Source organism: Streptomyces sp. NPDC087440 (genome assembly GCF_044744005.1).
Classification (GTDB): domain Bacteria; phylum Actinomycetota; class Actinomycetes; order Streptomycetales; family Streptomycetaceae; genus Streptomyces.
In genome coordinates, this window is record NZ_JBIUXN010000003.1 from 113,569 (window position 1) to 170,777 (window position 57,209).

The 57,209-nt window shown below is 71.6% G+C and carries 47 protein-coding genes (1 of these 47 running past the window's edge); 17 read left to right on the forward strand and 30 right to left on the reverse strand.

Annotated elements, in window-relative coordinates:
• The 3 genes from ACIO3O_RS08795 to ACIO3O_RS08805 form a co-directional block, all read right to left on the reverse strand.
• Positions 1-1,956 carry the 5' portion of a DEAD/DEAH box helicase gene (locus ACIO3O_RS08795; protein ID WP_401743700.1) on the reverse strand. It extends 1,185 nt beyond the left edge of the window, so 1,956 of the gene's 3,141 nt are visible here — the first part of the coding sequence; it begins with the start codon at positions 1,954-1,956; its stop codon lies off the left edge, out of view.
• Positions 1,957-2,031: 75 nt separating this feature from the next.
• On the reverse strand, positions 2,032-2,991 hold the full coding sequence (locus ACIO3O_RS08800; protein ID WP_401744451.1) for a fibronectin type III domain-containing protein: 960 nt from the start codon (positions 2,989-2,991) through the stop codon (positions 2,032-2,034).
• A 160-nt stretch (positions 2,992-3,151) separates the two neighbouring features.
• Positions 3,152-3,544 (reverse strand): winged helix-turn-helix transcriptional regulator, encoded by a 393-nt coding sequence (locus tag ACIO3O_RS08805; protein ID WP_401743702.1) that lies wholly within the window; start codon positions 3,542-3,544, stop codon positions 3,152-3,154.
• 83 nt (positions 3,545-3,627) lie between these two features.
• Here ACIO3O_RS08805 and ACIO3O_RS08810 point away from each other — a divergent pair, with 83 nt between their 5' ends.
• Together ACIO3O_RS08810 and ACIO3O_RS08815 are read left to right on the forward strand one after the other, a co-directional pair.
• Positions 3,628-5,100 (forward strand): DHA2 family efflux MFS transporter permease subunit, encoded by a 1,473-nt coding sequence (locus ACIO3O_RS08810; protein WP_401743705.1) that lies wholly within the window; start codon positions 3,628-3,630, stop codon positions 5,098-5,100.
• A gap of 162 nt (positions 5,101-5,262) precedes the next feature.
• Positions 5,263-5,472: a DUF5708 family protein gene (locus ACIO3O_RS08815; RefSeq protein ID WP_401743708.1), complete on the forward strand. Its 210-nt coding sequence runs from the start codon at positions 5,263-5,265 to the stop codon at positions 5,470-5,472.
• A 44-nt stretch (positions 5,473-5,516) separates the two neighbouring features.
• Here ACIO3O_RS08815 and ACIO3O_RS08820 read toward each other — a convergent pair whose 3' ends face one another.
• Complete coding sequence (locus tag ACIO3O_RS08820; RefSeq protein ID WP_401743710.1) at positions 5,517-6,083, reverse strand: TetR/AcrR family transcriptional regulator; 567 nt, start codon at positions 6,081-6,083, stop codon at positions 5,517-5,519.
• Between the two features lie 98 nt (positions 6,084-6,181).
• Here ACIO3O_RS08820 and ACIO3O_RS08825 point away from each other — a divergent pair, with 98 nt between their 5' ends.
• Positions 6,182-7,639, forward strand: coding sequence for an MFS transporter (locus ACIO3O_RS08825; protein WP_401743713.1), 1,458 nt, complete (start codon positions 6,182-6,184; stop codon positions 7,637-7,639).
• 21 nt (positions 7,640-7,660) lie between these two features.
• Here ACIO3O_RS08825 and ACIO3O_RS08830 read toward each other — a convergent pair whose 3' ends face one another.
• Positions 7,661-8,341, reverse strand: a complete 681-nt coding sequence (locus ACIO3O_RS08830) for an alpha/beta fold hydrolase (protein WP_401743715.1) — start codon at positions 8,339-8,341, stop codon at positions 7,661-7,663.
• 55 nt (positions 8,342-8,396) lie between these two features.
• Here ACIO3O_RS08830 and ACIO3O_RS08835 point away from each other — a divergent pair, with 55 nt between their 5' ends.
• Both ACIO3O_RS08835 and ACIO3O_RS08840 read left to right on the forward strand, forming a co-directional pair.
• A complete protein-coding gene (locus ACIO3O_RS08835) occupies positions 8,397-9,266 on the forward strand; it encodes a chitosanase (RefSeq protein ID WP_401744453.1) in 870 nt (289 codons plus the stop codon).
• An 80-nt stretch (positions 9,267-9,346) separates the two neighbouring features.
• Positions 9,347-10,177, forward strand: a complete 831-nt coding sequence (locus tag ACIO3O_RS08840; protein WP_401743718.1) for a chitosanase — start codon at positions 9,347-9,349, stop codon at positions 10,175-10,177.
• 66 nt (positions 10,178-10,243) lie between these two features.
• On the opposite strand, the gene ACIO3O_RS08845 is transcribed toward ACIO3O_RS08840, so the two are convergent.
• From ACIO3O_RS08845 to ACIO3O_RS08880, 8 genes are all read right to left on the reverse strand, one after another.
• Entirely contained in the window at positions 10,244-11,722 is a 1,479-nt protein-coding gene (locus ACIO3O_RS08845; protein ID WP_401743721.1) for a nucleobase:cation symporter-2 family protein, read from the reverse strand.
• 274 nt (positions 11,723-11,996) lie between these two features.
• Positions 11,997-13,409, reverse strand: a complete 1,413-nt coding sequence (locus ACIO3O_RS08850) for an 8-oxoguanine deaminase (protein WP_401743724.1) — start codon at positions 13,407-13,409, stop codon at positions 11,997-11,999.
• Between the two features lie 45 nt (positions 13,410-13,454).
• Positions 13,455-14,927, reverse strand: a complete 1,473-nt coding sequence (locus ACIO3O_RS08855; protein ID WP_401743727.1) for a nucleobase:cation symporter-2 family protein — start codon at positions 14,925-14,927, stop codon at positions 13,455-13,457.
• Positions 14,928-15,031: 104 nt separating this feature from the next.
• Entirely contained in the window at positions 15,032-15,955 is a 924-nt protein-coding gene (gene pucL, locus ACIO3O_RS08860) for a factor-independent urate hydroxylase (RefSeq protein WP_401743729.1), read from the reverse strand.
• A 5-nt stretch (positions 15,956-15,960) separates the two neighbouring features.
• A complete protein-coding gene (gene uraH, locus ACIO3O_RS08865; RefSeq protein WP_401743732.1) occupies positions 15,961-16,365 on the reverse strand; it encodes a hydroxyisourate hydrolase in 405 nt (134 codons plus the stop codon).
• Position 16,366: 1 nt separating this feature from the next.
• Complete coding sequence (gene uraD / locus ACIO3O_RS08870; protein ID WP_401743735.1) at positions 16,367-16,894, reverse strand: 2-oxo-4-hydroxy-4-carboxy-5-ureidoimidazoline decarboxylase; 528 nt, start codon at positions 16,892-16,894, stop codon at positions 16,367-16,369.
• A gap of 209 nt (positions 16,895-17,103) precedes the next feature.
• Positions 17,104-17,424, reverse strand: coding sequence for a helix-turn-helix domain-containing protein (locus tag ACIO3O_RS08875; protein ID WP_401744454.1), 321 nt, complete (start codon positions 17,422-17,424; stop codon positions 17,104-17,106).
• A gap of 62 nt (positions 17,425-17,486) precedes the next feature.
• Positions 17,487-17,756, reverse strand: a complete 270-nt coding sequence (locus ACIO3O_RS08880) for a hypothetical protein (protein ID WP_401743738.1) — start codon at positions 17,754-17,756, stop codon at positions 17,487-17,489.
• Between the two features lie 125 nt (positions 17,757-17,881).
• On the opposite strand from ACIO3O_RS08880, the gene ACIO3O_RS08885 reads away from it, so the two are divergent.
• From ACIO3O_RS08885 to ACIO3O_RS08895, 3 genes are all read left to right on the forward strand, one after another.
• The gene (locus ACIO3O_RS08885) at positions 17,882-18,721 is read left to right on the forward strand and encodes a TIM barrel protein (protein ID WP_401743740.1); all 840 of its coding nucleotides are present in this window, start codon (positions 17,882-17,884) and stop codon (positions 18,719-18,721) included.
• Positions 18,722-18,802: 81 nt separating this feature from the next.
• Positions 18,803-19,693 (forward strand): 2-hydroxy-3-oxopropionate reductase, encoded by an 891-nt coding sequence (locus tag ACIO3O_RS08890; RefSeq protein ID WP_401743743.1) that lies wholly within the window; start codon positions 18,803-18,805, stop codon positions 19,691-19,693.
• Positions 19,694-19,918: 225 nt separating this feature from the next.
• Entirely contained in the window at positions 19,919-21,379 is a 1,461-nt protein-coding gene (locus tag ACIO3O_RS08895) for a catalase (RefSeq protein WP_401743746.1), read from the forward strand.
• Between the two features lie 610 nt (positions 21,380-21,989).
• Here ACIO3O_RS08895 and ACIO3O_RS08900 read toward each other — a convergent pair.
• The 5 genes from ACIO3O_RS08900 to gcl all read right to left on the reverse strand — a co-directional run bounded on the left by ACIO3O_RS08900 (position 21,990) and on the right by gcl (position 28,245).
• Positions 21,990-22,658, reverse strand: coding sequence for a response regulator (locus tag ACIO3O_RS08900; RefSeq protein WP_401743749.1), 669 nt, complete (start codon positions 22,656-22,658; stop codon positions 21,990-21,992).
• Positions 22,655-23,995, reverse strand: a complete 1,341-nt coding sequence (locus tag ACIO3O_RS08905) for a histidine kinase (RefSeq protein ID WP_401743751.1) — start codon at positions 23,993-23,995, stop codon at positions 22,655-22,657. The genes ACIO3O_RS08900 and ACIO3O_RS08905 overlap by 4 nt, the downstream gene beginning before the upstream one ends.
• Entirely contained in the window at positions 23,982-25,175 is a 1,194-nt protein-coding gene (locus ACIO3O_RS08910) for an acyltransferase (protein ID WP_401743754.1), read from the reverse strand. The genes ACIO3O_RS08905 and ACIO3O_RS08910 overlap by 14 nt, the downstream gene beginning before the upstream one ends.
• Positions 25,168-26,208 carry an alpha/beta hydrolase gene (locus ACIO3O_RS08915; protein ID WP_401743756.1) on the reverse strand — a complete coding sequence of 347 codons (1,041 nt, stop codon included), beginning with the start codon at positions 26,206-26,208 and terminating at the stop codon, positions 25,168-25,170. Before ACIO3O_RS08915 ends, ACIO3O_RS08910 begins: the two co-directional genes overlap by 8 nt.
• Positions 26,209-26,460: 252 nt before the next feature.
• Entirely contained in the window at positions 26,461-28,245 is a 1,785-nt protein-coding gene (gene gcl / locus ACIO3O_RS08920) for a glyoxylate carboligase (RefSeq protein WP_401743758.1), read from the reverse strand.
• Positions 28,246-28,595: 350 nt separating this feature from the next.
• Here gcl and ACIO3O_RS08925 point away from each other — a divergent pair, with 350 nt between their 5' ends.
• Both ACIO3O_RS08925 and ACIO3O_RS08930 read left to right on the forward strand, forming a co-directional pair.
• A complete protein-coding gene (locus tag ACIO3O_RS08925) occupies positions 28,596-29,426 on the forward strand; it encodes a hypothetical protein (protein ID WP_401743759.1) in 831 nt (276 codons plus the stop codon).
• Between the two features lie 152 nt (positions 29,427-29,578).
• Entirely contained in the window at positions 29,579-30,163 is a 585-nt protein-coding gene (locus tag ACIO3O_RS08930; RefSeq protein ID WP_401743761.1) for a GNAT family N-acetyltransferase, read from the forward strand.
• A gap of 76 nt (positions 30,164-30,239) precedes the next feature.
• Here the strand turns inward: ACIO3O_RS08930 and ACIO3O_RS08935 are convergent, their stop codons facing one another.
• Positions 30,240-31,877, reverse strand: coding sequence for an AMP-binding protein (locus ACIO3O_RS08935; RefSeq protein ID WP_401743764.1), 1,638 nt, complete (start codon positions 31,875-31,877; stop codon positions 30,240-30,242).
• Positions 31,878-31,934: 57 nt separating this feature from the next.
• On the reverse strand, positions 31,935-33,476 hold the full coding sequence (locus tag ACIO3O_RS08940; protein WP_401743766.1) for an AMP-binding protein: 1,542 nt from the start codon (positions 33,474-33,476) through the stop codon (positions 31,935-31,937).
• A 179-nt stretch (positions 33,477-33,655) separates the two neighbouring features.
• Here ACIO3O_RS08940 and ACIO3O_RS08945 point away from each other — a divergent pair, with 179 nt between their 5' ends.
• The gene (locus tag ACIO3O_RS08945) at positions 33,656-34,459 is read left to right on the forward strand and encodes a response regulator transcription factor (RefSeq protein ID WP_401744456.1); all 804 of its coding nucleotides are present in this window, start codon (positions 33,656-33,658) and stop codon (positions 34,457-34,459) included.
• On the opposite strand, the gene ACIO3O_RS08950 is transcribed toward ACIO3O_RS08945, so the two are convergent.
• Positions 34,456-34,914, reverse strand: coding sequence for an HIT family protein (locus tag ACIO3O_RS08950; RefSeq protein ID WP_401743769.1), 459 nt, complete (start codon positions 34,912-34,914; stop codon positions 34,456-34,458). The genes ACIO3O_RS08945 and ACIO3O_RS08950 overlap by 4 nt on opposite strands.
• 200 nt (positions 34,915-35,114) lie before the next feature.
• Here ACIO3O_RS08950 and ACIO3O_RS08955 point away from each other — a divergent pair, with 200 nt between their 5' ends.
• From ACIO3O_RS08955 to ACIO3O_RS08965, 3 genes are all read left to right on the forward strand, one after another.
• Positions 35,115-35,507, forward strand: a complete 393-nt coding sequence (locus ACIO3O_RS08955) for an SAV_915 family protein (protein ID WP_401743771.1) — start codon at positions 35,115-35,117, stop codon at positions 35,505-35,507.
• Positions 35,497-36,834: a diaminopimelate decarboxylase gene (gene lysA / locus ACIO3O_RS08960; protein WP_401743773.1), complete on the forward strand. Its 1,338-nt coding sequence runs from the start codon at positions 35,497-35,499 to the stop codon at positions 36,832-36,834. Before ACIO3O_RS08955 ends, lysA begins: the two co-directional genes overlap by 11 nt.
• A 231-nt stretch (positions 36,835-37,065) precedes the next feature.
• Complete coding sequence (locus ACIO3O_RS08965; RefSeq protein WP_401743775.1) at positions 37,066-38,196, forward strand: magnesium and cobalt transport protein CorA; 1,131 nt, start codon at positions 37,066-37,068, stop codon at positions 38,194-38,196.
• Between the two features lie 3 nt (positions 38,197-38,199).
• Here ACIO3O_RS08965 and ACIO3O_RS08970 read toward each other — a convergent pair whose 3' ends face one another.
• The 5 genes from ACIO3O_RS08970 to ACIO3O_RS08990 all read right to left on the reverse strand — a co-directional run bounded on the left by ACIO3O_RS08970 (position 38,200) and on the right by ACIO3O_RS08990 (position 42,332).
• On the reverse strand, positions 38,200-38,808 hold the full coding sequence (locus ACIO3O_RS08970) for an MBL fold metallo-hydrolase (protein ID WP_401743778.1): 609 nt from the start codon (positions 38,806-38,808) through the stop codon (positions 38,200-38,202).
• Between the two features lie 45 nt (positions 38,809-38,853).
• Positions 38,854-39,879, reverse strand: a complete 1,026-nt coding sequence (locus ACIO3O_RS08975) for a L,D-transpeptidase (protein ID WP_401743780.1) — start codon at positions 39,877-39,879, stop codon at positions 38,854-38,856.
• Positions 39,880-39,934: 55 nt separating this feature from the next.
• Complete coding sequence (locus tag ACIO3O_RS08980) at positions 39,935-41,077, reverse strand: LLM class flavin-dependent oxidoreductase (RefSeq protein WP_401744458.1); 1,143 nt, start codon at positions 41,075-41,077, stop codon at positions 39,935-39,937.
• Between the two features lie 2 nt (positions 41,078-41,079).
• Positions 41,080-41,652 carry an SRPBCC family protein gene (locus ACIO3O_RS08985; RefSeq protein ID WP_401743783.1) on the reverse strand — a complete coding sequence of 191 codons (573 nt, stop codon included), beginning with the start codon at positions 41,650-41,652 and terminating at the stop codon, positions 41,080-41,082.
• A 122-nt stretch (positions 41,653-41,774) separates the two neighbouring features.
• Positions 41,775-42,332, reverse strand: coding sequence for a DUF6328 family protein (locus ACIO3O_RS08990; RefSeq protein WP_401743785.1), 558 nt, complete (start codon positions 42,330-42,332; stop codon positions 41,775-41,777).
• Positions 42,333-42,634: 302 nt separating this feature from the next.
• Here ACIO3O_RS08990 and ACIO3O_RS08995 point away from each other — a divergent pair, with 302 nt between their 5' ends.
• From ACIO3O_RS08995 to ACIO3O_RS09005, 3 genes are read left to right on the forward strand one after another with little or no spacing between them, the layout of a single operon-like run.
• Positions 42,635-47,200, forward strand: coding sequence for a HAMP domain-containing protein (locus ACIO3O_RS08995; RefSeq protein WP_401743787.1), 4,566 nt, complete (start codon positions 42,635-42,637; stop codon positions 47,198-47,200).
• The gene (locus ACIO3O_RS09000) at positions 47,197-49,740 is read left to right on the forward strand and encodes a SpoIIE family protein phosphatase (protein WP_401743790.1); all 2,544 of its coding nucleotides are present in this window, start codon (positions 47,197-47,199) and stop codon (positions 49,738-49,740) included. Before ACIO3O_RS08995 ends, ACIO3O_RS09000 begins: the two co-directional genes overlap by 4 nt.
• A 41-nt stretch (positions 49,741-49,781) precedes the next feature.
• On the forward strand, positions 49,782-50,993 hold the full coding sequence (locus ACIO3O_RS09005; RefSeq protein WP_401743792.1) for a phosphatidylserine/phosphatidylglycerophosphate/cardiolipin synthase family protein: 1,212 nt from the start codon (positions 49,782-49,784) through the stop codon (positions 50,991-50,993).
• Here ACIO3O_RS09005 and ACIO3O_RS09010 read toward each other — a convergent pair.
• The 4 genes from ACIO3O_RS09010 to ACIO3O_RS09025 all read right to left on the reverse strand — a co-directional run bounded on the left by ACIO3O_RS09010 (position 50,968) and on the right by ACIO3O_RS09025 (position 57,132).
• Positions 50,968-51,984 carry a YihY/virulence factor BrkB family protein gene (locus ACIO3O_RS09010; RefSeq protein ID WP_401743793.1) on the reverse strand — a complete coding sequence of 339 codons (1,017 nt, stop codon included), beginning with the start codon at positions 51,982-51,984 and terminating at the stop codon, positions 50,968-50,970. The genes ACIO3O_RS09005 and ACIO3O_RS09010 overlap by 26 nt on opposite strands.
• Positions 51,985-52,014: 30 nt before the next feature.
• The gene (locus ACIO3O_RS09015) at positions 52,015-53,409 is read right to left on the reverse strand and encodes a glycoside hydrolase family 6 protein (protein WP_401743796.1); all 1,395 of its coding nucleotides are present in this window, start codon (positions 53,407-53,409) and stop codon (positions 52,015-52,017) included.
• 1,032 nt (positions 53,410-54,441) lie between these two features.
• On the reverse strand, positions 54,442-55,599 hold the full coding sequence (locus ACIO3O_RS09020; protein WP_401743798.1) for an XdhC family protein: 1,158 nt from the start codon (positions 55,597-55,599) through the stop codon (positions 54,442-54,444).
• A 75-nt stretch (positions 55,600-55,674) separates the two neighbouring features.
• Positions 55,675-57,132: an NCS2 family permease gene (locus ACIO3O_RS09025; RefSeq protein WP_401743801.1), complete on the reverse strand. Its 1,458-nt coding sequence runs from the start codon at positions 57,130-57,132 to the stop codon at positions 55,675-55,677.
• Between the last annotated feature and the right edge of the window lie 77 nt (positions 57,133-57,209).

Here is a 57,209-nt window from a genome sequence, read left to right on the forward strand (position 1 = left end):
CGCCTGCCACTGCGCCCGCTCCGGCCCCTCCGCGAGGAGGAACGCCCACCCCTCCCGCTCCCCCGCGCCGACCCGCCCCGCACGCCCGAACATCTGCTGGACCATGGAGACTTCGACCCGGTCGAGGCCGATCTGGGTGTCGCGCACGACGACGGCACGCGCGGGCAGGTTGACCCCGGCGGCGACCGTGGACGTGGCGACCAGGACGTCCGCCGCACGCGACCGGAAGGCCTGTTCGGCGTCCCGCTTGTAGGGCCAGTCGCGGTAGTGCAGCCGTACGCCCGCCTTGGTGGTGAGCCGCTCGACCTCGTCCTCGTCGTCCACGTCCGCGCCCTGGACGGGCACGCCACGGTCCCCGGCCAGCGCGAGGGCGGTCATCCGCACGCCCCGCTTGCTGCCGCAGAAGACAAGCGTGCTGCCGTCGTCCTCGGTGACCGCGCGGGTGAGCCGCACCGCCTCGGCGGTGCGTGCCGCGCCCCGGGCCGTCCAGCTGTCCTCGGTCGGCGGCAGGACGGGAAGCTGCCAGGTCAGCCGGGTGGGCCGCCAGGCGATCCGGACCAGCCGCGCCCCGAGCCAGGCGGCGACCTCGTCCGCGTTGGCGACGGTCGCCGAGAGGCCGACGATACGGACCTGCTCGGCGTCCTCCCGTACGCGCGCCAGCAGCGCCTCCAGGACGGGCCCGCGCGTGGGGTCGCCCAGCAGGTGGATCTCGTCGACGATCAGACAGCCGACCTCGGCGAGCGCGGCGCGCAGCGACCCCGCCCGGCAGATCGCCTCGAACTTCTCGGTGGTCGCCACCCACACGTCGGCCGTCCGGATCGCCTCCGCGTCGACCGCGAACTCCCCCGTCAGGCGCACCACGTGGAGCCCGGCACGCCGCCAGGCCGCCAGGTCGCGGTCGAGTTCGTCGGTGAGCGAGCGCTGCGGGACCAGCCAGGCGGACTTGCGGCCCTGGGCGTACGCGTGCAGGGCGGCGACCATGCCGATGGGGGTCTTGCCCGCACCGGTCGGGGCGACGACGACGGTGTGCTCGCGCTCCCCGAGGACCACGGGCACGGCGGCGGCCTGGGCCGGGTTGAAGGTGGGGTGCGGCAGCAGCGGGACCCACGCCTCGGGCACGAGGTCGGCCACCGGGACGTACGCGGTCTCCTCCTCGACGGGCTCCAGCGCGTCCCACTGGAGCGCGAAGGCGTCCCGGGCCGCGAAGGCCGCGGGCCCGGCGGCGGGACTGGCCCCGGCGGCGGCGTACGCGACGAGGTCGGTGCTCCCTCCCAGGTCGTTGACGGTGGCGACCTGCTCGGACTCCTGCCAGTGCCGGACACTGCGGTGCGGCACGGCCAGCGCGTCCAGCGCGGCGCGCAGCGCGTCGTACGGCGTCCCCTCCGGCATGATCACGCGTACGTCGTCGGCGGCGGCCAGCGCGGCGGGCTCCGGCCGCCAGCCGGGATCGGCGGCCTTGCACCACAGCAGCCGCCGGGCCTCGGGGTCGGCGGGCGGCACAAGATCGTCGGGCCATTCGGGGCGCGGGGCGCGCCGCTCGGGCCCGGGCACCGGCTCCGGGGGCCCGACCACGCCCCCTTCGGCCTTCCGCCTGCGCACCCTGGCCGTCCTCGCGGTCCCGGCCGCCCGCGTCCTCCTGGCGAGCTTGTCGTACGTCTTCACCCCGAGGTCCTCCAGGGTGTACGCGGCGGGGCACTGCGGGCAGACGACCGCCACGTACCGGTACTGGCGGCCCCCGGACTCGTACGGGCGGCGCAAGGAGTGCAGCGGGGCGTCACAGGTGGGGCAGCCCCGCCCCACTTCCTCCTGGTAGCTCCAACCGGGCTCCGCGAAACGGGAGTTGACCTCACCCTCCAGGACCACACCCCACACCCGGTCGACCCGTTCGGCCACGGTGAGCAGCTCCTCGGGCTCCTCGCCGGTCCCGTCCCCCGCCACATCCACGCTCACGTCCATCGGGCCACTGTGCCACCCACCGGGACCTTCGCCCGCACCGGCCGGGGGCGAAGGGGCGACCCGGCCGCTCCACCCTCAGCCCACCCCCACCACCGTCCGCTGCGCCGAGAAGTCGCCCCACTTCCCGTCCGGCAGCTTCGCCCGCAGCTTCACGGTGTAGCGGGTGCCCGGGGGCTCCGAGACGGTGAAGCTGTACGTCACCGGGCCGGGCGGCGGCGGGGCGCCCCAGGCGATGGTGGTGGCCGGCTTGCCGTTCAAGTACAGCTGGTACTCCTCGACTTCGCCGCCGGTACGGGGCTGGGTCCAGCGGAGCCGGATCGTGCGCTCGACCCCGTCGGCGTGGGCGGTGGCCGTCAGCCCGGTGGGGGCGGTGGAGGCCCGGCCGCCCGGGGCGCTGGCGGTGGTCAGGTCGAGGGCGTTGCTGTCCTTCGAGGAGTTCTCGGCGGCGTCGCGGGCCCGCACGGTGAAGGTGTAGACGGTGCCGGGGCGCAGCCCCGTGACGCGGGTGCCGGTCTCGGTGCCGTGCACGCTGTGGATGCGGGAGTCCTCCTGGTAGATGTCGTACGCGGTGACGGCGCCGCCGGTGTCCGTGGCCCGCCTCCAGGACAGCTGGACCGACGTGCCGTCAACGACCTTTCCGGTGAGGCGTGTTGGCGTGCTCGGGGGCGTCCGGTCGTCGGGGGCGGCGGCGCGGGTCTGCGCGGTGACGGCGGCGCTCGGCGCGGAGAGGTTTCCGGCCGCGTCCCGGGCTCGTACCGTGAAGGAGTAGGAGGTCGCGGGGGCCAGCCGGTCGACGTCGACCATGGTGGTCCGCGCCGGGAGGGACTTGACCTTCTTGCCCTGGGCGTAGACGTCGTAGCCCGCGACGCCCCGGTCGTCCGTGGAGGCGCTCCACATGACGTGCACGGAGTGCGCGCTGCCCGACTGCGCGGTGACTCCTGCGGGGACGGCCGGGGCGGCGGTGTCGCGGGCGGGCTGAGCCTTGGCGCCGCTGCAGGCGGTGGCCCCCGCGAGCAGCAGCGCCATACAGGTCAACACGGTGCGAACGGTGGGGCGTTGCACAGCCGGACCTCTCCTCTGAGGGACTATTGGTCCAGACCTGTATGCCACGCGCAGGAGCCCCGGACAAGGGGTAGGGCGTTACGTGTACACATCGAGCACTGCGCCGTCACGTGTACGCATCCCCCCTGCGGCGTCAGGCCGCCACCCCGTGCTCCTCGTCGTACGCGGCCCGTGACTGGGCCACCGTCACCCGGTGCCGCTCCGCCCAACCGGTCAGCGCGAGCAGGGAGGAGTGGAGTTCTTGGGCGACCGGCGTGAGTTCGTACTCCACCTTCGGCGGGACGGTCGGGTGGACGGTCCGCCTCAGCATCCCGTCCCGCTCCAGGTTGCGCAGGGTCAGGGTGAGCATCCGGCGGCTGATGCCGTCGATCGAGCGCTCCAGTTCGGTGAAGCGGATGGGGCCGTGAGCTGCGGCAATGAGGATCGGAACGCTCCACTTCCCCACCACCCTGTCAAGAACTTCGCGGACAGGGCACGCCTCCGCGTTGACGACCTGCGAGGTAACACCGGTGTTCCTGGGTGACATGGAAGTGCCTCCTTACGACGGACCCTCATGGTCACGCACGATCTCCTCCGTTACAAGAAGTGCACCTATGGAGGTCAGACACCATGTCAGGGTCCAACACACCCACCTTGAAGTCGCCCGCGGACCGCTCCCGTTGGACCGCGTTGATCATCCTCTGCGCGGGAACCCTGATGACGATCCTCGACGGCAACATCGTCACGGTCGCGATGCCCGCCATCCAGAGCGACCTCGGCTTCTCCCCCGCCGGTCTCGCCTGGGTCGTCAACGCGTATCTGATCCCCTTCGGCGGTCTGCTGCTGCTCGCCGGGCGGCTCGGCGACCTGATCGGGCGCAAGCGGATGTTCACGGCGGGCCTGGCCGTCTTCACCCTCGCCTCGCTCTTCTGCGGGGTGGCGACCACCCCGGCCCTGCTGATCGCGGCCCGTGCGCTCCAGGGCGTCGGCGGGGCGATGACGACCGCCGTCGTGCTCGGCATGCTGGTCGCGCTCTTCCCGGAGGGCCGGGAGCGGGCGAAGGCCATCGCGGTGTTCAGCGCCACGGGGGCTGCGGGCGGTGCGCTCGGCACCTTCCTCGGCGGGGCGCTGACCAGCGCGCTCTCCTGGCACTGGATCTTCCTGATCAACCTCCCCATCGGGCTCGTCTCCGTCGTCGCCGCCTGGCGGGTACTGGCCGCCGACCGGGGCGCGGGCCTCGGCAAGGGCGCGGACTACCTGGGTGCGGCGCTCGTCACGGCGGCCCTCATGCTGGGCGTCTACACCCTCGTCCAGACCGCCGAACACGGCTGGAGCTCGGCCCGCACCCTCCTCCTGGGCGCCGTCGCCGTGGCCCTGCTCGCCGCCTTCACCCTCCGCCAGAGGCGGGCCGCCGAACCTCTCGTCCGCCTGCGCGTCTTCCGCTCCCGCACCCTCACCGGCGCGAACCTGGTCCAGATCGCGATGATCGCGGGCATGTACGCCTTCCAGTACATCGGCGCCCTCTACCTCCAGCAGGTCCTCGGCTACGAGAGCCTGACGACCGGCCTCGCCTTCCTCCCCGCCCCGCTGGTCATCGGCACCCTGATGCTGGGCCTCTCCACCCGCCTGACCACCCGCTTCGGGCCGCGCACGGTCCTGCTGGGCGGCCTGGTGTCGATCGTCGCGGGCCTGGCCCTGTTCGGCCGGGCCCCCGCGGACGGCGCGTACGCCACCGACGTCCTCCCGGCGATCCTGCTGCTGTCCGTCGGCTTCGGCATCGGGATGCCCGCCCTCACCGGGCTGGCCATGTCGGACGCCCGCCCCGAGGACGCGGGCCTGGCCTCCGGCCTCTTCAACACCACGCAGGTGGTGGGTGGTTCCTTCGGCCTCGCGGCGCTGACCTCGCTGGCGGCGGGCCGCACGGCGGACCTGGGTGCCACCACCCGGGAGACCCTCAACTCCGGCTACCAACTCGCCTTCGGCACGGGCGCGTTGATCGTCGTCGTCGGTCTGGTCCTGGCTGCCGCCCTGCTCCGCAGCCGTACGGACCGGCCCTCTGCGGCGGTACGGGACGACGCCCCCGCCCCCGTGTCCGCGTCCTGAAGACCGCCGTGCGAGACCGCGGCTCCGGACGACCTCGTCCGGGCCGTGCGGCACGGGCCCGGGGTCGGCCGAAGGATGCAGTGCCCGCTCGTCCCCGTGGACGACGATCGTGCGCCGTCCCCTTCCTAGGCTGGGAACCTCCCCCAACCCAAGGAAGTCGCCGTGAATCGTGCTGCCAAGCAGTTGACCGAGGGCCTCGTCACCTTCCTCGCCGGACTGGCCCTCAAGCTGTTCGCCGGTGGAGTCGAGGTCCCGGTCGTCACGCTGCCCAAGGTCGGAGTGGTCCTCATGGCCGTCGGCGGCTGCCTGGTGCTCGCCGGGCTCTTCCACGGCATCCGGGGTGCCGAGGTGCGGGCCCGACGCAGGCCCTGACCCGGCGCAGGCCCTGACCGGGCGGGCCCGACGGGCCCGCCCGGTCACAGCAGGCGGTCGACCAGTCCGTCGACGTACTCCGGCGTCAGCGGCCCCGCCCCGAACAGCACGCGGATGTACATCGGGGCCATCACGTGGTCCAGCACGCCGAGCGCGTCCGGTGCGTTCTCACCCCGGGCGCCGGCCCGGTCGAGCATGGCCTGCACCTGTCGCCTGCGCTCCTCGAGCAGGGCGTCCCGCTCCTTCAGTCCCGGTTGCCCCTTGCCGGACAGGGCCACGGCCAGCCGCAGCAGCGCCAGGCCTTCGGGGCCGGTGATCTCGCGGGCCACCTGGGCCGCGTACGCCCGCAGGTCGCCCTCCAGGCTCCCGGTGTCGGGCATCGGCGACCGCGCGTTGAGGCGGGTGAGCACCACGTCCGCGAGCAGTGCCTCCAGGCTTCCCCACCGGCGGTAGACGCTCGTGTCCGCGACGCCCGCGCGGGCCGCGACCTCCCCGACCGTGAAGCTGCCGTAGCCGCGCTCGCCCACCAGCTCGGTGACGGCCTGGTGCACCGCCGCGAGGACGCGGGCGCTGCGCCCGCCGGGTCGTCGCGTCGTCTGTCGTTCGTCCATGCCCGCACCTTAACGCAGTTGGCGCTTGCGTTTGTGGGGTGCGCCGCCCTACAGTCCTCGCTAACGCAGTCGTTGACTGCTTTTAGAGGGGAGTCGTCGTGGGTGCACCACCTGTGGCCGGAGGAAGCCGAACCAACCGGACAGCCCTGCTGGCAGTGACCTGCCTCGGTCAGTTCATGGTGCTGCTCGACAACACCATCGTCGGCGCGGCCCTGCCCGACATGCAGCAGCGACTGCACACCCAACTGACCGGTCTGCAATGGATCGTCGACGCGTACGTCCTGCTGGTCGCCATGCTGCTGCTGTCCGGCGGCGTCTTCGCCGACCGCTTCGGCCGCAAGCGCGTGTTCCTGACCGGCGTCGCGGTGTTCACCGTCGCGTCGGGGCTGTGCGCCGTCGCGCCGTCGGTCGGCTGGCTGGTGGCCGGGCGGGCGCTCCAGGGCATCGGCGCCGCACTGCTGAGCCCCGCTTCACTGGCCCTGCTGGTCAGCGCGTATCCCGTGGCGCAGGAACGGGTGAAGGCGATCGGGCTGTGGGCCGGGCTCAGCGGCATCGGGCTGGCCGCCGGGCCCGTGGCCGGCGGGGTGCTGGCCGACTCCTTCGGCTGGCCGGCCATCTTCCTGGTCAACCTGCCCGTCGGCGTGGTCCTGCTGGTGGCCGGTGCGCGCGCCCTGGCGGAGTCCCGCAACCCGGGCGCCCCGGCCATCGACGTGCCCGGGACGGTGCTGTCCGTGCTGGGGGTCGGGGTGCTGACGTACGGACTGATCGAGGGCGGCGCCCAGGGCTGGACCTCGCCGGTGATCCTCGGCAGCTTCGCCGTCGGGGCGGTCGTCCTCGCCGTCTTCGTCGCCGTCGAGAGGCGGCGGCCCGCGCCGATGCTGCCGCTGCGGCTGTTCCGGGAGCGGTTGTTCAGCGTGTCCAACACGGCGATGGTCGTGGTGGGTTTCGCCCTCATGGGGTCGTCGTTCTTCTTCTCCCAGTTCTTCGTGTACGTCCAGGGCAGCTCGCTGCTGGCCGCCGGGCTGCAGACGCTGCCCTCCACGCTCGCGATGGTGGTCGTCAGCCCGTTCGCGGGCCGGGCCGCCGCGCGGTACGGCTTCCGTGTCGTGGTCACCGCCGGACTGGCCCTGGCGGGGCTGGGGCTGCTGACGCTGGGGGCGGTGCACGCCGACACCGGTTACGGGAACGTGTGGTGGCGACTGGTCGTCACCGGCATCGGCTTCGCCCTGACCCTGTCCCCGCTCACCGGCGCCGCCGTCCTGGCGGTCGGCCCGCAGGAGGGCGGCCTCGCCTCGGGCATCAGCAGCACCACCCGGCAGATCGGCGCGGTGCTCGGGGTGGCGGTGCTCGGCGCGATCGTCCGCACCGGTCAGTCCGGCGGCGCCTCCTTCGAGAGCGGTCTCACCCGTGCCTTCGTCGTGGCGGGGGCCGTCACGGTGGCCACCGCCGTGTTCACCGGCCTGTGGCTGACGCGTTCCGCGCCGACGGAGCCGACGGACAAGACCGCCGACGCGGAACGCCCGGTACGGGAGCGGGAGTTGCACCACAACGGCTGAACGCCGCTGACCGTCCGGGTCTCAGCTGCTGAAGAAGTCGCTCACCTTGTCCGCGAACTGCTGCGCGTTCCGCTCGTGGATCCAGTGGCCGCCCGGCAGCGTGATCTGCGCGCAGTCCGGGATGCGGTCGGCCATCTCGGGGACGTCACTGGCGTCCATGTCGCTCTCCGGGCCGCTCGTGACGATGAGCGTGGGGGCGACGATCTCGCCGAGGCGCTCCAGCCACTCCTCCGGCGGGGAGGCGAGCTGGGCCTGGATCTCCGGGACCGCGTTCTCGTCGTAGTCGACGGGCCCGGAGGCGGGCAGCAGGTCCGCCGCACCGTCGAAGGGGGCCGGCGTCTCCTCCAGCACGAGGCGCTCCACCCGGTCCGGGTGGTCCTGGGCCAGGAGGTAGGCGACGACGCCGCCCATGCCGTGGCCGACCACGCCCGCGCGGTCGATCTTGGACTCCTCGATGAAGCCGAGGACGTCCTCCTTCATCAGGTCGAGGTCGTACTCGTCGGGCCAGTCGCTCTCGCCGTGACCGCGCAGGTCGAGCGCGTACACCCGCCATTCCTCGCCGAGCGCCTGCCCGGTCTTTTCCCAGCTCACAGCGGAACTTCCGATTCCGTGGAGCAGGATGACGGGTGCGCCGTGCTGGTCGCCCCAGGAGCGGTACGCCATGCGTACGTCGCCCACATCGACGACGGAGTGATCTTCCATGCATCCGACGTTACAGGGGCTCCGGGGATGGCAGAGTCGTCGGGTGACGTCCGTTATGCGTGGGGTGGGGCTGGCGGTGCTGGTCCTGGTAATGGTTCTGCTGGGGTGCGTGAGTATCACGGGGGGTGATGCTCCCGAAGGGGGTGGGGAGAGCGGGGCGACGGCACGTCCGGGGTCCGGGAAGAAGCCCGGGAGGCAGCAGGGGGACACCGGCCTCGACGATCCGGCGAAGAAGGTGCTGGCGATGCGGCTCATATCGAGCGCCGAGAACTCCTCGCTGGACTGGCGCGGACAGTACCGCTACATCCAGGACATCGGCGACGGGCGTGGCTACACCGGCGGCATGGTCGGCTTCTGCTCGGGCACCGGCGACATGGAGAAGGTCGTGGAGCGTTACGGCACGGCCCGGCCCGACAACGGGCTGCGGAAGTACCTGCCCGCGCTGCGCAAGGTCAAGGGGAGCGACTCGCACGAGGGCCTGGGGAAGCCCTTCGTGCAGGCGTGGCAGCACGCCGCCGACACCGATCCCCTCTTCCGCGCGGCCCAGGACACCGAGCGGGACAAGGCCTACTTCGACCCGGCGGTGAAGCTGGGCACGGCGGACGGGCTCGGGGCACTGGGCCAGTTCGTGTACTTCGACGCGCTGGTCATGCACGGGTACGACGACAGCATGGGCGGCGACGGTTTCCGTACGCTGCGCGAGCAGGCCCGCAAACGGGCGGCGCCGCCGGTCGAGGGCGGGGGCGAGAAGGCGTATCTGAACGCCTTCCTGGACGCCCGCGTGGCGGCGATGAAGAAGGAGCCCGCGCACCGGGACACCAGCCGCGTCGAGACGGCGCAGCGGGTGTTCGTCCGCGAGGGGAACCTCACACTCCGCACACCGCTGGTGTGGAAGGTTTACGGAGACACGTACCGGGTGAGATGAAGGAACTGTTCCGGCCGGGCTCCCGTCGAAGGGGGGTCCGGCCGCTTGTTTCCGTACCCTGACCTGCACTGGAGGTTCCGTTGTCCGTCACCCGTCGAGTCCAGAACACCGTCCGCGCCCTGCTGGGCCTGACCCTCGCCGCCGTCCCCGGCACCGCCGCCGCGGCGGCCGCGCCCGAGGCGGACGATTCCCCCACGAGCGCCTCGGCGGGCCTGCGAGATCCGGCGCGCAAGGAGATCGCGATGCGGCTGGTGTCCAGTGCGGAGAACTCCTCGCTGGAGTGGCGCAAGCAGTACCGCTACATCGAGGACATCGGGGACGGCCGCGGGTACACCGCCGGGATCATCGGGTTCTGCTCGGGCACCGGGGACATGCTGGAGCTGGTGGAGCACTACAGCTCCGCCAAGCCGGGCAACGTACTGGAGAAGTACCTTCCGGCGCTGCGGAAGGTCAACGGGTCCGACTCGCACCGCGGGCTCGGCTCCGCCTTCGTACGGGACTGGGAGAAGGCGGCGGACGACCGGGACTTCCGTGAGGCGCAGGACCACGAGCGGGACCGGGTGTACTTCGACCCGGCGGTGCGCAGGGCGCAGCAGGACGGGCTGGGGGCGCTGGGGCAGTTCGTGTACTACGACGCGATGGTGATGCACGGCGCGGGCGGCCCCGACGGGTTCGACGCGATCCGGCGGGCGGCGCTGGAGAAGGCCGCGTCGCCCGCGCGCGGCGGCGACCAGGGGACGTACCTGAACGCCTTCCTCGACGTACGGAGGAAGACGATGAAGCGCGAGGCGGCGCACGAGGACACCAGCCGGATCGACACGGCGCAGCGTGACTTCGTGCGCGCGGGGAACTTCGACCTGCGGACGCCGCTGACGTGGAAGGTGTACGGGGACGGTTACCGCGTCGACTGACGGTACGTCAACGCGCGGTGCCGGTACGGGAGTTCCGTACCGGCACCGCGTGTGTGCGACGGTGTTTCAGTGGGCCGCCACCGCGGGCTTCTCGTTGCGGTGGGAGATCTCCCCGCCCGGCTCCATGGGGGCCGTGACCTCGTCGTCGTCGGCGCGCTTGCCGATGTGGTTGAAGACGAGGTTGAGGACGACGGCCGCGAGGCAGCCGGTGGAGATGCCGGAGTCCAGGATGATCTTCGCGGTCTCCGGGAAGTGGTGGTAGAACTTCGGGGCGGCGATCGGGATGATGCCGACCGCGAGCGAGACGGCGACGATCAGGACGTTGTTGTCCTTCTCCAGACCCGCCTTGACCAGGGTCTGGATGCCGCTGGCGGCGACCGAGCCGAAGAGCACGATGCCCGCTCCGCCGAGCACCGGGCGCGGCACGACCGCGATCAGCGAAGCGGCGATCGGACACAGGCCCATCAGGATCAGGAAGCCGCCGCCCGCCGCGACCACGAACCGGCTGCGGATCTTGGTCATCGCGACCAGGCCGATGTTCTGGGCGAAGGCGCTGCACATGAAGCCGTTGAACAGCGGGCTGACCGCCGAGCCGAGGGCGTCGGCGCGCAGGCCTGCGGCGATGGTCTTCTCGTCGGCGGGACGCTCGACGATCTCACCGAGGGCCAGCATGTCGGCCGTCGACTCGGTCATCGAGACCAGCATGACCACGCACATCGAGATGATCGCGGCGGCCACGAACTGCGGGGCCCCGAAGTGGAACGGCGTCGGGAAGCCGACGACGGACGCCTCCTTGATCGGGCTGAAGTCGGTGGCGCCGAAGGGGATCGCGATGATCGTGCCGATGACCAGGCCGAGGAGTACGGCGATCTGCTTGACGAAGCCGCGGGTGAAGCGGCGCAGCAGCAGGACGATCACCAGGGTGATGCCCGCGAGGGAGAGGAAGGTCGTCGAACCGTAGTCCGCCGCCTTGGGGTTGGGGCCCTGCGCCCAGCCGAACGCCACCGGGAGGAGGGACACACCGATCAGGGTGATGACCGTACCCGTGACGACCGGCGGGAAGAAGCGGACCAGCTTGGAGAAGAACGGGGCGGCGACGAAGCCGATCGCTCCGGCGACGATGATCGCGCCGAAGATGACCGGGAGCGCGTCCTCCTTGGACTGGCCGCCGGCTATCGCGAGCATCGGGGCCACACCGGCGAAGGTGACGCCGTTGACGAAGGGCAGACGGGCGCCGATCTTCCAGACGCCGAGCGTCTGGAGGAGGGTGGCGAGGCCCGCCATGAAGAGGCTGGCGCCGGTGAGGAAGGTGAGTTCCTTGCCGGACAGGCCCACGGCGGCGCCGACGATCAGCGGGGGTGCGACGACGCCCGCGTACATGGCGGCGACGTGCTGGAGGCCGGTCGTGGCGAGCTTCAGGGGAGGCATCCCCTGGTCGACCGGGTGCTTCTCCGTGGCTACGGGGGTGGTTGTGGGGGTCTTGCTCTCCTCGGCGGTGCCGTCCGTCGAAGAGCCTTGCGCGGTGAACCTGGGCGTCTCGGCCACAGCGTCCTCCTGTCGTTTTCCAGTGCCGGAATTGGCACGTGCTTCGGGGAGGTGGTGCGCGGTGCAAGTGCTGGTGGTGCTCAGGGGGGGGTGCGGAAGGTGCAGCTGTTGTGCCGTTCGCCCGGTGGTGCCGGACCGCCCCGGGGGCGTGGTCCCATGAAGGGGGCCACGCCCCCGGGAACGGCTCCCGAGCAGCCCGCTCGGCTGCTCGGTTCCGGCCGGGAGCCGTCCCTCCCGGCCGGAATCTTCAACAGGTGGTACGAGGGGGTCGGCGTCAGCGGGGCTGCGCGGCGATCCGCGCCAGGCGCTGCGCCTCGTCCCGCGCTTCGCGGGCGATGGCTTCCTCGTCCACCGTGATCAGGTGGTTGTCCTCGACGACGGGTTCGCCGTTGATCAGGGACAGAGTGACCGGTGCCGCCGCGCCGAAGACGATGGCGGTGACCGGGTCGGCGATGGTGGAGTGGCCGAGGCCGTCGATCCTCCACATCACCAGGTCCGCGAGCTTGCCGGCTTCGAGCGAGCCGATCTGGTCTGCGCGGCCCAGGACTTGGGCGCCTCCGAAGGTGCCGAGGCGCAGTGCCTGGCGGGCGCTCAGGGCCCGCTCGCGGTGTTCGGTGTGCAGGCGGTTGATGAGCAGCGCGTTGCGCAGCTCGGTGTGCAGTTCGCCGGACTCGTTGGAGGCGGTGCCGTCGACGCCGAGGCCGACGGGTACGCCCGACCTCAGCATGTCGGGGACGCGGGCGATGCCTGCGGCGAGGCGGGCGTTGGAGGAGGGGCAGTGGGCGACGCCGGTGCCCGTGCGGGCGAAGGCGGCGATGTCGGAGTCGTTCATGTGGACGCAGTGCGCCATCCACACGTCGCTGCCGAGCCAGCCCGTCGACTCGAAGTAGTCGGTGGGCCCCATCCCGAACAGCTCGTGGCAGAACTTCTCCTCCTCGACCGTCTCGCTGCCGTGGGTGTGCAGCCGGACGCCCTTGCGGCGGGCCAACTCGGCACCCTGACGCATGAGTTCGGTGGAGACGGAGAACGGGGAGCAGGGGGCGACGGCGACCTGGGTCATGGCGTCGAAGGACGCGTCGTGGTGCTGGTCGACGGTGGCCTCGGTGGCGGCGAGCGCGCCGTCCAGGGTCTCGATCGCGAAGTCCGGCGGGAGGCCCCCGTCGGACTCGCCGCGGTCCATGGAACCCCGGGCGAGGGTGAACCGTACCCCCATGCCGCGAGCGGCCCCGATGATCGCCGAGGAGAGGTCGCCGGACCCCTGCGGGAAGACGTAGTGGTGGTCCATGGCGGTGGTGACACCGCCGCGGGCCATCATCGCCAGGGAGCCCCGGGCGGCCGCCGTCACCATCTGCTCGTCGATCCGCGCCCAGGTCGGGTAGAGGGCGACGAGCCAGTTGAACAGGTTGTGGTCGGTGGCCAGGCCCCGGGTGATCCACTGGTAGAAGTGGTGGTGCGTGTTGATCAGGCCGGGAGTGACGAGGTGTCCGGTGCCGTCGATGCGGCGGACCACGTTCGTCAGGCCTGCGGGCGCCGTGCCCGCGCCGATGGACTCGATCCGGTTGCCCGCGACGACGACGTAACCAGACGCGTATTCCGTGTCGTTGGCGTCGACGGTCGCGATCGCGCAGTTCTCGATGACGATGCGTGAGAGGGCGGTGCGCGAAGCTGTTGCTGCCGGTGCAGCCATGGGGGTGCTTCCTTTACCTCTGTTTTGAGCGGGCACGGCAGGACCCTAGGAGGATTTGAGTGCCACGGACGCCGCTGGAGTGCGACGTGCGCGGGTGCCGAGGTGGTGGAAGAACAGGTTGAGCAGGACGGCGACCAGTGCGCCGGCGCTGATGCCGGAGCCGAGGACGGTCTGTGCCCAGGCGGGGAAGTCCGCGTAGAAGGTGGGTGCCGCGAGCGGGATGATGCCCGCGCCGAGTGCCACCGCCACGAGGATGATGTTCGAGCTGTCGTCGAGTCCGGCCTCGGAGAGGGTACGGATGCCACTGACCGCGATGGAGCCGAAGAGGACGATCCCGGCGCCGCCGAGTACCGGCATCGGCACCATGGAGACCACCGCGCCCAGCACCGGGAAGACGCCGAGGAAGAGCAGCGCGCCACCGGCGACGGCGACGACGTACCGGCTGCGCACCCGGGTCAGGGTGACGACGCCGACGTTCTGCGCGAAGGCGCTGGTCGGGAAGCCGCCGAAGACGGGGCCGATCAGGGTGGCGATGCCGTCGGTGCGCAGGCCGCGGGTGATGGTCTTGCCGTTGCAGTCGCGTTCGCAGATCTTGCCGAGGGCGAGCATCCCGGCCGAGGACTCGGTCATCAGGACCAGCATCACGATGCACAGCGAGAGGATCGCGGCGGGCTGGAACTCGGGGGCGCCGAAGGCGAAGGGGGTGGGCAGGGCGGCGATCGGGGCTTCCTTGAGCCCGCTGAAGTCGGCGAGCCCGAACGGGATCGCGGCGAGCGTACCGATCAACATGCCGAGCAGCAGGGCGACTTGCTTGATGAAGCCGGTGCCGAAGCGCTGAATAACAAGAATGACGACGAGCGTGAAGGCGGCGAGCGCAAGGTACTTCATGTCGCCGAAGTCGGCGGCGTCCTTGTTGCCGCCCTGCGCCCAGGCGACCGGTACGGGCATCAGCGTCACACCGATGAGCGTGATCACGACGCCGGTGACGAGCGGCGGGAAGAAGCGCAGGAGCTTGCCGAAGAAGGGGCCGACGGCGAGACAGAAGACACCGGCGACCATCACCGCACCGTAGATGGCGGGGAGTTGATGACCGGGGGCGCTGGTCTCGGCGATCGCGAGCATGGGCGCGATGCCGGCCGAGGACGCGGCGTTGACGAAGGGGAGCCGGTTTCCGGCGAACTTCGAGACGCCGATCGTCTGGAGGATCGTGGCAAGGCCCGCGATCAGCAGGCTGGCGGCGATCAGCCGGGTCATCCCGGCGGCGTCCAGGCCGACGGCCTGGCCGATGATGAGCGGAGGGGTGACGACGCCGGCATACATGGCGGCGATGTGCTGGAGCGCGGCGGGGACGAGCCGCTTGGCGGGGAGCTTCTCATCCACCGGGTGCACGGGATCGAGGAGATCGACCGGCTTTCCGAGGGACGGCGAGTCACCGGGGTCGGTGGACTCCTGGGGAGGCTCGTTGTGCTGGGTAGAACATGGGCCTTCTGCTGCCGGCCCCTTTGCTGGCTGTGCCATGAATGTTCGTTCCCTCCGGTCCGCGGCGCCGTCCCCCGCCTGGCGGGGCTGGGGGACGGCGCTGCCGTGACCGCGTCAGAGGTAGTCGAGTGAGACCGACCGCGTCAGAGGTTGGTCATGTCGACCGGGATCTGCGGCTCGACTCCGTCCCGCAGGATGGTGGCCTCGATCAGGCCGTACGGGCGGTCGGCGGCGAAGTAGACCTCGTTGTCGTTCTTCAGACCGAACGGTTCGAGGTCGACCAGGAAGTGGTGGTTGTTGGGCAGCGAGAAGCGGATCTCGTCGATCTCGCTCCGGCTGTTGATGACCCGCGAACCCATCTGGTACAGCGTCTGCTGGAGCGAGAGGGAGTACGTCTCGGCGAAGGCCTGGAGGATGTGCTTCTTGGCCTGGTCGTACGACTTCTCCCAGTTGGGCATCCGCTGGTCGTCGCTGGTCCAGTTGTAACGCCAGGCGGCCGACACGTCGGTGCACAGGATGCGGTCGTAGGCCTCCTTCAGCGTCGTGTACTTGTCCTTGACGTAGCCCCAGAACTCCGAGTTGGTGGAGTTCATGACCGTGAGGTCCTTGAGGCCCGAGATGATCTCCCAGTTCTCACCGTCGTAGGTGATCTGGGTGATGCGCAGCTCCTGGCCCTTGCGGGCGAAGGAGTGGTTCACCTCGTCGGAGCCGATGAACTTGGAGTTGTTGTCCGAGGTCGCGATGCGCTCCCAGGCGTACTCCTCGATCCGGATGCGCGCCTTCTTGATCGGCTCCTGCGAGTTCACGAAGTGACGCGCGAGGTGGATGCCGAACTGCTCGGCGGACTCTATGCCGTACTCCTTGGCGAACGCGTACACCGTGTTCTTGGTGGTGTCCGTCGGCAGGACGTTGGCGTTCGAGCCGGAGAGGTGAACGTCGGACATGTCGCCGGAGAGGGCGACCGAGACGTTCAGGTCCTTGATGTGGTGGGTGTCGCCGTCCCGCGTGATCTTGACGACGCGGTTCTCTGCTTTGCCGTACTGGTTCTGGCCGAGAATGGTGGGCATCAGTGCTAGCTCCCTCGGTATACGGAGTAGCCGAACGGGTTGAGCAGCAGCGGTACGTGGAAGTGTTCGCCCGGTACGACGGCGAAGGTGATCGCCACTTCCGGGAAGAACGCGCCGCTGTCCCTTACGCGGGGGGCGTCCTGCTGAGCCTCGGCTTCGGTCTTGCTCTTGCTCTTGCTGGCGAAGTAGGTCTCGGTCTCGAAGTCGAGCCGGACGTGGGTCGTCCCTTCCGGCAGGGCCGGGAGGTCCTTGCAACGCCCGTCCGCGTCGGTCTTCGAACCGCCGAGCGTCACCCACTGGGCGTCACTGCCGCTGCGGGCGGTGAGCGTGATGGCGACGCCCTCGGCGGGGCGGCCGATGCTGGTGTCCAGGATGTGCGTGGACACCGAGGCGGTGGTTGCGGTACTCATCTCAGTTCTCTTCTCCTGAATCCGCGGGGGATTCCACGAGGCGGGTCAGCCGGATGCGGTTGATCTTGCCCAGTTCGGTGCGGACGATTTCCCGCTCCGTCTCGGGCGAGTTGCCGCTCCGCTCACGCACCGCGTCGCGCATCTGTTCTCCGGTGGCGCCGGTCGCGCAGATCAGGAAGACATGTCCGAACTTCTCCTGGTACGCCAGGTTCAGTTCGAGCATCTCCGCCTTGAGTTCCTCGGAGGCGCCGGCCATTCCACGCTGCTCGCGGGAGGAGGTCGGGTCTCCGGGCTTGGGGCGACCGATCGGCGGGTGTCCCGCCATCGCCTCGGCAAGGTCCTCGGCAGTGAGTTCCGCGAGGGCGGCGTCACTGGCGAGAAACAGTTCCTCGGCAGAGGCGTACGGGCGCTGAGCGATGAGCTTGCTCCCCCACGCCGAGCTGGCACACACCTCGTGGAGTTCGGCCTGGGCCGCACTCTCGGAGAGGTGGTTGAACCGGGTAAGGCCCGGTGTCTGGACCGAAGTCACGGGAGCCTCCGTGGCCTTGTGCTGGACGGGCTGCGCATAGCTAACGCCCTCAACAAGTTGACGTCAACAGTTTGTTGAAAGTTCGCGAAGACAAAAGCCGCCGCCCCCAAGCGGGGACGGCGGCGACTCAAAATGATCGATCAAATGGGGCCCGTACGGCGGGAATTGAGGCCCGCCCGAGAGGTTCCGAGACGTTCCGGGTCGGGAGACTAGTCCGCTTTGGCGGCATTCTCCCGGTTCAGGTAGTTGTAAACGGTGAAGCGGGAGACGCCCAGTGCGCCGGCCACCGTCTCCACCCCGTGCCGCACGGAGAAGGCGCCCCGCGCCTCCAGGGTCCGTACGACCGACTGCTTGGCCTTGCGGTCCAGCTCGGCCAGCGGCATGCCGTGCCGTCGCTCCAGCGCGAGCAGGATGTGGTCGAGGGAGTCGGAGAGCTGCGGGAGACGGACCGCGACGACGTCCTCGCCCTCCCAGGCGAGGACCACGTCGTCCCTCTCGGCCATCGCGGGCTCCAGCATTTCCGCACCCATCGCGTCGACCAGCGGTTTGACCGCCGTGACCAGAGGGTGATCCCCGGGCCCGCTGTCTGCCGTCACTTGTCGGCCTCCCCGTTCTCGGCCTGCTCGTCGATCACATTGACCTGCAACGAGACGCGGGTGGCTCCGGCGGCGAGGGACTTGCGCAGCAGCGCGTCCACGGCGGTGAGCACGGCGTCGGCGCCCCCCTCCGCCGTATTGCCGAAGGGACCCACGTCGACGGCGTCCAGCTCGGCCACCTGGATCACCTCACGAGCAGCCACCGCATGCGGCGGCGCCTCGTCGAGATCGAAGGGCTCGGTCGTGAACTCCACTCTCAATCGCACGCGCACAACCTACTGCGAGCAGCACGAAATCCGGCAGCCCCTCTTGACAAGTCCTCGGGACCGGTTGCAACCTTCCATCAAGCAGAAAACAACTTCCGCAATACGGAAGGAGCGCCGAACACCCCATGGGCTACTCGGACCACCGCTTCGATGTGAACCTCTCGATCCTCTTCACGGAACTCCCGCTCCTGGAGCGCCCGGCGGCAGCCGCCGCGGCCGGCTTCACCGCGGTCGAGCTGTGGTGGCCCTGGATCGAGACCCCGACCCCCGACCAGTCGGAGCTCGACGCCCTGAAGAAGGCGCTCGACGACGCCGGCACCCAGCTGGTGGGCCTGAACTTCTACGCCGGGCAGCTGCCCGGTCCGGACCGCGGTGCGCTCTCCGTACCCGGCGAGGAGTCCGACCGCTTCCGCGCCAACATCGAGGTGGCGGCCGACTTCGCCGCCTCGGTCGGCTGCAAGGCGCTGAACGCGCTCTACGGCAACCGGGTGGAGGGCGTGGACGCCCAGATCCAGGACACCCTGGCACTGGAGAACCTGGTCCTCGCCGCCCGCGCCGCCGACCGCGTCGGTGCGATCCTCCTGATCGAGGCCCTCAACAAGCCGGAGTCGCCGCTCTACCCGCTGGTGAGCGCGCCCTCCGCGATCGAGGTCGTCGACAAGGTCAACCAGGCGACGGGACTCGGCAACACGAAGTTCCTCCTCGACCTCTACCACCTGTCGATGAACGGCGAAGACCTCGACCAGGTCATCGACGCCTACGCCGACAAGACCGGCCACGTGCAGATCGCCGACAACCCGGGCCGCGGCGCGCCGGGCACCGGCGACCTCGGCCTGGAAGCCCTGCTCGACCGCCTGAAGAAGGCCGGTTACGAGGGCTGGGTCGGCCTGGAGTACAAGCCCGGCGAGCGGCCGAGCGCGGAGGCCTTCGACTGGCTCGACCAGTCGGCCCGCGCCGCCAAGTGACGCCTCGACGCGTCGACCGCGTTTCCTGTCGATGCGTCAACTGAACTTCTTGACACGCGTTTTGAGAGAGGCAGTACCCTCATGAGCACCCTCCCCAAGATCGGTTTCATCGGCCTCGGCATCATGGGCTCCCCCATGTCCGAGAACCTGCTGAAGGCCGGTTACGACGTCACCGGTTACACCCTGGAGCAGGACAAGATCGACCGCCTGGTCAAGGCCGGCGGCAAGGGTGCCGGCTCGATCGCCGAGGCCGTCAAGGACGCCGACGTCGTCATCACGATGGTGCCCGCCTCCCCGCAGGTCGAGGCCATCGCGTACGGTGCGGACGGCATCCTGGAGAACGCGAAGTCCGGCGCGCTGCTGGTCGACATGTCCTCGATCACCCCGCAGACCTCGGTGGACCTGGCGAAGGCCGCTGCCGAGAAGGGCCTGCGCGTCCTGGACGCCCCGGTCTCCGGCGGCGAGGCCGGTGCGATCGAGGCCGTACTGTCCATCATGGTCGGCGGCGAGCAGGCGGACTTCGACTCCGCCAAGCCGATCCTGGAGGCCCTCGGCAAGACCATCGTGCTGTGCGGTCCGCACGGCTCGGGCCAGACGGTGAAGGCCGCCAACCAGCTCATCGTCGCGGTGAACATCCAGGCGTGCGCCGAGGCCGTGGTCTTCCTGGAGAAGTCCGGCGTCGACCTCAAGGCCGCCCTGGACGTCCTCAACGGCGGTCTGGCCGGTTCCACCGTCCTGACCCGCAAGAAGGACAACTTCCTCAACCGCGACTTCGCGCCGGGCTTCCGGATCGACCTGCACCACAAGGACATGGGCATCGTCACCGACGCCGCCCGCAACGTCGGTGCGGCCCTCCCGGTCGGCGCGGTCGTCGCCCAGCTGGTCGCCTCGCTGCGCGCCCAGGGCGACGGCGGCCTGGACCACTCGGCCCTGCTGCGCGCCGTCGAGCGCCTCTCCGGCCAGCAGGTCTGAAACGTCGGGGCCTAGCCCCTGACCTGCGGCTTCTTCACTGAAGCCGCCCCCATACTCCGGGCTGCGGCAGCGCTGACACCTGTCCTGTCGCGCCCAGGCGCTGCCGCGGCCCGGGTCTCACACGTGCTCCACCTTCAATTTCAACAAACTGTTGACGTCGCGTTCCCCGCGTACTTACGCTCCTCACGCCGCCAGCAGATCCCGCAGGAAGGTCCCAAGGTCACCATGTCGAAGCGTGTGCTCACGACCGAGTCAGGCGCCCCGGTCGCCGACAACCAGAATTCCGCCTCCGCCGGTGTCGGTGGCCCGCTCCTCCTCCAGGACCAGCACCTGCTGGAGAAGCTCGCCCGATTCAACCGTGAGCGCATCCCGGAGCGTGTCGTGCACGCCCGCGGCTCCGGTGCCTACGGCTACTTCGAGGTCACCGACGACGTCACCGGCTTCACCCGCGCGAACTTCCTCTCCGAGGTCGGCAAGCGCACCGAGACGTTCATCCGCTTCTCCACCGTCGCGGACAACCTCGGTGGCGCGGACGCGGTCCGCGACCCGCGCGGCTTCGCGCTGAAGTTCTACACCGAAGAGGGCAACTACGACCTCGTCGGCAACAACACCCCGGTGTTCTTCATCAAGGACCCGATCAAGTTCCCCGACTTCATCCACTCGCAGAAGCGCGACCCCTTCACGGGCAAGCAGGAGCCGGACAACGTCTGGGACTTCTGGGCGCACGCCCCCGAGGCGACGCACCAGATCACCTGGCTGATGGGCGACCGCGGCATCCCCGCCTCGTACCGTCACATGAACGGCTACGGCTCGCACACCTACCAGTGGACGAACGCCGAGGGCGAGGCCTTCTTCGTCAAGTACCACTTCAAGACGAACCAGGGCATCCGGTCGCTCTCCTCCGACCAGGCCGCGGAGATCGCGGGCAAGGACGCCAACTCTCACCAGACGGACCTGCTCCAGGCCATCGAGCGCGGCGTCAACCCGTCCTGGACCCTGTACGTCCAGGTCATGCCGGCCGCCGAGGCCGCGGACTACCGCTTCAACCCCTTCGACGTGACGAAGGTGTGGCCGCACTCGGACTACCCGCTGCAGCGCGTGGGCCGTCTGGTCCTCGACCGCAACCCGGACAACGTCTTCGCCGAGGTCGAGCAGGCCGCGTTCTCGCCGAACAACTTCGTTCCCGGCATCACGGCCTCCCCGGACAAGATGCTCCAGGGCCGCATGTTCGCCTACGCGGACGCGCACCGCTACCGCCTGGGCGTCAACCACACCCAGCTGCCGGTGAACGCGCCGAAGAACGCGCCCGCCGACAACTACGGCCGGGACGGCTTCTACGCCACCCGCTACGGCTCGCGCCACGACAAGAACTACGAGCCCAACTCGTACGCGGGTCCCGCGCAGACGGACGCCCCGCTGGGCGCCCCGGCCGAGCTCTCCGGCTGGACGGGCACCTACGCCTACCAGGAGCACGTCAAGGACGACCACTTCTTCCAGGCCGGTGAGCTCTACCGCCTGATGTCGTCCGACGAGAAGGACCGTCTCATCGCGAACATCGCCGGTGGCCTCTCGCAGGTCTCCCGCGACGACGTGATCGAGAAGAACCTCGCGCACTTCCACGCCGCGGACGCCGAGTACGGCAAGCGCGTCGAGGAGGCTGTCCGCAGCCTGCGCGACGACAAGTAATTCCCAGACTGCGGAAGGGGCCTGACGGGAGGTCAGACCCCGACCGCTGTCCGTGCCGCCGGCCCGAATGAGGGGTGGTCGGCGGCACGGACACGAACGAGGCCCGCGGTGGTGGGTGAGCCAGTGCGGTGGTGAAGGTCGGCGCGTCTCTCCTTCTTGACCTGAGAGAAGGAGCGCGGGTCGGCTCATCGCCCCCACCGCGGCCTCATTCGCACGTTGCGCTTTGCTGCGCTTGCCGAACCAGGGCGCGGAGTACGGACGGTCCCGTACTTCGCGCCCTTCGGCGTGATGGGGTGAGCGGTTGCGTGCGGGTGAGTTGTGGCTGGTCGCGCCCACGCGGCGAAGCCGCACATCGACACAGCACCGCGCCCCGGGGCGTCGGCACCTCATGCACCAACAACTCAGCCCCGCGCCAGGCACTTCAGCCCGTCCGGCGTTTGAGGACGCGCGGCGCAGCCGTGCAGGGGGCAAGGGGCGTAGCCCCATCATGAACAGCACCCCCCACCCAACAGCCTCGCGAGTTTAGGTGAAGGGGCGGGGCTGGGGCGGGCGCCGCAGGCAAGAGGGGTGCCGGGCGCGGCACGAGCAAGCCCCCGCCCCGACCGGCAGGTCAATACCCCGACGGCCGCACCAGCCCCGTCTCGTACGCGAAGACCGCCGCCTGCGTACGGTCCCGCAGCCCGAGCTTGCCCAGAATCCGCCCGACATGCGTCTTCGCGGTCTGTTCGGCGACGACGAGCCGACGCGCGATCTCCGCGTTGGACAGCCCCTGCGCGATCAGCGAGAGCACCTCCGTCTCCCGTTCCGTGAGGTCACCGACCCGCTCCTTCAGCGGGGCCCTCGGTGACGCGCTGACCCGCGAGAACTCGGCGATCAGCCGCTTGGTGATGTTCGGCGCGAGGAGCGCGTCGCCGCCCGCCACCACCCGCACCGCCTGGGCGAGTTCGTCGGCGGAGGCGTCCTTCAGGAGGAACCCGGAGGCCCCGGCGCGCAGCGCCTCGTACACGTACTCGTCGAGGTCGAAGGTGGTCAGGACCAGGACCTTCACCGTGGAGCCGGGCTGCTCGGTGAGGATGCGGGTGGCGTCGATGCCGCCCAGCTCCGGCATCCGGATGTCCATCAGCACGACGTCGGGGCCGAGTTCGGCCGCCTTCTCGACCGCCTCGCGGCCGTTGACGGCCTGGCCGACGACCTCGATGCCGGGCTCGGCGTTCAGCAGCACCGTAAAGCCCTGACGGACCATCACCTGGTCGTCGGCGATCATCACGCGGATGGTCATGCGGAGCCCTTTCCGGGGACGTCGGCGGCAAGAGGCAGAACGGCCACGACCAGGTAACCACCTTCCACCGTGGACCCGTTGGAGAATTCGCCGCCCAGCATCGAGACCCGCTCCCGCATGCCGAGCACTCCGTGCCCGTCCCCGGAGAACGGGTGCGGGGCGCGGGTGGTCGGGGCGGTGTTGGCGACCCGTATCGACAGGGCGGACGCGTGGTGTCCGACGGCCACGTGGACGGCGGCGCCCGGCGCGTGCCGCATGGCGTTGCTGAGGGCCTCCTGCACGATGCGGTACGCGGAGAGCTCGACACCGGGCGAGTACGGGCGGGGCGTGCCGGTGATCTCGGTGGTGACGGTGAGCCCGGCGGAGCGGACGCCCGCGAGGAGTTCGCCGAGCTGGTCCAGGGTGGGCTGCGGGGCGTGCCGGGCGCCGCCCGCCCCGTCGTCGCCCTCCCCGTTCCTCAACACACCCAGCACGCGCCGGAGTTCGGTGAGCGCGTCGAGGGCGTTCTGCCGTATCCCCGCCAGGTTCTCCCGCAGTTCCGGGGACGGGTCGGTGGTGAGGTGCGGGGCGACCTGGGCCTGGATGGAGATGACGGACATGTGGTGGGCGACGACGTCGTGCAGCTCGCGGGCGATGCGGCTGCGCTCTTCGAGGAGGGTGCGGCGGGCCCGCTCCTCCGCCGTCACGCCCTCCTGCTCGACGAGGCGGTTGCGGGCCAGCCGGGTGCGGCGCTGGGCCGCTCCGGCGAACGCGGCGACGGCCAGGACGGTCAGCGGCAGGCTGTCGATGCCGTCGGGCCCCGTCCGTACGGCGAAGACCGCCACCAGTGCCGCCCCGGCGGCGACCGCCAGGGACAGCACCCGGACCCGCAGCGCGAGCAGGAAGAGCGCCACGGCGTGCACGACCAGCCCGAAGCCGGTCCACGGCGACGTCGCGTTGTCCTGTGCCGGGCCGCCCGCCACCAGCGCGCCGACGACGGTGGTGGCCGTGATGATCCACCAGCACAGCGCGGGGCGGTTCAGTGCTCCCGCGAGGGCCACCGCCAGGAACGCGGAGAGCACCGAGGAGACGCTGCCGTCGAGTTGGAAGTCGCTCTGGAAGTTGTTGAAGACGCCGAAGAACAGGGCGCCGGCGAAGGCCACCACCAGGACGTGCGGCAGCAAGGGCGGCCAGCCGTCGCGCATGCCGGGCATCGGGTCGGCCCGCAGCGTGAGCAGGTCGGTGCGCACGTGCCGGAGCCCGGACCGGGCCCTGGTGCCCATCGTCGCCATGACCTGCCGCTTGGTCCGACCGCCTGCCGCCCGCTCCCCCATGAGCGTCACTCTACGCATGATCATCTACCGGCTTCCGCCCAGGTGCGCCCTGCTGGACGACGCGGCCGGTGCTCCCTCCCCCGCTCCTCTGTTCGTACGTCCGGTACGCCGCCCAGCACACCAGCAGCGCGCATGCGAAGACCGGCAGCCAGCCGATCCGGGCGAGCACCCAGCCCGGGCCTTCCGGCGCGGTGTGCAGTCCGGGGAGCGGGCGGCCCGCGAGCAGGCCGAGCGCGGTGACGGCCATCATCGCGGTCTGGTGCCAGAGGAAGACGGTCATCACGGAGAGGTTCAGCAGGGCGACGCCCGCCCAGAGCAGGGGCCTGCGCAGCACCCTGCGGAGCGGTTCGAGGAGCAGGAGCGCGGCACCGCACTGGGCGAGGCCGAAGCAGACGGCGGCGAGGGTGGGCGGGTTGAGGTTGGAGACGGCCGCGCCGGGGACGCCGACCATGGAGGCCGGGTAGCCCGCGAAGAGGACCAGTGCGGCGGCCGCGAGCGCACCGCAGGGCAGCAGGACGAGTCCGGCGCTGCGGGGGTGGAACCCGCCGCGCGCCCAGAGCGCTCCCAGGCAGTACGGGACGAGCCAGCCCGCGCCGATGTTGAGCAGGCCGAGCGTCTCGGGCCCGTCGAGGCCGAAGCGGATCAGGTCGACGTGCAGGACGACGGCGAGCGGCCACAGCGGGTGCAGCCTGGTGACGAGCGGGGTGGCCGCGGTGAGCGCGGCGAACACCAGCAGGAACCAGAGCGGGGAGAGCACCAGCTTGAGGAGGGTGGTCACGGTGTCGACGCGGACCCCGGCGGCGAGCATCGCGGCGCAGACGCAGACCCAGGTGAGGAGCAGGGCTGCGACGGGCCTGAAGAGCCGGAGCATGCGGGCGGCGGCCCAGTCCCGGTAGCGGGTGCCTCGGGCGCGGGCGGCGGCGTACCCCTGGGCGGCGACGTACCCGCCGACCAGGAAGAAGACGGCCAGGGTCTGGAACATCCAGGAGATGGGGGCGAGTTGGGGTATGGCGGCCAGCGGGCTCGCCCCGTGGACGGTGCCGGTGTCGGCGACGAGCGCGGTGACCAGCCAGTGCCCGAGCACCACGCCGAGGACGGCCAGGGCCCGCAGGGCGTCGACGGTCCGGTCCCGTCCGGCCGGGGTGGCTGCGTCGATGCGCCGGGCGAGGGCGGGGAGTTGCGGGAGGATGCGGCGCTCACGCACGGCCGCTCACCGTGTTCCCGGGGGTGGCGGTGTTCTCACGCGGGGCCTTCCGGGTGTCCGCGGGAGCGACCTCACCCGTGACGATGCCCGTGAGGTGGGTCAGGGAGGCCGAGCCGGGGCTGAGGTAGCCGCTGTGGTCGCTGTCGCCCGCGTCGAAGGGGAGCGCCCCGAACTCCGGTGCGGCCGGGTCGGCGCCGAAGCCGACGGTGGTGATGCCGAGGTCGAGGGAGACGTGCGGGACGCCACCGATCCAGTCGGCGCTCCCCCGCCCCGCCCAGACGACGGCCCGGCCGCCCAGGTCCGCGGCGCGGACGGCGTCGGTGCCGACTCCCGGGCTGCCGAAGAGGACGAGGTTCGCGGCGCTGAGGCCGGGGGCGGCCAGGGTGCAGACGACGGCGCCGTAGGAGTGACAGAGGTACGAGGCGGGTGTCCCGGGTCGCAGGTCGGCCAACTCGGCGGAGAACGCGGTGAGTTCGTGGGCGGCCCCGTCGGCGCGGCCCGCCGTGATGGAGTCGGTGCTGACGGTGGCGGGGGTGCGGTAGCCGACCCAGGCGACGACCGCGGTACGGGGTCCGGCCTCCCTCAGCAGTGCTTCGGCGGCGTTCCGCAGGCGGTCGTAGTGATCCACGGAGGTGTCCGCTCCCGGGACCAGGACGGCGATGCGGTCGGCCCGGGCGAGGTCGCCGAACACCTCCACGCTGCGCCCGCCGTCGCGGCCGTCGAAGGAGTAGAACTTCCGCTCCGGGGCGGCCAGTTCGCGCAGTGCGGCGGCACGCTTGTGGGAGCCGTGCTCTTCGGCGGCGTCGGCTGCGGCACGGAGGTCGTCGCGCCGGGCGGCGTACCGGGCGGCGAGGTCGGCCCCGGTGGCGGCGCGCAGCGGGGCCAGGTCCGCCGGGGCGGGCGCGGGGACCTCCGTGGCCCCGGCGGCGCCGGACACCGGGAGGGCGACGGAGGCGGCGACGAGTGCGGCGAGCACTCCGCGCCGCAGGCGGACCCGGCGCGGGGTGCGGGCGGTGCGGGAACGCGTCGTCATGCGGGGTGGTCCTTCCGTACCGGTGGCAACTGCTGCCACCGGTACGGAATGTAGGAATCGCCGCGCGTCGTCTGCGTCCCCCAGGAGGGGGCACCTGTCGCGTACCTCTCAGGTATGACGAGGTGTACGCCGCCCCCGGGGGGACACCGCCCATGCCCGAGGGGGCGGCCGCCGTGATCCGGCGACCGCCCCCTCGTACAGCGAGCCCTCGTACAACGAGCCCTCGTCCAACAGGCCCTTGTACAGGCGGTGTTACTGACCCACGAACGGACGCACCGCGGTCGGCGCGTGGCCGGGCTCGGTCACGATGTCCTCCCACTCATTGACGGCGTCGATGCCCGCGCCGCTCATCGAGATGTTGGTGACGCGCTCCAGGATCGCCTCGACGACGACCGGCACCCGGTACTCGGCGGCCAGCTTCTTGGCCTGCTCGAAGGCGGGGAGCAGCTGGTCGGGCTCGGTGACGCGGATGGCCTTGCAGCCGAGGCCCTCGACGACCTTGACGTGGTCGACGCCGTAGACGCCCAGCTCCGGGGAGTTGATGTTCTCGAACTCCAGGTTGACCTGGAAGTTGATGTCCAGGTTGCGCTGGGCCTGGCGGATGAGGCCCAGGTAGGAGTTGTTCACGAGGACGTGGACGTAGGGGATGTTGTGCTGCGCGCCGACGGCCAGCTCCTCCAGCATGAACTGGAAGTCGTAGTCGCCGGAGAGGGCGACGACCTGGCCCTCGGGGTCGGCGGTGGCGACGCCGAGCGCGGCCGGGATCGTCCAGCCGAGCGGGCCGGCCTGGCCGCAGTTGATCCAGTGGCGCGGCTTGTAGACGTGCAGCATCTGCGCGCCGGCGATCTGGGAGAGGCCGATGGTGGTGACGTACCGGGTCTCGGGGCCGAAGGCGCGGTTCATCTCCTCGTACACGCGCTGCGGCTTGAGCGGCACGTTGTCGAAGTGCGTACGGCGCTGGAGCTTGGCCTTGCGGTCCTGGGTGGAGGCGGCCCACTCGCTGCGGTCGGGGAGCTTGCCCTCGGCCTTGAGCTCCTTGGCGACCTCGACGAAGAGTTCCAGGGCGGCCTTGGCGTCGGAGGCGATCCCGTAGTCCGGCGCGAAGATCTTGCCGAGCTGGGTGGGCTCGATGTCGACGTGGACGAACTTGCGGCCCTCGGTGTAGACGGCCAGGTCACCGGTGTGGCGGTTGGCCCAGCGGTTGCCGATGCCGAGGACGAAGTCGGACTCCAGGAAGTTCGCGTTGCCGTAGCGGTGCGAGGTCTGGAGCCCCACCATGCCGGCGTTCAGCTCGTGGTCGTCGGGGACGATGCCCCAGCCCATGAGGGTCGGGATGACCGGGGTGCCGGTCAGCTCGGCGAACTCCAGGAGCAGGTCGGAGGCGTCGGCGTTGATGACGCCGCCACCGGCGACGATCAGCGGGCGCTCGGACTCCAGGAGGAAGGAGATGGCCTTCTCGACCTGGGGGCGGGTCGCGACCGGCTTGTAGACCGGGAGCGGCTGGTACGTCTCGGGGTCGAACTCGATCTCGGTGAGCTGCACGTCGATCGGCAGGTCGATGAGGACCGGGCCCGGACGGCCGGAGCGCATCAGGTGGAAGGCCTCCTGGAACACGCCCGGGACCTGCGCGGCCTCCAGGACGGTGGTGGCCTTCTTGGTGACCGGCTTGGCGATCGAGGCGATGTCGACGGCCTGGAAGTCCTCCTTGTGGAGCTTCGCGACCGGGGCCTGGCCGGTGATGCACAGGATCGGGATCGAGTCCGCGATGGCCGAGTAGAGGCCGGTGATCATGTCGGTGCCGGCCGGGCCGGACGTACCGATGCAGACGCCGATGTTGCCTGCGTTGCTGCGGGTGTAGCCCTCCGCCATGTGGGAGGCGCCCTCGACGTGGCGGGCGAGCGTGTGCTTGATCCCGCCTCCGACCTGGAGGGCCTTGTAGAAGGGGTTGATCGCCGCGCCGGGCACGCCGAACGCGTGGCTGACGCCTTCGCGCTTGAGGATCTCAACAGCCGCGAGGGCGGCGGTCATACGGGGCATCGGGTCACTCCTGTGCTTCAGGCCGGTTTTCCGTAATGCGGAATAACTGTTCTGCTATGTGGAAGCAACATAGGATGCGGAGGTGTCCCCGTCAAGGGAGGAGTCCACGGATCGGGAGCGGCCCGCGTGGAGGACCGCACAAAGGGGCACGCCGGAAACCGGGGAGCGGGCGCGGGAAGGTCCACGGATCGAAACGTCGACAGAAAAGACGCGAAGTGCCTGCCAAGGCTTCACAGTTGGTGTGACCATGGAATGACACAGCGCATCAGTCGTTCATGCGTTCTTGCGTTCACGCCCGGTCGCGCGCCGCCGGACGTGCCCGCCGGACGAGATGTCCCGGAGGTCGCCCCATGGGAAGCAGCGTGCCGGTGCGGTGCCCCGCCTGCCGCCGTGATCACGCGTACGAACCGCCCGTCTTCCCCTGTGCGTGCGGCGCACCGCTGGCCCCGCCGCTCCAGCGCGACGCACCGGCGCAGACCGTCACGCACCGCACCTGGACGGACTCCTGGGTGACGGTCCGCTGCCCGTCCTGCGGCCGCGACGACCAGTGGCCCCAGCCGGAGCTGGGCTGCGGCTGCGGCGCGGTCCTGCGCATCCCGGTCCGCCCGGCCCCGACGGCTCCCCCGGACCCGAAGAGCGCAGGTCACCCCATGTCCGACCCCCGGCCGGTGCACCCGGACGGCTCCGCGAGGACGTGCGCGGACGGCACACCGGGCGACACCGGCGGCACGTGCTCCCTCACGGACGACTCCTCCCTCACGGACGGCTCTGCCGCAGCGGGGGAGCGCTCCCGCGCACCGCGCCCGCCCTTCCGCCCGCTCACCATCCGCACCGCCCGGGACGCGGTCACGGCGGCCGCGCTCTTCCTGAAGTGGCTGGGCTTCCGCGACGTACTGCAGTCCCCTGAGCACCCCGCCTCCGGCATCGACCTGCGCGCCCGGGGCCTGATCGCCCAGGTCGACCCGCGCACCGAGCCCTCGACCCTGCGGGACGTGGAGACCCTGTGGCTGCACGGGCTCAACTCCGAGGCGCAGCCGGTGTTCTTCTCCCTCACCGGGTACGTCCCGGAGGCGCGGGAGCGCGCGGAGAGCCTGGGAGTGCCGCTGTTCGTCATGGACCTGACGGGCACGCCACAGCCCGCCAACCACGCGGCGGACCGCCTGGCGGGCACGGCGCACTGAGCCGGGCGGTCCTTGGGCGGCCGGGGGCGATCGCGACCCGGGGACGATCGCGGCCCAGACGCGGTCCTTGGGCTGCCCGGGCCCGCCCCCTCCCGGTGTCACTCGGGAGAATCACCGGGGCGTACGCGGGTGGCCTGCGCGATACTCGACGCATGGCAGCGATCCGCCCCCGGCCGCAGACTCCGCCCGCGCCGCTCGGGACACCCCAGACGATCCGCCGGGCCCGGCCCGCCGAACTGCCCCTCCTCCAGGACATCGAACGCGCGGCCGGCGCGCCGTTCCGGGAGCTCGGCATGGCGGAGATCGCGGACGACGATCCCCCGCCGCTCGACCTGCTCGACTGTTACCAGCACGAGGGCCGTGCCTGGGTGTTCGAGGACGCGGCGGGCCTGCCCGGCGCGTACCTGATCTGGCAGGAGATCGACGGGGCCGCCCACATCGACCAGGTGTCGGTGCACCCGAGGATGGCCCGCCGGGGAGCGGGCCGCGCCCTCATCGCGCACCTGGCCCGGGAGTCCGGATACGACGCACTGACCCTGACCACCTTCGTCGAGGTCCCGTGGAACGCCCCGTACTACGCACGCCTGGGTTTCGTCACTCTCACCGACGACCAACTCACCCTGGGTCTGCGGGAGATCGTCGCCGAGGAGGCGTCGATGGGCCTCGGCCGCTGGCCACGGGTGTGCATGCGCCGCAGGATTCCGGCCGAACCCCCGAGGGGGGTTCGAGCCCAGTGACCCTGGTTCGGGGCGTACGACGGCCGGCCTCCGCACCCGGGCGTCACGCCGGTCGCAGCGGACGGGGCCCGGCGCGTCAACTTCCGTACCGCTGCCGCAGTTCCACCTTGCGCACCTTGCCGCTGACGGTCATCGGGAAGTCCTCCAGGATCTCCACCCGTCGCGGGATCTTGTAGTGCGCGAGGCGGCCCTCGCAGTACGCGGCGACCTCGCCCTGTGTCGGCGGGTCGGCCGGGTCGCGGGGGACGACGCAGGCCAGGATCTCCTCGCCGTAGCGCTCGTCGGGGACGCCGACCACCTGGACGTCGGCGATCTTCGGGTGGGCGTGGAGGAACTCCTCGATCTCGCGCGGGTACACGTTCTCGCCACCGCGGATGATCATGTCCTTGATGCGGCCGACGATCTGGAGGTAGCCGTCCTCGCGCAGGGTGGCGAGGTCGCCGGTGTGCATCCAGCGGTCCGGGTCGACGACCTCGGCGGTGCGCTCGGGGTCGTTCCAGTAGCCGAGCATCACGCTGTAGCCGCGGGTGCAGAGTTCGCCGGAGGAGCCGCGCGGCACGGTGGCGCCGGTGGCCGGGTCGACGACCTTGACCTCCAGGTGCGGCAGGACCCGGCCGACCGTACCCGTGCGGCGCTCCAGGTCGTCGTCGCGGCGGGTCTGGGTGGAGACGGGGGACGTCTCCGTCATGCCGTAGCAGATGGACACCTCCGCCATGTGCATCTCGGCGACGACCCGCTTCATCACCTCCGCCGGGCAGGGTGATCCGGCCATGATCCCGGTGCGGAGGGTGGAGAGGTCGTACGAGGCGAAGTCGGGGAGGTTCAGCTCGGCGATGAACATCGTCGGGACGCCGTACAGGGAGGTGCAGCGCTCGTCCTGGACCGCGCGCAGGGTGGCGGCGGGGTCGAAGGAGGGGGCGGGTATGACGGCGCAGGCGCCGTGCGAGACGGCCGCCAGATTCCCCATGACCATGCCGAAGCAGTGGTAGAAGGGCACGGGCAGGCAGATGCGGTCGTGTTCGTCGTAGGCGATGGTCTCGCCGACGAAGTAGCCGTTGTTGAGGATGTTGTGGTGGGAGAGCGTGGCTCCCTTCGCGAAGCCGGTGGTGCCGGAGGTGTACTGGATGTTGATGGGGTCGTGGCAGGACAACTCGGCCGCCCGAAGCTCCAGTTGTTCCGCCGGGGCGAGGTGGGCGGTCAGCTCGTCCCAGGTGGGGTCGCCGATGTGGTGCACGGACCGCAGCCCGGGACACGCCTCGCGGACCTCCGCCACCAGCGCGCGGTAGTCGCTGCCCTTGTGGGTGAGGGAGGCCACCAGCACGGACACCCCGGACTGCTGGAGCACGTACGCCAACTCGTGCGCCCGGTAGGCGGGGTTGATGTTCACCATGACGGCGCCGATGCGCGCGGTCGCGTACTGCACGAGCACCCACTCCGGGCAGTTCACCGCCCAGATGCCGACCCGGTCCCCCTTGGCGACCCCCCTGGCCAGCAAGCCACGCGCCAACGCGTCGACGTCCGCTCCGAGTTGGGCGTACGTCCAGCGGCGCCCCGACGGAACGTCGACCAGCGCCTCCCGCTCGGGGAAACCGGCCACCGCGCGCAGCAGACTGCCGCCGATGGTGTCCCCGAGCAGGGGGACGTCCGTGTCCCCGTACACATGGGAAAGCTGCTGCCGCGTGCTGTCTTCCACCTGATTCCCTCCACCGTGCATCCGTCCGACACTTCGGCCGGCCACCCGCCGATCGGTTGGCCGACCCCCGCCCACCGCTCAGTTGACCTTCCGGTCCAGGCCCGCCCAGTACGGCTCGCGCAGCTTGAACTTCTGGATCTTGCCGGTCGCCGTGCGCGGGATCTCCGCCCGGAACTCCACCGACGTCGGGGCCTTGTAGCCGCCGATCCGCTCCTTGCAGTGGGCGATGATCGCGGCCTCGTCGGCGTCCGCGCCCTCCACCAGGACGACCAGCGCCTTGATGGTCTCGCCCCACTTCTCGTGCGGGACGCCGATGACGGCGACCTCGGCGACGGCCGGGTGGCTGAAGATCACGTCCTCCACCTCGATGGAGCTGACGTTCTCCCCGCCGGTGATGATGACGTCCTTCTTGCGGTCGGAGATCGTGAGGTGGCCGTCGCTCGTGTCGAGGAAGCCGCCGTCCCCGGTGTGGAACCAGTCGTCGGCCAGGGCCTCCGCCGTCTCCTCCGGCTTCTCCCAGTACGCGTCGAGTACGACGTTGGAGCGGGCCAGCACCTCGCCGTTGTCCGCCACTCGCACCTGCACGCCGAGCGCCGGGATGCCCGCCCGGGACAGCTTGCGGGCGCGTTCCTCGGCGGGGAGGGCGTCGTCGGCGGGCTGGGTGCGGTTGAAGGTGAGCAGGGGGGAGGTCTCGGTCAGACCGTAGATCTGGGTGAACTCCCAGCCCAGTTCCTCGCCGATGCGCTGGATGGTCCGGGTGGGCGGCGGGGCGCCCGCGCAGACGACGCGCACCGTGTCGCGGCCGGGGATCTCGCCGTCCCAGGTGGCCGCCGCGTCCAGCACCGCGTTCCACACGGCGGGCGCGCCGCACATCAGCGTCACCCCGTGCTCCTCCACCCGCCGCAGGATCTCCGCGCCGTCGACCTTGCGCAGCACGACCTGCTTGGCCCCGAGCCCGGCCATCACGAACGGCATGCCCCAGCCGTTGCAGTGGAACATCGGCAGCGTGTGCAGGTAGACGTCCCGCTCCCAGGCGCGGGTGTGCAGCCCGAAGGTCAGCCCGTTGACCCAGATGTTGCGGTGGGTGAGCTGAACCCCCTTGGGGCGGGCGGTCGTTCCGGAGGTGTAGTTGATGGTGGCGGTTGCGTCCTCGTCCGGACGCGACCAGGGGCGCGGCTCGATCCCGTACCGCATCAGCTCGTTGTCGGTCTGCTCCCCGAGCACAAAGCGGTGGGGTGCCTTGACCCCGCTCAACGCGTCGTCGAGCTCCGGGTCGACGAGCAGCACCTGCGCACCGCTCTGGCGCACCATGTAGGCGATCTCCTCGGGCTTCAGCCGGAAGTTGATCGGCACGCAGATCCGCCCGCTCGTCGGGACCGCGAACAGCAGCTCCAGCATGCGTGCCGAGTTGTGGCTCACGACGGCGATCCGTTCGCCCTCGCCGACGCCGAGCGCGTCGAACCCCGCCTGCCAGGCCCGCACCCGGGTCGCCAGGTCGCCGTACGTGGATGTGGGAACGGGCAATGCGGGCTGGATCGGCTCGTCGATCACGCCAGGACTGGAGGCGAACCCCAGTTCGGCGCGATCGAGGAAGTCGGAGATGGTCATCGGCGTCCGCATCGAACTCTCCCTGTGTCGACCGTGGTCGTTAACATCCTGAACATCCTGTTGCAGTGGCCCGAATCTCACTACCCCCGGACGGGGGTGGAAGGGAAGCGCACGTGAGGGACGTTTCCGGTACGTCCGGGACGGGTCTGCCGAAGGCTCCCGGCGGACCCGTGCCCGTACCCGCCGCCGAGATGCGGGCGGCGCTGCTGCGGCTGCGCCGGGCCACCGGCATCCCGGTCGCCTTCGGCGGGTTGCTGACCGGTCCGGCCCAGTTGCGGATCGGCGAGTTGAGCGGGGCCTCGACCCGGTCGCTGGAGGGCCTGCTGGTGTCGGCGGGCATCGGGCTCGGCGGCAAGTCGATCGCGCTGGGGCGCCCGTGCGCGGTCACCGAGTACCTCTCCTCCCGGCACATCAGCCACGAGTACGACGCGGCGGTCACCGCGGAGGGCCTGCGCTCGGTGATCGCGGTGCCCGTGGTCGTACGCCGACGGGTACGGGGTGTCCTGTACGGGGCCCTGCGCACCCCGCAGTCCCTCGGCGACCGGGTGGCGGGCGCGGCGCTGGACGCGGCGCGCGAGGTGGAGCAGGCGCTGGCGGTACGGGACGAGGTGCGCCGCCTGCTGGACGTGGCCGGAGGGCCGGGGCAGGGCCCCGGCGCGTGGGAGGAGGTCCGCGAGGCCCACAGCGAGCTGCGCGCCCTCGCACCCCGCATCGTCGACCCGGCCCTGCGGGCGGAACTCCTGTCCGTGTGCGGGAGGTTGGCGGCATCCTGCGGGGGCGGGGAGCCGGTCGCCTACACGGTGGCGCTGACTCCCCGCGAGACGGACGTGCTGGCGTGCGTGGCCTCGGGCGCGACCAACGCGGCGGCGGCCGAACGGCTGGGCCTGCGCCCCGAGACGGTCAAGGGCTATCTGCGCTCCGCGATGCGGAAGCTGGGGGCGCACACGAGGCTGGAGGCGGTGGTGGCGGCCAGGCGCGCCGGGCTGCTGCCCTAATCCTGGAGCGCCCGGGCGATCTCCCGGGCCAGCGCGTCGGCCCGCTCCGGCGCAACCCACTCCTCCTCCGGACGGCCCAGGTACCCGAAGACGGCGGGCCCGCGCCGATCCTCGGGCTGGTCGCCCATGCGGGCCACGACATGGAAATGAACGTGCCCGAACCCCTCCTTCTCCGCGAACTGCACCACATACGTCTTCACACACCCGGTGACGTCCCGCAGCGCCCGCGACAACCGCACCTGCCACACCCCGAGCGACGCGGCCTCGGCGTCGGTGAGGTCGTGCACGGCGGTCACATGCCGCCGTGGCAGCAGAACGAGCCAGCCGGGCAACGCGGAGTTGAAGGCATGCACCACCCGCCAGTGCTCGTCACTGACCACACACTCCCGCTCCGGAACATACGGCAGCCGGGCCTCCTGGGCACAGGGATAACAATCACTCGCTTCATTCGCCATGCCCCCCACCCTAGAAACCCGCCGCAGAGGGGAGCACCCCCGGCTGAACCGCAACCACCCCCACCCCCCTCATCAGCACCGCGTCAAGTTCCACCCCCTCCCCATCAGCACCGCGTCAGGACCCCCCTCCCCCGACCCCCGCCCCACCTACCGTCGTCACCAAGGAGCCCACTCACCGCCTCACCTTCGAGGAGCACCCCATGGACGACCCCCGCTCCCCCGCCGACGCGGACCCCGACGAACCCGGCCGGCCGCCGCACGACACCGACACCGACACCCACACCCCCTGCGCCTTCTACGTCCCCGTCCGCATCGGACGAACCGGCGGCCGCCACCTCCGCTTCATGCGCACCCCCCTCGGCCACCGCACCGCCGTCGCCTTCACCACCCCGGACCGCCTCGCCACCACCCTCGGCACGCGTCAGACCTGGGTGCGTCTCGGCGAGCCCGCCCTGCGCGCCCTCGCCACCCCCCTCGGTGTGACGACCGTGACCGTCGACCCCCAACTCACCGCCCCCGCAGCGCAGTCGGCCCCGCGCCCGCTGCCCGCGCCCTGGTTCGCCGTCACCGGCATCCACAGCCGTGTCGACTGAGGCACGGGCGGCGACCGCGCCCGGTCTCCTCGACACCGGGCCCGTCTGGCCGTCCTCCGCCACCCTCGCCCCGGGCGGCCGTCTCGCCGTCGCGGGCGTCTCCCTCGCCGAGCTCGCCGACCGGTTCGGCACGCCCCTCTACGTACTGGACGAGGAGGAGGTGCGGCAGCGGGCGCGCGCATGGCGGCGGGCCCTGCCGGACGCCGAGGTCGTGTACGCGGCGAAGGCGTTCCTGTGCCGGGCGCTCGTGGACTGGGTCCGCGAGGAGGGGCTCGGGCTGGACGTGTGCTCCGCCGGGGAGCTGGAGCTCGCGGTGTCCCGCGGTTTCGACCCCGAGCGGATCGTGCTGCACGGAAACGCGAAGTCCCCGCAGGACCTCAAGACGGCCCTCCGGTTCGGTGTCGGACGGATCGTCATCGACTCCGACTGCGAGATCGCCCGGCTCGCCGCCCAGGCCGAGGGGCCGACGCCGCAGCAGGTCATGGTGCGGGTGCTGCCGGGCATCGAGGCCGGGGCGCACAAGAAGATCCGTACCGGCGCGGAGGGCCAGAAGTTCGGGCTGTCCATCGCATCGGGCGACGCCGAGGCCGCCGTCGCCCGCATCCTCGGTCAGCCCTGCCTCCAACTCGTCGGCCTGCACTGCCACTTGGGGTCACAGATCACCGATCCGGAGCCGTACGGGGCCGCGGTCCACCGGCTGGTCGCGTTCCTGGCCGGTCTGCGTGAGCGGTACGGGATCACCCTGCCCGAGCTGGACCTCGGCGGTGGCTTCGCCGTCGCGTACCGGGCGGGCGACCGGGCCCCCGCCCCGGCTGCGTACGCACGTACCATCACCCGCGAACTCACCACCGCCTGCGCCGCGTTCGACTATCCGGCCCCCCGCCTGACGGTCGAGCCGGGACGCTCGCTGCTGGCCCCGGCCGGGGTCGCGCTGTACCGGGTGCTGTCCGTGAAGCGGTCGGCGGGCAGCGTCTTCGTCGCGGTCGACGGCGGGATGGGCGACAATCCGCGTCCCGCCCTGTACGGCGCCCGCTACACGGTCCGGCTGGTGGGCCGCGCGGAGTCCGCCCCGATGCGTACGACGACGGTGGTGGGCCGCCACTGCGAGGCGGGGGACGTACTGGCCGAGGACATCGAGCTCCCGGCGGACGTGCGTCCCGGCGACGTGCTGGCGGTGCCCGCGTCCGGTGCGTACCACTTGTCGATGGCCTCGGGCTACAACCTGGTCGGCCGGCCGCCGGTGGTCGCGGTGCGGGAGGGGCGGGCGCGGCTGCTCGTACGCCGCGAGACCTACGACGACCAGCGGAGGAGGGACGTGGGCCTGTAGCACCCCCACCGGCTTCTGCGGGACCCGGAGCCCTGCCGGCCCGGGTCCCGCAGAGGTTCCGAAGCACACGCCCGGCCGCCCCTTGCGGACACCTTCTGTCCGCAAGGGGGCCCCGCCCGGCCCCGCCGTCACCGCGCCGGTCCCCTTCGCCCCGTATATCCTGCTTCGTGATCCGCTGCCCGGCGGATGCGGACCATGCCCGGAAACGGACGAGGGAGGCGGACGAGCCCCATGCCTGCCAAGAAGCGCACCTGGCGCCGCCAGCCCTCCCTCGCGCCCGCCCCTCCCGCTCCGTCCGCTCCCCCGGCCGGACGCCGACAGCCCCCCGACGCGCACGACCACGGCAGCGTCGTCAACGCGGCCCTCTACCGGGACGGCATCCGCGTCTCCACCCCGGACTCCCTCGCGGAGACCTTCCGCCAGCTGCGCGAGCACCCCGACGGCATGGCCTGGATCGGTCTGCACCGGCCCACGGAGGCCGAACTCCACTCCCTGGCCGAGGAGTTCGACCTGCATCCCCTCTCCATCGAGGACGCCCTCGAAGCCCACCAGCGCCCGAAGCTGGAGCGCTACGGCGAGACGCTCTTCGTGGTCCTGCGCGCCGCCCGCTACCTGGACGCGGCCGAGGAGGTCGACTTCGGCGAGCTGCACGTCTTCGTGGGCCACGACTTCGTCATCACGGTCCGCCACGGCGCGGCCCCCGACCTCTCCGCGGTCCGCCGCCGCATGGAGGAGACCCCCGAGCTCCTCTCGCTCGGCCCCGAGGCGGTCCTGTACGCGATCCTGGACGCGGTGGTCGACGGTTACGCACCCGTCGTCTCCGGTGTCCAGACCGACATCGACGAGATCGAGACCGAGGTCTTCCGCGGCGACCCCGAGGTCTCGCGGCGCATCTACGAACTCTCCCGCGAGGTGGTGGAGTTCCAGCGCGCCACCCGCCCCCTGATCGGCATGCTGAACGGCCTGATGGCGGGCTTCACCAAATACCGCACGGACGAGGAACTCCAGCGCTACCTGCGCGACGTCGCCGACCACGTCACCCACACCAGCGAGCGCGTGGACGGCTTCCGCCAGGCCCTGACCGACATCCTCACCGTCAACGCGACCCTGGTCACCCAGCAACAGAACGCGGAAATGCGGGCGTTGGCCGTCGCGGGCTTCGAGCAGAACGAAGAGATCAAGAAAATCTCGGCCTGGGCCGCCATCCTCTTCGCGCCGACCCTGGTCGGCACGATCTACGGCATGAACTTCGACAACATGCCCGAACTCCAGTGGGCTTGGGGCTACCCCTTCGCCATCGCCCTGATGGCCATCGTCTGCGGCGGCCTCTACGTCGTCTTCAAGAAGCGCGACTGGCTGTAGCCGTCACAGCTCGGCCCCCGGCTCCAGATACCGGTAGTCGGTCCCGCCCTGCTCCTCCAGCCAGCCGTTCGCGCTGGCCAGGCCGCGGGAGTTGAGCTGGGCGTCGTGGATGCCGACGGCGCGTTCCGGGTGGGCGGTGCGGGTGAAGTCGATGGCCTCGCTGATGCGCATCCAGGGGGCGTGCAGGGGGACCAGGAGGGTGTGGACCGGAGCGTCGGGGAGGTGGAAGGAGTCGCCGGGGTGGTAGACGGTGCCCTCGATCAGGTAGCCCAGGTTCGCACAGTCCGGGGCGTCGCCGTAGATGCGGGCGTGGGCTCCGCCGTGGGCGGTGACGCAGAAGCCCGCGGCGGTGAAGGCGTCGCCCGCGCCGACCCCGGTGACACGGAGGTCCGGGAGGCCGGGCAGGGCGGCGCCGTGGGGGGCGTACACCGGGATGTCGAGGCCGCGCAGGTGTGCGGGGTCGATGTGGTCGGCGTGCTCGTGGGTGATCAGTACGGCGTCCGCGCCCCGCAGGGCCTCGGGCTCGCTCCAGGCACCCGGGTCGACGACCAGGACGCCGAGGCCTTCCCGCTCCAGGCGGACGCAGGAGTGGGTGTATTTGGTGAGGTGCATGGGCCGACGCTATGTCCGCGGCAGGCACCCCACAAGCAACCCCCTTCAGGCTGTGGGCCGTTCGCCCAGTGCGCTGCCCGCGAGCCAGGCGGACCAGGAGAGGTTCCAGTCGCCGTAGCCGTTGCCGAAGTGGTCCATCGGCTTGCCGGTGGTGCCGGTGACCTCGATGACGTCGCCGACGCGGCTGAGGCCGTAGAGCCACCGGGCGTCCGCGTCGGACATGCCGATGCAGCCGTGGCTGACGTTCTCCTTGCCGAAGGAGGCCGCGTTGTCCGGGGCGGCGTGGATGTACTCGCCGCTGATCGTCTCGCGCATGCTCCAGTCGTACGGGTCGTAGTAGCCGTCCGGGCTGTTGCGCGGGATGCCGATGGTGCGGGAGTCCATGATCACGCGGCCGTCCTTGGAGAGGATCGTCTTGATGCCCTCGCGGGTCTTGAAACGGTCCTCGCCGCCGCTGACCGGGATGACCCTGAGCGTCTCGCCGTTGCGGACGACCGTCATGGTGTGGGCGGCCAGGTCGACCTTGTTGACCGTGGCGTCGCCGGTGGTGAAGGTGAGCCTGCGGTCGCGGTCGGCCGCGGTGCCGTCGGCGAGCTTCACGTGGGACAGGCGGGCGTCGAGGGTGACCTTCGTGTGGGCGGGCCAGTAGTGCTCGGGGCGGAAGTGGACCAGGGTGTCGCCCTTGGCCTCCGTCCAGTGCCAGGCGCCGGTGAGCGGCGTGGAGGTGGTGACCTTCAGGGCGCCCTCGATGCCGGCGCGGAGGGATCTGTCGACCTTCTGGCCCTTGAAGACCAGGGCCAGGGGCTGGCCGACGCCGACCGTGGAGCCGTTCAGCGGCGCGATCTGCGGGGCCACCGTGCGGCGCGGCGCGGCCAGCTTCTGGGCGGGCGGGGCGGGCTCGGCGGTCGGTGAAGGGGTCGCCGAGGGGGCCTTGTGCTCGACGTCGGCGACCACGGCGTTGTCCGCGGGGGTCAGCGCACGGGTCCCCTCGCCCCCGCATGCGGACACGGCCAGGGTGAGCGCCGCCACCGCGACAGGGATGCGGACGGTGGACGTGACGGTGCGGCGCATTCTTCCTCGTACCTCTGGGGGAACCGGACCGGTCGGGGTTCGACCGGTCGACCCATCAGGGTAGGAGACCCGTCGCGCCGCCCCCAGGGGCCGAAGGTCCCGCATCGGGCGGCAAGGGGCCCGGATGCGTCGGCCCGCCCCCCGCGCCCTCCCGGTCCACTTCCCGTACGAGATCCAGCGCGCGGCCCAGTGTGTCCAGGCGGGCGGCGAGCGAGTCGCCGGACGGGTAGAGGCGGATCGTGGTGACGCCCGCGTCGCGCCAGTCGCGCAGCCGGGAGCGGACCCGGTCGGGGGTGCCGATCAGGGTGGTGGCGAGGACCATGTCGTCGGTGACCAGGGCGGCCGCGCCGTCCCGGTCCCCCGCCTGCCAGCGGGTGCGGACCTCGGCGGCGACGTCGGCCCAGCCCTGCCGGGAGTAGGCGTCGTTGTAGAAGTTGGTGCTGCCGGAGCCCATGCCGCCGAGGCTGAAGGCGAGTTCCTTCTTGCGGCCCGCGAGCATCGTCGTCAGTTCGTCCTCGTCGCGGGCGAAGGCGACTTCCGCGCCCTGGCAGACGTCGAGTGCCGAGCGGTCGCGGCCGGAGGCGGCCAGGCCCGCGTCGAGGTGGTCGAAGGAGGCGGCGCGGGAGCCCTCGGGGACGAAGCTGGTGCCGAGCCACCCGTCGGCGATCTCCCCGGTGAGGTGCAGCATCTTCGGCGAGAGGGTGGCCAGGTAGACGGGGATGTCGTGTTCGGCGCGGATCGCCAGGCGCATGGGGCGGCCCTCGCCGCCGGGGAGGGGGATGGTGAAGGCCGTGCCGGAGTGGCTGATCCTCTCCCCCGCCGCCGCGCTGCGGACGATCTCCACCGTCTCGCGCATCCGGGCCAGCGGGCGGGCGAACGGCACCCCGTGCAGCCCCTCGATCACCTGCGGCCCCGACGGCCCGAGGCCCAGCAGGAAGCGGCCCTCGGAGAGGCGGGAGAGCGTGAGCGCCGCCTGCGCGACGGCGACGGGGGTGCGGGTGCCGAGCTGGATGATGCCGGAGCCCAGCAGGATGCGCTCGGTGCGGGCGGCGAGGAAGCCGAGCGGGGACGGCGCGTCCGCTCCCCAGGCCTCGGCGACCCAGCACATGTCCAGGCCCAGTTTCTCGGCCCCGGTGACGTAGTCCACGGTCTCGCGCCAGTCGCCGGACGCGGCCTCGACGGTGGTGGCGGTGCGCAGCATCAGCGTCCGCCCTCCTCGGGAGCGGCCTCGGGAGCGGCCTCAGGAGCGGCCTCCGGGTCGGCGCCCTCCGCGAGCCCCTTCAGCACGGCGAGCGTGCGGGCCATCCCCGTCTCGAACTCCTTCATCCGTACGAACACGATCTTCTGCTCCTTCTCCGGCATCCGGTCGATCGCGTACGAGAGCCCCGAGCGCCCCGGGCCGAGCCGCACCCACTGCGTGAGCACGGTGCCGCCGCGCTCCCCCTCACCCGAGAGGGTGAACTTCCAGAGGGCGGAGGGTACTTCGGGGTCCTCCACCGCCCAGGCGAACACCCTGCCGGGTTCGCACTCGACGACGTACGACGTGGTCTGCCACTCGCCGAAGGAGGGGTGCTTGTTGTGTCCGGCGAAGCGGGCGCCGAGTTCGGGCCCCGTCGCGCCGTCGAGCCATTGCACGGACCGCAGTTCGTCGCTGGTGCCGGGCATCAGCGTGATGTCGCTGGCCAGTTGCCACACCCGCTGCGGCGGGGCGTCGATCCAGACGCTGTCCTGCGCGGTGGGCCCGTCCGCGTACCGCGCACCCGTCCACTCCATGACCACGCTCCCTCAACTCACGTGCGGGGAAGAGCCGTTGAGGGAGGATACGCAGAGACATACCGTCCGGTCAGTAGGGCGGTACGAAATCGGGGTGCCCACGGCTCGCCCCGGGGGCCGCGTCAGTCCGTGTGCTTCCAGCGCGCCCAGAACGGCAGCACGAACCAGCACAGCAGGTACCAGCCGAACACCCCCGCCACCAGCCACGGCGCGAACGCGTTGTGCGTGGCCACCCGCATCACCAGCAGCAGCGCCGAGCACAGCGTGGCGAGCAGCAGGACCAGGCCGAGGAAGGTCAGCCGGGAGGCCCAGATGACGGCCTTGTGCTTGATCCGGCGGCCCGAGACGATCCGGTGGAAGGAGACCGGGCCGATGAGCGCACCGGTGGCGGTCGAGCCGAGGACCACCGTGACGATGTAGATGGTCTTGTCGGTCTGGGCCAGGTCCTGGAAGTGCGGGGTGAAGACCACCGTGAGCAGGAACCCGAAGAGGATCTGCACCCCGGTCTGGGTCACCCGGATCTCCTGGACCAGCTCCGCCCACTGCCGGTCGGCCCGCTCGTCCTCGCTCTCGGAACGGCCGCGGGGGCGACGCTCGCCGCCGTCGGAGCCGCCCCGGGAGCGGCGCTCCTCGTCCTCGGGCGCCCGCTCCGCTCTCTTCTCGGGGACCTTCTGCGTCACGTCTCGACCCTCCTCGCGCGCACTCGCCGCCGAGCGTCGCGCCCACCCGTATCCCGCCCGTATCGAGCATGCAATCGACCGCATACCCTTTCGGGCGACAGCTATGAGCTCGACGAGCGCCCTCGCTCGCCGTCCGGCCCTTGCGGGCACGGGGCGAACGAGCGCGGGAACGGCAAAAATTGTCGTACGGCAACTGTGGCACCATGACCCACGGAACGCCCGTTCGGAAGTGAGCTGGTCGTACCGGTGCCGCCCCCTGCGCGGGCCGGTGTCGAGCAAGTCACAAAGGGGTGGGGCAGACCATGGGGACAACGGGTTCCGAGACGGGCGGACGTTCCGGCGTCGGCAAGACGGCGGACGGGGCGTCGTCGGCGGCACCGGGCGCGGCGGACGGCACGTCGGCGGCGGCAGCGCCGTCGTCAGCATCCGCGTCGGCGGGCTCGGAGCGCGCCGCGTCGCACCCGGGCATCGACACCGCGGCGGCGGACACGAGCATCGCCCCCTCCGCCGGACTCGGCGCCACACCGGCCGGCCGCACGAGCGCCCCCGCAGCGGACACCGGTGCTTCCTCGGGTACGGACGCCTCATCTCGTACGGCAGACCCTTCGCGTACGGACGTCCCTTCGCATACGGACGCCTCTTCCGGTACGGATGCCCCCGCACCCCCTCGCACGCCCCGCGCCAAGGCTCCGCGCAGCCGCACCGGCGCGGCCTCCGCCAAGCCGCGCACCGCCCGCCGCACCCCCGCGAAGGCCACCGCCGAGGCGACCGTGCCCCCCGAGGCCGCCACGGCCCCCGAGACCGTGCCCGCCGTCGAACCGGCCCGCACCACCCGGGTCGCCCGCACCGCGCGCACCCCCAAGACGCCGGCCCCCACCGCGAACGGGCACGCCCGGCAGCCCGACGGCTCCGTCGGCGAGCCCGAGCTGCGTCAGCTGCTGGCCGGGCTCACCGCCGTACGCGACGGGGACTTCGGCACCCGCCTGCCCGACGACCGCGACGGCCTCCTCGGTGAGATCGCCCAGGTCTTCAACGGCATGGTCGACCAGCTCTCCCTGTTCACCTCCGAGGTGACCCGTGTCGCCCGCGAGGTCGGTACCGACGGACGCCTCGGCGGTCAGGCCGAGGTGCCGGGCGTCGACGGCACCTGGAAGGACCTCACGGACTCCGTCAACGCGATGGCGGGGAATCTGACCACCCAGGTGCGCGACATCGCGCAGGTCGCGACCGCCGTGGCCAAGGGCGACCTGACCCGCAAGATCGACGTGGACGCGCAGGGCGAGATCCACGAGCTGAAGAACACCATCAACACGATGGTCGACCAGCTGTCGTCCTTCGCGGACGAGGTCACCAGGGTGGCCCGCGAGGTCGGCACCGAGGGCCGTCTCGGCGGTCAGGCCGACGTCCAGGGCGTCTCCGGCACGTGGAAGGACCTCACGGAGTCCGTCAACGTCATGGGCGACAACCTGACCGCCCAGGTGCGCTCCATCGCCCAGGTGACCACCGCCGTCGCCAAGGGCGACCTCTCGCAGAAGATCCGCGTGGACGCGCGCGGCGAGATCCTGGAGCTGAAGGAGACCATCAACACGATGGTCGACCAGCTCTCGGCCTTCGCCGACGAGGTGACCCGGGTGGCCCGCGAGGTGGGCACCGAGGGCAATCTGGGCGGCCAGGCGACCGTGCGCGGCGTCTCGGGCACCTGGAAGGACCTCACGGACAACGTCAACGTGATGGCGTCCAACCTCACCGGCCAGGTGCGGTCGATCGCGCAGGTCGCGACCGCCGTCGCCAAGGGCGACCTGTCGCAGAAGATCAACGTCGAGGCGAAGGGCGAGGTCGCGGCGCTCGCGGGTGTGATCAACACCATGGTGACGACGCTGTCCGCCTTCGCCGACGAGGTGACCCGCGTGGCCCGCGAGGTCGGCACCGAGGGCATCCTCGGCGGCCAGGCCCACGTGCCGCACGTGGCCGGCACCTGGAAGGACCTCACCGACAACGTCAACTCGATGGCGAACAACCTCACCGGGCAGGTCCGCAACATCGCCCAGGTGACCACCGCCGTCGCGCAGGGCGACCTGACCCGCAAGATCGACGTCGACGCCCGGGGCGAGATCCTGGAGCTGAAGACCACCATCAACACGATGGTCGACCAGCTGTCCTCCTTCGCCGCCGAGGTCACCCGCGTGGCCCGCGAGGTGGGCTCCGAGGGCCGGCTCGGCGGCCAGGCCGAGGTCGAGGGCGTCTCCGGTACGTGGAAGCGCCTGACCGAGAACGTGAACGAGCTGGCCGGGAACCTCACCCGGCAGGTCCGTGCCATCGCCGAGGTGACCAGCGCCGTCGCCGAGGGCGACCTGACCCGCTCCATCACCGTGGACGCGTCCGGCGAGGTCTCCGAGCTCAAGGACAACATCAACTCGATGGTGGAGTCCCTGCGCGAGACCACCCGGGCCAACCAGGAGCAGGACTGGCTCAAGACCAACCTGGCCCGCATCTCGGGGCTCATGCAGGGGCAGCGCGACCTGACCGTCGTCGCCGAGCTGATCATGGACGAGCTGACCCCGCTGGTCGGCGCGCAGTACGGGGCCTTCTACCTGGCGCACGACACCGGCCGCAACCCCGAGCTCGAACTCATCGGCTGGTACGGGCACTTCATGGGCTCCCAGGACCGCCCCGTCCGCTTCGAGCTGGGGCAGTCGCTGGTCGGGCAGGTGGCGCGCAGCCGCCGCACGATCGCGGTGGACGATCTGCCGTCGGGGTACGTCACCGTGTCCTCCGGGCTCGGGTCGACGGACGCGCGGAGCCTGCTGGTGCTGCCGATCGCCGTCGAGGGGCAGGTGCTCGGCGTGATCGAGCTGGCCTCGGTGGGCGGGTTCACGCCGGTGCACCGGGACTTCCTGGAACAGCTGATGGAGACGGTCGGCGTCAACGTCAACACCATCGTCGCCAACGCCCGCACCGACGAGCTGCTCGGCGAGTCGCAGCGTCTGGCCGCCGAGTTGCAGTCGCGTTCGGAGGAACTCCAGTCGCAGCAGGAGGAGTTGCAGCACTCCAACGCCGAACTGGAGGAGAAGGCGGCGCTCCTGGCGTCCCAGAACCGGGACATCGAGGCGAAGAACCTGGAGATCGAGCAGGCGCGGCAGGAGCTGGAGGACCGCGCGCAGCAGCTCTCCATCGCCTCGAAGTACAAGTCGGAGTTCCTGGCGAACATGAGCCACGAGCTGCGCACCCCGCTCAATTCCCTGCTGATCCTGGCCCAGTTGCTCGCCCAGAACCCGACCCGCAACCTCTCCGCCAAGCAGGTCGAGTACGCGGGTGTCATCCACTCGGCGGGCTCCGACCTGCTCCAGCTGATCAACGACATCCTCGACCTGTCGAAGGTCGAGGCGGGCAAGATGGACGTCAACCCGGAGCCGGTGGGGCTGCGCAAGCTGCTCGACTACGTGGAGGCGACCTTCCGCCCGATGACGGCGCAGAAGGGCCTCGACTTCCGGATCAGCGTCGCCCCGGGCGCCCCCGCCGAACTGGTCACCGACGACTCCCGGCTGCGCCAGGTCCTGCGCAACCTGCTGTCCAACGCGGTGAAGTTCACCGAGGCGGGCGCGGTGGAGCTGCGCATCGACCCGGCGATCGGCGCGGACCTGCCGCCCACCGTGCGCCCGCACGGCCCGGCCGTCGCCTTCCGTGTGATGGACACCGGCATCGGCATCGCCGAGCAGCAGCTCGAAGCGATCTTCGGGGCGTTCCAGCAGGCCGACGGCACGACCAGCCGCAAGTACGGCGGCACGGGTCTCGGGCTGTCGATCAGCCGCGAGATGGCGCATCTGCTCGGCGGCGCGATCCAGGTCACCAGCGCGCCCGGCGAGGGCTCGACCTTCACCCTCTACATCCCGGTGGCCCGCTTCGAATCGCCCGCCGCCTACGCCGACCCGGCGCTCAAGGACAAGGAGCGCGAGGTGACGGCGCTCGGGGCGCCGGCCCCGGCCGTTCCCGCGCAGCAGCGCAGGCTCCTGGTGATAGAGGACCGGCCGCGCGGACTGCTGTCGCTGGTCGCGGAGAGCGCGGTGTCGGAGCTGGGCGACGGGTCGCTGCCCGACGCGCGGGGCCCCGTTCACGTACGTACCGCCGTCGGCCCGGAGGAGGCGGCGGCCGCGCTGGCGTCCGACCCGTGCCACTGCGTCGTCATCGGCCTGGACATGCCCGACGGGTCGGCCATGCGGCTGCTGGCCGCACTCGACGGCGACCCGGCGCTGCGCCAGGTGCCGGTGCTCGCCCACCACACGCGCCCGCTGGAGGCGTCGCACGAGCGGCAGATCCTCGAATGGTCGCGCTCCAAGCCGCTCGAACTCCTGCCCAGCCTGGACGAGTTGAGGGAGCGCATCGCCCTGCACCTGACGGCGGAGCGCCCCGCGGACGTCCTGCCGCTGGTCCGCCCGGCCGCCCTCCCCCTGGAGGTGCCGCGCCACCCGGAGCCCGCCGCGGACGGCGGCCTGGACCTGTCCGGCCGGGTCGTCCTGGTGGTCGACGACGACGCCCGCAACGTGTACGCGCTGACCGGCATCCTCGAACTGCACGGCATGCGCGTCCTGCACGCCGACAACGGCCGCAAGGGCCTCGAAGTGCTCGCCCTGCACGGCGGGGTGGAGCTCATCCTGATGGACGTGATGATGCCGGAGATGGACGGCTACGCGGCGACGGCGGCGATCCGCGCCATGCCGGAGCACGCGGACCTGCCGATCATCGCGGTGACCGCGAAGGCCATGGAGGGCGACCGGGACAAGTGCCTGGCGGCGGGCGCGAGCGACTACATCACGAAGCCGGTCGACGCCGGCGACCTGGTGTCCCGCATGCGCACGTGGCTCGCCCGATGAGCGGGGAGCAGCCTGCGCACCGCCAGGACGCGACGGAAGCACCGGCCGCAGCCGACCCGGCGCCCACCGCGCCCGGCACCGGGGACCCCGCCGACCTCCCCGGGGCTGGCTTCCTGGCGAGCCATCCGCCGTACGGAGCCGAGCCTGCCCGTGCCGCCGGCGGAGCCGCAGACGGCGCCCCCACGCCCTTCCCGTCCGACCGTGGCGCGCACCCCCCGCCGCGCCCCCTGGACGCCCTCGCGTCCACCATCGAGCAGTTGCGCCGGGACCTGACGCTCGCTCAGGAGTCCGCCGACGCACGGGCGTTGATCGGGATCGCCACCGGCATCCTGGTCGAGCGCGGGCAGGGCGGGCCCGCCGAGGCCGCCCTGCACCTGGAGCACCTTGCCGAGTCCGCCCGGGTGCCGCTCCTGGAACTGGCCGCCGACATCGTCAACGGGGCCGCCGGGGACCATGTCGCGGACGCGCTCCCGGCGTCCGCGTACCCGTCGCCGTCCGCCCAGGACACCGGCACCAAGCCGGGCACCGTGCTGCGGCTGCGGGCCGCAGAGACCGGGTCGATGACGGGGGACGCGCAGACCGCCGCGCAGTCCCTGTTCGAGCAGGCGCTCGCCCCGCTGGGCGCGAGCGCGCTCGCCCTGTGGGCGGCCGGGCGCGACGGCGCGCTGATACTGGCCGGGCACGCGGGCTTCTCGCGCGGCGAGGCGGAGCGCTGGAGATACGTGCCCCCGGGGGTCGGGACCTGGGCGCAGCACGTGCTCACCGAGCGACGCCCGCGCTGGTACGGAACGCTGCCGCCCGGCGCCCCGGGCATCGGCCTGCGCCACGGCACCGACGGCGCGCGCAGCATCCTGCCCGCCGAGGTCGGCGGCCGCATCCTGGGCGTACTGGAAGTTTGCTGGCCGCAGCCGCAGCCGCCGCTCACGACCGCCGCGACCCGGCAGCTCGACGCGCTCGCCGACCTGTGCGCGCACACCCTGCCCGGCACCGACGTGTCCGCCGCCTCGGCGGGCTGGCCGCCGGACGAGCAGGCGGGCCCGCTCGCCGACCTCGCCGACGGCCTCCTCGACCCGGCGCTCGTGCTGCTGCCGCTGCTGGACGACCGCAACGAGGTGGTCGACTTCCACATCGCGTACGCCAACGAGCGGTTCGCCGACCTCGCGGGCCGCTCCCGGGCCGTGCTGACGGGGATGCGCTGGCTGGAGGCGTATCCGCTGAGTGCCCATCAGGGAGGGCTGTACGAGCACCTGTTGCGGGTGCATGCGACGGGCGAGCCGTTCCGGGCGGGGCGGATGACGCTCAACTCCCAGGTGGACGAAGTGCCGTTGGTGTCGGTGGCCTCGGTGGGGGTCGGGCGCTACGGGGACAGTGTGCTGCTGAGCTGGCGGCTGGAGGACGAGGCGTCGCGGCTCGCCTCCCTGCTCCAGCACGCCCAACGCCTGGGCCGCATCGGCGGGTTCGAGGAGAACGCCGTCACCGGCGACATCCTCTGGAACGGTCAGCTCTTCACCCTCTTCGGGCTGCCGCCCAGCTCGTCGCCCGTACCGCTGGAGCGTCTGCACCACCACGCGCACGAGGACGACTCGGTGGCCATCGGCCGCTTCCTGCGGACGCTGCTGCACCACCGCCACTCGTCGTCCACGGCCTTCCGGCTGCGGCGCGCCGACGGGGTGATGCGGCACATCCGCATCGTCGCCGAGCCGGTCACCGATCCGGCGGGGAACATCCTGTCCATCCGGGGCGCCTACCAGGACGTGTCCTCCCAGCACTGGACCGAGGTGGCGCTCGCCGCGACCCGGGACCGGCTGGCGGACTCCGAGGAGCAGTCGGCGGCCCGCAACAAGCTGGCCCTCCAGCTCCAGCAGGCGATCATGCCGCCGACCCGCGACGCGGTGGAGACCTCCGGGCTGCTGGTCGCGGTGCGCTACCGGCCCGCCGAGGAGGAGCACCTGGTCGGCGGCGACTGGTACGACGCGGTGGCGCTGCCGGGCGGCAAGGTCCTCCTCGCCGTCGGCGACATCGCGGGCCACGGCATCGACGCCGCGACCGGCATGGTCGTCCTGCGCAACGCGCTGCGCGGGCTCGCCGCGACGGGCGCGGGCCCGGCCCAGCTGCTGGGCTGGCTGAACTCGGTGGCCCACCACCTCACCGAGCAGGTCACCGCCACCGCGATCTGCGGCGTGTACGACCCCGAGACCCGGCTGCTGCGCTGGGCACGGGCGGGCCACCCGCCGCCGGTGCTGGTGCGCGACGGGGCCGCGGCGGCGCTGCCGATGCCGCCGGGCATACTGCTCGGTGCGGTCGGCGAGGCTCCGTACACGGAGAACGACCTCGTGCTGGAACCGGGCGACCGGCTCCTGATGTACACCGACGGGCTCATCGAACGGCGCGACCGCACGGTCCAGGAGTCCCTGGAGCAGCTCCTCTCCCTGGCGGGCACCGCCCCGCCGGAGCTGGAGAAGCACCTGGACCGGCTGCTGACCCACAGCCGCTCGGACACCGACGACGACACGTGCCTGATCGGCATCGAGGTCCGCTGAACCACCGCCCCCCTTCCCCCCTCCCCCGGAGCGCTTTTGCCATGACCGCTGAGCTGATACCCGTCCAGACGACCGCGGCCGACGCCGACACCGACGCGGATGCCCGCAAGCAGCGCCTGCGCCGCCGCCTGGAGCGACTGATCGGCATCGCGGCCACCGAGGGCAACCACCTCACGGCGCTGCGCAACGGCGACGAGATCTTCCCGGCGATGCTCGGTGCGATCGAGCGGGCCGAGCACACGATCGACATGATGACGTTTGTATACTGGAAGGGCGACATCGCCCGGGACTTCGCCTTCGCGCTGTCGGCGCGGGCGCGTGCCGGGGTGCGGGTGCGTCTGCTGCTCGACGGTTTCGGCAGTCGTCTCATCGACAAGGAGCTGCTGGCCGAGATGGACGCGGCGGGGGTCCGCGTCGCCTGGTTCCGGCCGCCGCTGCGGCTCTCGCCGCTCAAGCAGAACCACCGCTGCCACCGCAAGGCGCTGATCGTGGACGAGCAGACCGCGTTCACCGGCGGCGTCGGCATCGCCGAGGAGTGGTGCGGCGACGCCCGCAACCCGCAGGAGTGGCGGGACACCCACGTCGAGGTCAGGGGCCCGGCGGTGGACGGCATCGCGGCGGCCTTCGCGCAGAACTGGGCGGAGTGCGACGACGCCCTCTTCGACGCGCACGACCGCTTCGTGGAGCACCCCCGCACGGGCGACGCCGTGGTCCAGGTGGTGCGCGGTTCCGCCAGCTTCGGCTGGCAGGACATGCAGACGCTGCTGCGGGTGGTGCTGGAGTCGGCGGAGGTGCGGGTGAGGCTTGCGACGGCGTACTTCTCGCCCGACCCGTACTTCATCGAGCTGCTGTGTGCGACGGCCCGGCGCGGGGTGGAGGTGGAGATCCTGGTGCCCGGACCGTACACCGACAAGAGGGTGTGCCAGCTGGCGGGCGAGCAGCACTACGAGGAGCTGACGGCCTGCGGCGTGAAGATCTGGCACTTCCAGCCGACGATGATGCACGCGAAGGTCATCACGGTGGACGGCGTGGCCGCGCTGACCGGCTCCACGAACTTCAACCGGCGCTCCCTGGACCACGACGAGGAGGTCATGCTCGCGGTCCTGGACGAGGACTTCACGGCGGTGCTCGACGGGCACTTCGACGAGGACGTGCAGCGCAGCGAGGCGATCGTCGGGGCGAAGTGGAAGCGCCGGGGTCCGGTGCAGCGGCTGCGGGAGGCGGCTGTCACGCCGATCCGGCGGTACCTGTAGCGGCGGGTGCGGGCGGCGCGTCCCCCTCGCCGCCCTGGCCCGGGTCCGGCCGTACGGGGTCGGTGATCCCGGCGCGGGCGGCCTCCAGCTGGGCGGCGAAGGCGATGCCGAGGAAGAGGGCGATGCCGGTGAGGTTGGCCCACAGCAGCAGCGCCACGAAGGCGGTGAGCGGCCCGTACAGGGCCCCGAAGGACCCGCTCCTGGAGACGTAGAACGTCAGCAGCCAGGTCGCGCCGACCCACAGCACCAGGTGCACGGCGGACCCGAACGCCAGCCAGGTGTACCCGGGTTGGCGCCTGCGCGGCGACCACCGCAGGATGACCGCCGAGGCGACCCACGCCAGCAGCACCCCGGCGGGGATGTCCATGCCGTGCCACCAGCCGAGCCACCCGTCGGACCACCCGAGCGCCTTCACGAGGGCGTCCCCGACGGCGTCGCCCGCGACGAGCACCAGGAATCCCAGCACCAGCGGCATCCCCGCCGCCATGGCGAGCAGCAGGCTCCGCCCGTACTTCTGCGCGAACGGCCGGTCCCGCTCGATCCCGTAGATCCGGTTCGCCCCGCGCTCTATCTGCGCCATCGCGGACGCCAGGTTGACCAGCGCGAAGACCAGCCCCGTCCACATGGCGACGGCCGTCCACACGCCGGAGCCCGCACTGCGCCGCGTCTCCTCGAAGGCGTCCTCGATGAGATCGGCACTGTCCCCCGGCACGATCCCGACGAGGGTCTGCTCGACGACCCGCCCCACGGCCTCGTTGTGCACGGTCGCCGCCGCACCGACCACCGCCACCAGGAACGGCACGATCCCGAGCACCACTTGGTACCCCAGGGACCGCGCGTTGCTGAAGCCGTCGGCGTACCGGAACCGCGCGAAGGCGTCGAGCAGCAACTGACGGCCGCCGTAGTGACGCAGGGCCATCAGTGCTTCGTCGCCGGAGAGTTCGTCCCCGATCATGTCCCGGGTCTGCGGGACATGAACAGCAGTTCCCATCCGGCATACGCTACAGCGGTACGGGCCGCCTCATCCGGCGGGGTTGGGCTCCCCCGGGGCGACTCCGGCGTCCGCCCCCGCGTCGTCCCCCGCGGCGTCCTCGTCCCCCGCGCGGCCGCCCGGCAGCACCGGCGGATTCGCCAGGCGTACGAGTTCGAGGGCCTGCTCGGGGAACCAGTCACCGGCCTTGGGGTCGACGGTGTCGCGCTCGGGGTCCTTGGGGCCTGCGGTGCCGCGCAGGCAGAGGCCGTCGGACTCGCCCGGGGTCTTGATCCACAGCTTGGCGTCGTGCAGCGGGTCGCCGGTGCGGGTGGTGGGGCGGACGCCGAGACCTCGGCCGGGCGGGTTGCACCAGTCCTGCGGGTCGGTGTACTTGCCCGCGGGCGGGGTCCAGGCCCCCTTCCCGTTCCGGCTCGTGTCCGTCACGAAGTGCTTCATCCGGGACGGCGGGGTGGTGACGTTCTTGTCGAGCCAGGCCTGGGCCGCGGCCTTGTCGCCCTTCTGCGAGGGGCAGGCCTCGGCCTTCCCGCCCTTCTCCACATACGCGATGCAGGACGAAATCAGCTTCCCGTACCAGGAGTTGACCTCGTCGGTCTGATAATTGGAGGCGTTGGTGTAGAACCCCGTGGCGTTCTTGATCCCGCCCTTGATGAGCCGGGGGACGATGCTGGCGACGTCGTGCCAGCCCGCGTGCCCGGTGTCGAGGTAGACCCGCGTCTTGCGCAGCGCGGCCAGACTGCTGACCGCATAATTCACCTCCTCGTACCGGGCGGCGACCTTCTCCGCCTCCTCCCCCTTCCCGCACTCGGAGGGCAGCAGGGCGAGCGCGTCCGGCTCCAGGATGACGATGGCGTCGCGCTTGCCGATGCCCTGGGCGACGCCGTCGATCCAGGCCTTGTACTCGGCGGTGTTGCCCGCACCGCCGGCGGAGTAGTTGGAGCAGTCGCGGCCGGGGATGTTGTAGAGCGCGAACACGGGCATGGACCCGTCGATGCCGGCGTCGCGGGTGACCGCGCGGGCGTCCTTCTCGACGGCCTCGGGCGACTGGTCCCCGTACCAGACCGCGTGCGGCGTGCGCACCATGCGGATGATCCCGGCGGCGTCGCGCACACCGGCGGCGCTGCCGGTCAGCTTCAGGGCCTGCTTGTACGCGTCCGGATTGGCCAGCGGGGTGTAGAGCCGGGGGCTTCCGGCCAGCGCGGGGGCCGGCGGCCCGGCGGCGGGTTCCGGCGCACCGGAGGCGGGGGCGGAGGTGAGGGCCCAGATGACGCCTGCGGCGAGCGGGGGCAGGGCGGCAAGCGCCAGCACACGCGGCCCGGGACGTCGCCGGTGGCGGGCAGGGGGGCCGAGGGTGGGCACGGGGTGGTCGCCGTACCGGGTGGTGCGATCGTGCGGCACGGGGCGGTCGTGCTGTTCGGGTCGCATGGGGCTCTCCGGGGTCGCAAGGGCGTGCGGGAGCGGTTCCCGCACGAGAGTTGCCCAGGGCCATGTGCGCGTCAAGAGTGAGGGGGGTTCTGGGGGTGGCGCCGGGCCGAGATTTGATGGTGCATCAGGGGGTGGGGGGTGGCGATTTCTGGGGGGCCAGGGGGGTGACGGGGGGTCAGGGGGTGGGGATCGGGAGGTGCTTCCCGTGCGGGGGCCGGGGGCTTGGGTCCCGCGGGGCCGGGGGCTAGGGACCTGCGGGCCCGGAGCTTTGAGGGGCCTGCCCCTCGCCGCTGCCGGGAGCGGGAGGGAGCGTAGCGACCGGACGCGGGGCGCTGGGCGGGGGTCGCCGGACGCGGGGCGCGGGGCGCGGGGCGCCGGACGCGGGGCGCGGGGCGCCGGACGCGGGGCGCGGGGCGCGGGGCGCCGGACGCGGGGCGCGGGGCGCCGGACGCGGGGCGCGGGGCGCCGGACGCGGGGCGCGGGGCGCCGGACGCGGGGCGCGGGGCGCGGGGCGGTATCGGGGTGACGCCCCGGGGCGGGCCACTGGGGCGAAGGCCCGGGGCCTTGGGGGGGGCTGCTCCTCGCCCCTGCCGGGAGCGGGGAGGAAGCGTAGCGACCGGACTCGGGGCGGGGGCGCTGGGCGCGGGGCGGGGGCGCTGGGCGGGGTCGGGGTGACGTCACGGGGTGGGCCGCTGGGGCTGGGGTCGGTCGGGGCGGCACCCGGTGCCGGGGTGGGTTCTCTCCCCTACCCGCCCCTTCCCGTAACCCTGCGGGGCTGTGAACGGTTCCGTGCGGGTGGGTGGGTGGCTGGTCGCGCAGTTCCCCGCGCCCCTGAAATGCCCGCCCTTCGGGCGGCATTCAGGGGCGTGCCAGGCACCTCAGCCCGTCCGGCGTTTGAGGACGCGCGGCGGAGCCGGGCAGGGGGCGAGGGGCGGAGCCCCATCAGGGGCAGCAGCCCGGCACCCGGCCTCGCGAGTTGAGGTGGAGGGGTGGGGGTGGGGGTGGGGAGGGAGGGGCGCAGTCCGGAGGGGGTCAGGCCAGTGCCCCGAGGCGGTCCGGGGCGGCGGTGTCGCGGTGGATCGGGGTGTGGGCTCCGGCCAGGGAGACCCCGGTTCCGCCGCGCCGCACGGCGACGATCTCCGCCGCGATCGAGAGGGCCGTCTCCTCCGGCGTGCGCGCGCCCAGGTCGAGCCCGATCGGCGAGTGCAGCCGGGCCAGTTCCCGGTCCGTGAGGCCCACCGCCCGCAGGCGGTCGTTGCGGTCGAGGTGGGTGCGGCGCGATCCCATCGCGCCGATGTACGCGACCGGCAGCCGCAGCGCCAGCTCAAGGAGGGGGATGTCGAACTTCGCGTCGTGGGTCAGGACGCACAGGACCGTCCGGGCGTCGAGCCCGCCCGCATCCCGCGTCGCCGCCAGATAGCGGTGGGGCCAGTCGACCACCACCTCGTCCGCCTCCGGAAACCGCGCCCGCGTCGCGAAGACGGGCCGCGCGTCGCACACGGTCACGTGGTGGCCGAGGAACTTCCCCGCCCTCACGAGTGCCGCCGCGAAATCTATCGCCCCGAACACGATCATCCGGGGAGCGGGCACGCTCGACTCCACGAGGAGCGTCACCGGCACCCCGCACCGCGTGCCGTCCGCGCCGATCTCGATCGGCCCGGTGCGCCCGCCGTCCAGCATCGCGGCGGCCTCCGCGACGGCGGTGCGGTCCAGCTCGGCCGGACCGCCGAGCCCGCCCTCGTACGTACCGTCGGCACGCACCAGCACGGCGCGGCCGAGGAGTTCGGCGGGGCCGTCCGCCACCCGGGCGAGGGCGGCCGTCGCGCCCGCCGCCGCCAGCGCGCAGGCGGCGGTGACGGCGGAACGCGACGGGGAGTCCGCCCGTACCGGAGTGACCAGGATGTCGATGACTCCCCCGCAGGACAGGCCGACGGCGAAGGCGTCCTCGTCGCTGTAACCGAAGCGTTCGAAGGCGGACGCGCCGTCCGCCAGGGCCTGCTTGCACAGCTCGTAGACCGAGCCCTCCACACACCCGCCGGAAACCGACCCGATGGCCTCGCCGTCACTGTCGACCGCGAGGGCGGCACCGGGCTGCCTGGGCGAGCTTCCGTTCGTGGCCACGACGCTCGCGACCGCGAACTCCCGTCCCTGCCGAATCCACCGGTCCAGCTCTGCGGCGATGTCCAGCACGGGGATCTCCTTCAAGAGGTCAGGGACGAGGAACGGATGTGTGGAGGGCACGGAACCGTACTTCAGTCCCGGCGTCTATCCGACGCCGAGCCAGCTCTCGATCGGGTGCAGGGCGAAGTAGACGACGAAGATCGCCGTCAGCGCCCACATGAAGGCGCCCAGTTCGCGCGCCTTGCCCTGGGCCACCTTGATGACGGTCCAGGCGATGACACCCGCGGCGACACCGGTGGTGATGGTGTACGTGAAGGGCATCAGGACGACCGTGAGGAACACCGGGATGGCGGTGGCGCGGTCGGCCCAGTCCACGTGGCGGGCGTTCTGCATCATCATCGCGCCGATCACGACCAGGGCGGCGGAGGCCACCTCGGCCGGGACGATCGCGGTGAGCGGGGTGAAGAAGATGCAGGCCGCGAAGAAGAGGCCGGTGACAACCGCGGAGAGACCCGTACGGGCACCCTCCCCGACGCCCGTCGCGGACTCCACGAACACGGTCTGGCCGGAGGCTCCGGTGACACCGCCGATGGCACCGCCGGCGCCGTCGATGAACAGTGCCTTGGACAGGCCCGGCATGCGGCCCTTGTCGTCGGCGAGCTTGGCCTCGGTGCCGACGCCGATGATGGTGGCCATGGCGTCGAAGAAGCCCGCCAGGACCAGGGTGAAGACGATCATGCCGACGGTCAGGACGCCGATGTCGCCCCAGCCGGTGAACTCGACCTTGCCGAAGAGCGAGAAGTCCGGCATGGAGACCACGCCGTCGATCTCCGGCGGACGGCCGTTGCTCCAGCCCTTGCCCGGGATGGGCGAGATGGCGTTGACGATGACGGCGATGACGGTGCCCACGACGATCCCGATGAGGATGGCACCGGGGATGTTGCGGGCCTGGAGGGCGAAGATCAGCAGCAGGGTGACTGCGAAGATCAGGACGGGCCAGCCCGCGAGTTCACCGGCCGGGCCGAGCGAGAGCGGGGTCGCCTTGCCCGGGTGCACGAAACCGGCCTTGACCAGCCCGATCAGGGCGATGAAGAGGCCGATGCCCATGGTGATGCCGTGCTTGAGCGGCAGCGGGATCGCGTTCATGATCATCTCGCGGAGGCCGGTGACGACCAGGAGCATGATCACGACGCCGTACATGATGCACATCGCCATGGCCTGTCCCCAGGTCATGTTGGGGGCAACCTGCGAGGCGAGCACGCCGGAGACGCTGAGACCGGCCGCGAGGGCCAGGGGCACCTTGCCGACGAAGCCCATCAGGAGGGTGGTGACGGCCGCGGCGAAGGCGGTCGCGGTGATGAGCGCGGCGTTGCCGAGCACGCCGCCCTTGGCGTCCGGGCCGCTGAGGATGACCGGGTTGAGCAGGAGGATGTACGCCATCGCCATGAAGGTGGTGATGCCGCCGCGCACCTCACGGGCGACGGTGGACTGGCGCTTGGTTATGTGGAAGTACCGGTCGAGCCACGAGCGGCCGGCGGGCTGGCGCGTCCCCGCGCCGGCGTCCTCCGCCGTCGTCTTCGGCTCAGTGGACTGCTGGGTCATGGTGCCTTGTCTCCCAAGGTTCAAAGGGGCATCCCAAACACCGCGCACGGCATGGGAATTCGGGGACTGATACGAGG

Coding starts and splice junctions, on each gene's coding strand:
- ACIO3O_RS09025 (WP_401743801.1), bottom strand. CDS start 57,132: ATGACCCAGCAGTCCACTGAGCCGAAGACGACGGCGGAGGACGCCGGC.
- ACIO3O_RS08940 (WP_401743766.1), bottom strand. CDS start 33,476: ATGCGGACGCCGATGACCATCTCCGACTTCCTCGATCGCGCCGAACTG.
- ACIO3O_RS08905 (WP_401743751.1), bottom strand. CDS start 23,995: ATGATCATGCGTAGAGTGACGCTCATGGGGGAGCGGGCGGCAGGCGGT.
- ACIO3O_RS08950 (WP_401743769.1), bottom strand. CDS start 34,914: ATGGCGAATGAAGCGAGTGATTGTTATCCCTGTGCCCAGGAGGCCCGG.
- gcl (WP_401743758.1), bottom strand. CDS start 28,245: ATGCCCCGTATGACCGCCGCCCTCGCGGCTGTTGAGATCCTCAAGCGC.
- ACIO3O_RS08955 (WP_401743771.1), top strand. CDS start 35,115: ATGGACGACCCCCGCTCCCCCGCCGACGCGGACCCCGACGAACCCGGC.
- ACIO3O_RS08835 (WP_401744453.1), top strand. CDS start 8,397: ATGCGTGGGGTGGGGCTGGCGGTGCTGGTCCTGGTAATGGTTCTGCTG.
- ACIO3O_RS08965 (WP_401743775.1), top strand. CDS start 37,066: ATGCCTGCCAAGAAGCGCACCTGGCGCCGCCAGCCCTCCCTCGCGCCC.
- ACIO3O_RS08855 (WP_401743727.1), bottom strand. CDS start 14,927: ATGGCACAGCCAGCAAAGGGGCCGGCAGCAGAAGGCCCATGTTCTACC.
- ACIO3O_RS08900 (WP_401743749.1), bottom strand. CDS start 22,658: ATGACCATCCGCGTGATGATCGCCGACGACCAGGTGATGGTCCGTCAG.
- ACIO3O_RS08935 (WP_401743764.1), bottom strand. CDS start 31,877: ATGCACGGTGGAGGGAATCAGGTGGAAGACAGCACGCGGCAGCAGCTT.
- ACIO3O_RS08945 (WP_401744456.1), top strand. CDS start 33,656: ATGCGGGCGGCGCTGCTGCGGCTGCGCCGGGCCACCGGCATCCCGGTC.
- ACIO3O_RS08810 (WP_401743705.1), top strand. CDS start 3,628: ATGTCAGGGTCCAACACACCCACCTTGAAGTCGCCCGCGGACCGCTCC.
- ACIO3O_RS08975 (WP_401743780.1), bottom strand. CDS start 39,879: ATGCGCCGCACCGTCACGTCCACCGTCCGCATCCCTGTCGCGGTGGCG.
- ACIO3O_RS08805 (WP_401743702.1), bottom strand. CDS start 3,544: ATGTCACCCAGGAACACCGGTGTTACCTCGCAGGTCGTCAACGCGGAG.
- ACIO3O_RS09015 (WP_401743796.1), bottom strand. CDS start 53,409: ATGCGACCCGAACAGCACGACCGCCCCGTGCCGCACGATCGCACCACC.
- ACIO3O_RS08915 (WP_401743756.1), bottom strand. CDS start 26,208: ATGACGACGCGTTCCCGCACCGCCCGCACCCCGCGCCGGGTCCGCCTG.
- ACIO3O_RS08970 (WP_401743778.1), bottom strand. CDS start 38,808: ATGCACCTCACCAAATACACCCACTCCTGCGTCCGCCTGGAGCGGGAA.
- ACIO3O_RS08925 (WP_401743759.1), top strand. CDS start 28,596: ATGGGAAGCAGCGTGCCGGTGCGGTGCCCCGCCTGCCGCCGTGATCAC.
- ACIO3O_RS09005 (WP_401743792.1), top strand. CDS start 49,782: ATGACCGCTGAGCTGATACCCGTCCAGACGACCGCGGCCGACGCCGAC.
- ACIO3O_RS09000 (WP_401743790.1), top strand. CDS start 47,197: ATGAGCGGGGAGCAGCCTGCGCACCGCCAGGACGCGACGGAAGCACCG.
- ACIO3O_RS08850 (WP_401743724.1), bottom strand. CDS start 13,409: ATGGCTGCACCGGCAGCAACAGCTTCGCGCACCGCCCTCTCACGCATC.
- uraH (WP_401743732.1), bottom strand. CDS start 16,365: ATGAGTACCGCAACCACCGCCTCGGTGTCCACGCACATCCTGGACACC.
- ACIO3O_RS08930 (WP_401743761.1), top strand. CDS start 29,579: ATGGCAGCGATCCGCCCCCGGCCGCAGACTCCGCCCGCGCCGCTCGGG.
- pucL (WP_401743729.1), bottom strand. CDS start 15,955: ATGCCCACCATTCTCGGCCAGAACCAGTACGGCAAAGCAGAGAACCGC.
- ACIO3O_RS08875 (WP_401744454.1), bottom strand. CDS start 17,424: ATGGGTGCGGAAATGCTGGAGCCCGCGATGGCCGAGAGGGACGACGTG.
- ACIO3O_RS08895 (WP_401743746.1), top strand. CDS start 19,919: ATGTCGAAGCGTGTGCTCACGACCGAGTCAGGCGCCCCGGTCGCCGAC.
- ACIO3O_RS08885 (WP_401743740.1), top strand. CDS start 17,882: ATGGGCTACTCGGACCACCGCTTCGATGTGAACCTCTCGATCCTCTTC.
- ACIO3O_RS09010 (WP_401743793.1), bottom strand. CDS start 51,984: ATGGGAACTGCTGTTCATGTCCCGCAGACCCGGGACATGATCGGGGAC.
- ACIO3O_RS08985 (WP_401743783.1), bottom strand. CDS start 41,652: ATGGAGTGGACGGGTGCGCGGTACGCGGACGGGCCCACCGCGCAGGAC.
- ACIO3O_RS08820 (WP_401743710.1), bottom strand. CDS start 6,083: ATGGACGAACGACAGACGACGCGACGACCCGGCGGGCGCAGCGCCCGC.
- ACIO3O_RS08890 (WP_401743743.1), top strand. CDS start 18,803: ATGAGCACCCTCCCCAAGATCGGTTTCATCGGCCTCGGCATCATGGGC.
- ACIO3O_RS08995 (WP_401743787.1), top strand. CDS start 42,635: ATGGGGACAACGGGTTCCGAGACGGGCGGACGTTCCGGCGTCGGCAAG.
- ACIO3O_RS08830 (WP_401743715.1), bottom strand. CDS start 8,341: ATGGAAGATCACTCCGTCGTCGATGTGGGCGACGTACGCATGGCGTAC.